Genomic DNA, 57,671 nt, shown 5'->3' on the forward strand with positions numbered 1-57,671 from the left:
ACCATTAAGAAAAATGGCTTTTCATCTTTGGAAAGTAGGCAAAGTGCCTTTTCGACCATTTCATAAAGCATAGGTTGTTCATCTGTACGCTCACTTGCTGCATTTAAATGACTATCAGAAAAAAGTGCTAATAATTTATCTCCTGTATAATTCGCAAGTTCAGATTTACTTTTAATATAGTCAAACCCCTTTTCACTTACTATCTTCTCATCAAAATATTTCCAACCTCCCCCCATCACCACATCTAACTTACTATTTAACAGCTGATTTGCAAGTGTCTTTTCATCTTTTCTAGTTTTTACATGTCCATAAAAAGCACCAGGAGTCGCATGTGTAACTCTACAAGTTACAACTATTCCCGTTTTCATACCATATTTTGAAGCTATCTCAAAAATAGTTGGGACTATTGTTCCATCTGGGAGCATACCAATCATACCATTATTTGTTTTAAAACCAGTGGCTAGGGCAGTACCTGCAGCTGCAGAATCTGTAACAAGTGAGTTTGCAGAGTATGTTGTAACATAACCAACAAAAGGTGATTTCATAATATTTAATGTTTTTCCTTCAAGAAGACTTGCCAAAACCAGATGATTAATTCCCATTCCATCACCTATGAAGTATATAACATTCTTTACTCCAAAATTGCCAAAAACCACAACCATAAAAAACAAAATTAAAATACTGAAGAACTTTTTCATGATCCTCACCTCCCGATTTTTCATATCAGTAAAGAGTTTTACAAAAAAATATTTACCATTTTTTTAATTTTATAAAGAAAGTTAAACTCACAAATCTTAAAAAAACTTGAAATTCTAAGTTTTTTTTAAGTTTTAATCTGTATAAATAAAGTAGAAACAAATAGGAGGTGATTTTTGATGTACTGGTATCATAGACCCTTTATTTGGCACAGTGGATGGTTTAGTTGGATAGCCCCAGTTATAGGCCTAATTGTTTTAATCTTTTTTTCATTCTTAATTTACAAATTAATCAAAAACTCTGAAAAACATCCAGATTTTCGCTATGAAAAAAATTTTGAAACATACGATAACAGTCTAAAAATTTTGAACGAAAGACTTGCCAAAGGTGAAATTGGCGAAGAGGAATACAAAAAATTAAAAAACCTTATCCTAAAACACTAACTTTAAAAATCAATAATGAAAATAAAGTGAGGCGTTAGTAAAGCGCCTCATTCTAAATACTTATTATCTCTTGTAATTTTCTTACTCTATGTTTCGAATTTTGTTTATCTTAACTCATAATTTTTTCTTTAAATATAACAAGTCTTGAATCAATATATATAATTTTCGTAACCTCTTTTCTAAAACTTCATAATTTTTCTTTTATCTTTTTCATTCATTATTTAAAAAAACAATAAAGTCTTTTCTAAATATTAAAAATTACTTTCTTGGAAAAATAAAGTAAGCAGAAAGTTCTTTTTATCCAAATGTTTGAAATATAAAAAAATCTAAATTTCAATAAATCAAAAGTCTTTTCCTCTTCTCTATCTTCATTTTTATATAAGTCTTTGTATAGCTATTTTTAAACATATTACCAAATAATGATATTTTTTGTATTTTTTTCCAATTTAAATTCAAAATAATATACGTCTAATCTGATTTTTTTATTTTCAATTTTTAAAACTTGATGATATAATAACATTGAAAATTAAATACAACGTGGAATAAAGGTGCCTATGGCTTAATAGGGAAACTGGTGAAAAACCAGTGCGGCCCCGCCACCGTAACTGGGGACGAAAGCCACAACCAGCCACTGGGGAAACCTGGGAAGGCGTGGTAAGTAGGAAGATCCAGGAGCCGGGAGACCTGCCTTTATTCCAACGTATTTCTCAATCTCGCGGGTAGATTGAGAAAAATTTTTTTGCGAAACGGGAGGTGTGAAAGTGAAAATTCATGAATTTGTAGGAAAAAGGATATTAAAAGAGGGGGGGATCTCTGTTCCTGAAAGTTATCTTATTTCCAATGATAGGGAAATTGAAGTGAAATTTTTACCTGCTGTCCTGAAAAGTCAGGTGCTTGTTGGAGGCAGAATGAAAGCTGGAGGAATTTTATTTGCACAAAACAAAGATGAATTTTTAAAATTCTCAAAAAAACTACTGCACAAAAAAATAATGGGTGAAACACCTTATGGAGTTCTAGTTGAAAAAATGGTAAATATCGAAAAAGAATACTACTTATCTTTATACATCGATAGATATGAAAAAGAAATAAAAATATTATTCTCACACTTTGGCGGAATTGATATAGAAGATAATAAAGATAAAATTGAACGACATAGTTTATCAGATATCCAAAAACTTCCAAAAAAAATCCAACCAATAGTCCAAAAATTACACAAAATAATGAAAGAAAAAGATTTAACTCTTTTGGAAATAAATCCATTAGTAAAAACAAAAGAAGGAAATATAATGGCACTTGATGCCGTATTACACTTAGATGATAATGCGATTTTTAGGCAACAATGGGCAAAAAAATTTGTACATGAAGAATATCCTTTTCATTTTGTAAAACTCGATGGTGATATTGGAGTAATTGGCTGTGGAGCAGGTATAGTAATGGCAACAATGGATGCAATAAGTTTGTATGGAGGTAAACCTGCAAATTTTCTTGATCTTGGTGGAGGTGCAGATACAAAAACTACAATTAAAGCGCTTGAACTTTTAAAATCTCTTTCGTTAAAAAATATTGTCCTAAATATATTTGGTGGAATAACAAAATGCGATGAAATAGCAAAAGCGATTGTAAGTTTCAAAGAAAAAAATGATGATATAAAACTTTTTGTTAGAATTACTGGAACTAACGAAAATGAAGCAAAAAAAATTTTAAAAGAACACAATATTCACTTTTTTGACGATATGTATGAAATGATCAAAAGTGCTGTAAAGGGGGACTTCGTATGATAAATGGTACAGAAAGAGTATGTGTACAAGGTATAACTGGAAAGTATGGTAGTTTCCACACAAAAAAAATGTTAAAATACGGCACAAACATAGTATGTGGTGTCTCAAAAAATACAAAGATAAAAGAAATTGAACATGTTCCTGTTCTTCATAACATGTACGATGCTGTTGAAAAATTCAGTTGTGATACGAGTATTGTATTTGTACCGGCAAAATTTGCCAAAGACGCAATATTTGAAGCAATAGATGCGGGAATTAAAAAGATCATAACCATTACAGAACACATTCCACAAATGGATATGCTAGAAATATACAAATACGCAAAATCAAAGAATGTTACCTTTGTAGGTCCAAATTGTCCTGGAATTATTTTACCAGGTGTTTCTAAGATTGGAATAATGCCTGAAAACGCATTTAAACCAGGGGATGTTGCAATAATTTCCAAAAGTGGTACTCTAATGTATGAGATAGCAAACTTTATCTCAAAAAAATCAACAGGAATTAAAATTGGCATAGGATTAGGTGGAGATCCCATAATCGGCACAAGTGTTTACGAAGCACTTTTGTATGTTTCAAAACTTAATCCAAGAAAAATAATAATAATAAGCGAAATTGGTGGTAATGAAGAAATTTTAGACGTGGAAAGATTTCTAAATAAAGGGTACAATTCTAATATACAATTTTTCTTTGCTGGAAGAACAGCTCCAAAGGGAAAAAGAATGGGGCATGCTGGTGCAATTGTCGAAGGTTTAGAAGGTACAATAGAATTTAAAGAAAAAAAATTAGAAAATTTAAACATTCCAGTAGCAAAATACATAGAAAACTTATTGGGGTGATCAAATGCTAAATCCTTATCTTTTATTGTTTTTAAGCATTTTTTTCGGGATGTTGTTGGGAAACTTAAAGATCAAAAATTTCAAATTAGGAACTTCTGGAACACTTTTTAGTGGTTTATTTTTTGGCTGGTTATTTCCACATTTTGTTTCTTCAGAAAAATCTTTTCAAAATACTTTTAACATTTTTTTTCAATTTTCTCTTATACTTTTTGTGACATCTATTGGCTTAATAGCATCAAAAGAAATAAAAGAAATATTGAAAAAATACGGCATGAAGTTTCTCATACTCTCACTTACAATAACTTTTTCAGGTTTCTTACTCACTGTTACATTTATTTTAATTCTAAAACTTAATCCATATAACCTAATAGGTGTATTTTCAGGAAGTCTCACAAGCTCACCTGGTCTTGCCACAGCTCTTGAAAGTGTGAATCACACAAGCGAAGTGGTATTTGGATATACAGTTGGTTATATACCAGGCGTACTTGCCGTTATTTTCTCCATATACTTAATACCATCAATCTTCAAAATAAAAATATCACAACAAAAAAAATTACCGGAAAACAAAAAAGAAGCAAAAGAAAAAACGTTCAACTTGTTATCATATTCTTTAGTTATTGCAATAGGAATTATTATAGGTAATATCCCATTAAATCTTGGCTTTTCAACTATAAAGTTGGGAATTACAGGTGGCCTATTAATATCTTCACTTACACTTGGTTCTATAGGAAATATTGGAAAAATAAATTTTTCTTTCAACACCGATCTTCTGAAAAATATTCAGAATCTTGGGCTTGTAATGTTTCTATCATCAATAGGCCTTAAATCAGGATACAAAGTAATTGAAAATTTTAATGGATATAGTTTGATCTTAATGGTTATATCATTAATAATAGCATTATTTTCTATATTCATCGGCTTTTTCCTGGGAAAATACGTATTCAAATTGGATTGGGAAATTTTAGCCGGTGCTATAACTGGTGGTATGACAAGTACTCCAGGACTTGGAGCAGCTCTAGAATCTACAAAAAGTAACCTAGCAGTTGCAGGATACGGTGCAACATATCCTTTCGCCTTATTGGGCATGGTTGTATTTAACAAAATATTAACATTATTAACATTTTAGTGATTTTTATATTTGTTTTTTTTTGGTATAATTTAGCTAAATACGATCGGAGGTGCGTCCAAGAAGAGTAGGATTTTCCATCAATGGGAGAATATTGGGAGAATCTGAAAGGCGAGGACGCCGAAGGGTGTAGAGTTTCTCCCACTCTACATGCCTGGGGGTACAGGGAATACCTGTGCCACTGTCACGGAAATATCCGTGGAGAGCCGATCGTTGGGAAATAAATATATTTTTCTCAACGACGCCTCTTCACGAGGCGAATTTTTTTATGGAGGTGTTTGATGTGGTAATAGGTATTGTGGGTGCAACCGGCGAAGTAGGCAGAACCATGATAAAAGTATTGGAAGACTTCAAAATACCCGTAAAAAAACTAAAATTATTTGCTTCTAATAAATCCAAGGGGAAGTTTCTTGAATTTAACGGCAAAAAAATAAAAGTAGAAGAATTAACAGAAAAATCAATGAAAGAAAAATATGACTTTCTTCTCTTTTCAGCAGGAAAAAATATCTCCACACATTTTGCACAAATTGCAGCCAATCATGGAAATATAGTAATTGATAATTCTTCAGCATTCAGAATGGTTCCAAACATTCCGCTTGTCGTCCCAGAAATAAATGGACATCTGGTAAAAAACTACAAAGGTATTATTGCAAATCCAAACTGTTCAACTATACAAATGGTTCTTTCAATACACAAAATTCATGAATTTTTAAAAATAAAGGAAATATATGTTTCAACTTATCAGGCTGTATCAGGTGCCGGACATAAAGCATTAAAAGAATATTTAAACCAAATTAGCGGTAATAACGAAAAAAATGTATTTCCAAAACAAATTGCTCACAATGTCATCCCCGTTATCGGAAACATATTAAATGACAATTTTTCTGAAGAAGAATACAAAATGATAAATGAAACCAAAAAAATATTAAACGACAACTCTATAAAAATATATCCTACAACCGTTCGGGTTCCTGTAAAATACGGACATTCTGAATCTATAATCATCAGAACCGAAAAAAAGTTTAAAATATCACAAATAAAGGAACTTCTTTCAAAATCGGAAAATGTAATATATACCGAAGATCCAACAACTCCTTTAGATGTAGAAGGAAAAGATATAGTATACGTTTCACGACTTAGACAATTTGATGACTATACATTTTCAATATGGAACGTTGCAGACAACATAAGAGTGGGCGCAGCCACAAATGCGATTCGAATATTAGAGGTGATGAGAAAATGAAAAAATACACTGCAAATGGTAATTCTTTTGTACTATTTGATATTTCAAAAACCAGTATTTCAGATAATGAAAAGAAAAAATGGGTTTTGGAAAACTGTAAAGATAGAGATGGTGCTTTATTCGTAGAGAAAAGAGATGGAATATATTATATGGATTATTTTAACAAAGATGGAAGTAGAGCACCATTTTGTGGGAACGGAGCAAGGGTTTTCTTTTATTATCTACAAAACGAAAAAAAAGAAAATGTATCAAAATTTCTAACCGATGCCGGATTAGTTTTTGGAAAAATATACAACGGAAAAATACTAATTAAAATGCCAAAGCCTTCTATTGCACAAAAAATAAAAATTGAAAACTTTAGCGGATATCTTCTAAAAGTAGGAGTACCACATTTTGTTACGTTTGTAGATAATGTAGACAAAATAATGATCAACAATATTGGAAAAAAACTAAGAAAAAAATTAAACGCAAACATTAATTTTGTACAAAAACTTTCAAAAAACACAATAAAAGTTAGGACATTTGAAAGAGGGGTTGAAGGAGAAACATTATCGTGTGGAAGTGGCTCAACGGCATCAGCGATTATATTAAATGAAAATAAAGTTAAAGTAATAACAAAAGGAGGCATATTATACGTACATATTTTAAATGATGGTTTTTACCTTGAGGGAGGTGTGGAAAATGTTTAGTGGAATCGGAACTGCTATTATTACACCATTTGAAAATGGTGAAATAGACTTTAAAGCACTTGAAAAACTTCTTAAAACTCAAAGCAACATTGATGCCATTGTGTTACTGGGAACAACGGGTGAAGCTCCAAACATATCAATAGAAGAGAGAAATAAGTTAATCTCCTTTGTTAAAAACTTTTATCCAAATAAACCATTAGTGGTTGGAGCTGGGACAAACAGTTTAACTCAAACCTTGGAATTGACTAAAAATGCCGAAAAAAATGGTGCAGATGCATTACTTATTGTCACACCTTACTACAACAAACCCACTCAAGAAGGATTATATCACTATTACAAATATATCTCAGAACATACAGATTTAGAAATAATAATATACAACGTGCCCAGTAGAACAGGTGTAAATATTTTACCTGAAACAATATACAATCTTGCAAATGATTGTAAGAATATTGTCGCACTGAAAGAAGCAAATTCATCTTTTGATCAAATTAACAAAGTGATGCTTCTTAAAAACGAAAACTTTAAGGTGTTTTCCGGTAATGATGACACATCATTCCAATTTCTAGTAAGTGGTGGTGATGGTGTCATATCTGTTGCATCAAATATTATTCCAAATCAAATGGTGGAAATGTTTAAATTAATTAAAACAGGAGAAATAAAAAAAGCAAGAGAATTGTTCTACAGATACTATCCCCTTTTTAAAGCCCTATTTGTAGAAACAAACCCTATACCGGTAAAACTTACCTTAAGTCTAATGGGATTAATTAAGAATGAACTAAGACTTCCACTTTATCCTGCAAAGGAAGAAAGCAGAAAAATTTTAGAAAAAACATTAAGGGAGTGTAATTTAATATGAAATATGGCGTTATAGGTTACAAAGGAAAAATAGGAAGACTAATAACCAAATTATTCAACGAGAAAGGACATACCCCTGTGTTATACGTGGACAAAAATAGTATAAAACAAACAGACATTCCTGAGATAATAATTGATTTCTCTTCAAAAGATGCGTTGCCACATACTATAGAACTCTGTATTAAAAATAGCGCTAACCTCGTCATTGGAACAACTGGTCTTTCAAATGAAGATATATCATCCTTAAAAGATCTTTCAAAAAAAGTTGCAATCTTACAATCATATAACTTTTCATTTGGAATAAATATAATTGTAGAAATTCTTGAAAAATTCAAAACACTTTTTAGTGATTGGGATTGTGAAATCTTTGAAATACACCATTCTGAGAAAAAAGACAAACCTTCTGGTACAGCCTTTATGCTTGAAAAAGCTATCAACAGAAAAATAAATATAACTTCCGCAAGAATAGGAGGAATACCTGGAGATCATACGATTTTATTTGCAAATCAAGGAGAATTAATTTCAATATCACATAGGGCAATTTCCAGAGAAGTATTTGCCCTTGGTGCACTCAAAGCTTCTGAATGGTTATTAAGTAAAAAGAAAGGTTATTATACCTTTAAAGACGTAATAAAGGAGGGATTAAAGTGAATACACAGGAAATAATAGATCTTATCTCTAATTCAAAGAAAAGGACCATTACAAAAGCATATATATCTGGTAACTTAAAAGACATAAATTTTAAAAGTGTTGAATTTGTAGGCACCGAATCATTTGGGATAATATTTGGAGACTACGATGAAATAGAAAAAATTGTAAAAAATCCTGCAATAAAAAAATTCAAAACAGAAATCTTCTCAAGAAACTCAGCCATTCCTCTTGCAAATTTAACGAAATACAATGCAAGAATTGAACCAGGAGCAATAATAAGAGACATGGTAGAAATAGGTGATGGTGCAGTAATTATGATGGGAGCTGTAGTCAATATAGGTGCCCAAATCGGAGAGAAAACAATGATAGATATGAATGCTGTTATAGGAGGTAGGGCAATAATTGGGAAAAATTGTCACATAGGTGCCGGCGCTGTAATTGCCGGTGTAATAGAACCGCCAAGTGCAAAACCTGTAGTTATAAAAGATAACGTTATGATAGGCGCAAATGCAGTAGTTTTAGAAGGTGTAGAAATAGGTGAAAATAGCGTTGTTGCAGCTGGTGCTGTGGTAATAGATGATGTTCCTCCAAACTCAGTTGTCGCTGGAATTCCAGGGAAAATAATTAAAAAAGTTGATGAAAAAACAAAGGCAAAAACACAAATTGTTGAAGGTTTAAGAAATATGAGGTGATTAGATGGTTGTTGTTCAAAAGTATGGAGGATCATCTGTTGCAGATAAAGATAAAATACTAAACGTTGCAAAAAAAATTAAAGCACGAATTGAAAAAGGTGATAAAGTTATAGTAATAGTTTCTGCAATGGGGAAGACCACTGATAATTTAATCAACCTAGCAAAATCTATAAGCAATAAACCGCATCCTAGAGAGATGGACATGCTTTTAACTACAGGGGAACAAGTTTCAATTGCTCTACTTTCAATTGCTTTGAATGAACTTGGAGTAAAAGCAAAATCTTTCAACGCTTTTCAACTTAACATCTTAACAACACATGAGCACACTAAAGCAAGAATTAAAGATATAAACTCTAGCAAAATACTAAAAGAACTTAAAAAAAATGCCGCTATTATAATAGCAGGTTTTCAAGGTATCACAGAAAGTGGTGATTTGACAACTCTCGGCAGAGGGGGTTCAGACACAACCGCAGTTGCAGTTGCGGGGAAATTAAATGTCCCTTGTGAAATATACAGCGACGTTGATGGAATTTATACATGTGATCCAAGAATCATACCAAATGCAAAAAAAATTTCTTACATAACCTACGACGATATTCTAGAATTATCTTCTCTAGGGGCAAAAGTTCTCCATTCAAGGGCAGTAGAACTTGCAAAAAAATACAATGTTAAATTATACTGTGCCTCTTCATTTTCAAACAAGGAGGGAACATGGGTGGTTAACAAAATTCCAGAATGGCTTGAACAACCCGTAGTAACAGGTGCAACAATTGAGAAAAATCAAATAAAAATTACACTAAGTAATTTGCCAAAAAATGAGACTCTCATAGAAAGAGTTTTTAAAGTCTTAAGTGAAAAAAATATTAACATAGATATGATATCCATGTATTCAGATGAAAAATATTACCATCTCTCATTCTCCATATTAGATGATTTAAAAAAAATTATAATAGATGCCATAAAAGAAATTGATAGTTCTCTAAATATAACCTATCAAGGACCCTTTGACAAAGTTTCAGTAGTAGGCGTAGGCATGAAATCCAGTCCAGGTGTTGCAGCAAGATTTTTCAAAACAATTTCAAAGATAAATGCAAAACCTGAATTGGTAACTACTTCGGAAATTAAAATATCCGTTCTAGTTCTAAAGGAATTTTCGCAAATTCTGTTAAATGCATTAGCAGATGAATTTTCACTAAAGGAGTGAAATTATGTTTATTTCAAATACATACAATAGATTTCCTATAAAAATTAAAAAGGCAGATGGGATATGGATTTTTGATGATAAAGGAAACAAATATCTTGATACTTTTTCCGGTATAGGTGTAACATCTTTTGGACACTGTAATGAAGAAATTTCTAATGCAATAATAGAAAAATTACAAAAATATAGTCATATATCAAATTTTTTCCTAGATGAAGATGCAATAGAAGTTTCAGAAAGATTGGTAAAAGAAACCGGTAAAAACGGAAAAGTATATTTTTCAAACTCAGGAACAGAAGCAAATGAAGCAGCACTAAAAGCTATTAAAAAAACAAAAAAGGGAGCTATAATCTCATTTTTTGGAAATTTTCACGGTAGAACAATAGGCTCTCTATCAATAACCGGTTTTCCAAATATAAGAAATAAATTTTTACCATTACTTAACAACGTTATCTTTCTACCATTCAACGATATAAAATCATTTAAAGATGTTTTTAAAAAACAAGAAGTATCTGCTGTTTTTGTGGAAAGTATTAGGGGAAGTGGGGGACTTGATACATTAACAAAAGAATTTGCAAACACAATTATGGAATACAAAGAAAAATTTGATTTTATCTTGGTCACAGATGAAGTACAGAGTGGCCTTGGCAAAACTGGTGAATTTTTTTCGTACAAACACTTTAACTTAGAACCAGATATAATTACAGTTGCCAAGTCTCTTGGAGGGGGACTCCCTTTAGGTGCAACCATTTTTACAGGTAATTTTTCAGACATCTTCTCACCAGGAGAGCATGGTTCAACCTTTGCACCAAATCCACTTGCACTTGCTGCCAGTAAGGTTGTTTTAAAAAAAATAAACCAAAATTTATTACTTAGCGTAAAAGAAAAAGGATTGTATTTAAAAAGACAACTTTTAAATATTAAAAATGTAAATAAAGTAAAAGGTTTGGGGTTAATGTTAGGGGTTAAAGTAGATGTAAAAGGAGATATATTAAAATTAGCATTAAAAGAAAATCTATTGTTAAATGTAGTGAAAAACGATACAATTAGATTACTCCCACCTTTAAACATTACATATAAAGAAATAGACTTAATGGTTTCAAAGCTAAAAAAGGTTTTAACATCAAGATGATTTTTTACAAACCGAATTCTTCCTTTGTATTTAAAACTTTTATCCAAAACAAAAAAACTATGTTATACTAATTACAAAGAAAACGTGGAGGGATAAAATGAAAATACCACTCTCAAATGCATACATTGAAAAAGACGATATAGAAGAAGTTTTAAACGTTTTAAAAAGCAAAAGACTTGCACTGGGGCCATATATGGAAAAGTTTGAAAACATCACTAAAAGCTACGTTAAAAGCAAATTTGCCATTGCAGTAAGTAGTGGAACAGCCGCCTTGCATTTAATTTTAAAATCTCTAAATTTTAAAGAAAAGGATACACTTTTAGTTCCTTCCTTCACTTTTATCTCTTCTGCAAATGTAGCGTTATACGAAAAAGGAAAGGTCCATTTTGTTGATATAGAAGGCGATACATTAAATATCTCGCCAAATGCTCTAGAAGAGGAAATTGTAAAATTAAAAAAAACAAATAATGGCAAATTGTTTTTCATGGGAGTCGACATTTTCGGACATCCACTTGACTGGGATAAAATCATCAAAATATGTGAAAAACACGATGTAACAATAATAGAGGATTCTTGTGAAGCCTTGGGAAGTGAGTACAAAGGAAAAAAATGTGGTACCTTTGGAATAGCAGGTACTTTTGCTTTTTACCCAAATAAGCAAATTACAACTGGCGAAGGTGGAATTATTGTAACAAATGATGAAAAAATAGCAAGACTCGCGAAAGCCATGAGAAACCAAGGAAGGACTTCCAAAAAATGGCTTTCACATGAGTTATTGGGGTACAATTACAGATTAGACGAAATGTCCTCCGCATTGGGATATTCACAAATGAAAAAAATAGATAAAATCATAGAAATGCGCAACAAAATTGCACAAAATTATAAAAAACTTCTTAATTTCGTTGAAACTCCAACAACAAAAGAATACACCACAAAGATGTCATGGTTCGTATATGTTGTAAAGCTTCCAAAAGAAATAGATTTAAACAAAGTTATTACATTTATGAAAGAAAATGGTATCGAAACGAAAAATTATTTTGCACCTGTACATCTTCAACCACTCTACAAAGATTTAGGGTGGAAAGAAGGAATGCTCCCAGTAACGGAAAATATATCAAAAAGAACGCTCGCTATTCCCTTTCACAGTAAATTAACCCTTGAAAAACAAGAAAAAGTTGCATTTTATCTAAAAAAAGCTATAGAATTATTCACCTAAAGGAGGATAAAATGTGATTTACATACTCATATCTTCTATCCTAACATCTCTTGCAATGCCTGGATTTTTGTGGGGAGGATTGATTTGGTTTTCACTTATACTCTTTTTCAAAGGACTTGAAAACAGAAAGATGGCTTTCTTGTATTCTTTCCTTTTCCATTTCATACTTTACTTCATATCTTTATATTGGGTAATCCCCGTACTTACCAAAAATCTTCCAGAATTTTTTGGTAGGTTTTCTTCATTTACGGGTTTTTTAGTATTTATCTTACTCTGTACAATTGAAGCTTTTCCATTTCTAATATTTGGAATCTTCTATGGATATTTTATCGACAGAATTAAAGGAATTGTTCCAAAAGCTATATTTGTTTCTTCAGTATACTCTATAATGGAATTTTTAAGGGGAATTGGTGATTTGGGATTTACAGGAATAAGGCTTTCCGATGCACTATTTAAAGATATTGGAATAATCCAAATCACCTCCGTTGTAGGAACAATAGGTCTTACCTTTCTAATTGTACTCGTTAATTTTTTTCTATATTACAAAAAATTTTCACCTTCTAAGATAATTATAACCTTATCCATTATATACTTTATAAACTGGTTGATTTTCACATCTCTTCCCGAAAATAAAGCTAATATCCCATTAGTTGCATTACAAACTAACGTGGAACAAAAGGTAAAATATCTAAAAAACGAAAGAGAAATTTTAAAAGAAATAACAAAATTTAAAACTCCAAATTATTTACATATCTTTCCAGAAGCAGTATTTCCAGAAAAAGACATTAGAAATACCTATATTGAAAGCAAATTAAAAAATATCAGTATGGAAAAACCTATAATCTTAGGATTTCCAACAATGGAAAACACTCCCAAAAATAGTGCTGTGGTCTATTACAAAGGAAAAATTGTTGGAAAATACGATAAAATTAAGCTTTTTCCATTCGTAGAGTTTTTACCATACGAAAAAATATTCAAAAAATTCCAATTTTTAAGAGGAATATCTTACTTTTCAAAGGGAGATAGATATACAACTTTTAAAATAGAAAATTATCCAGAATTTGGAATTCAAATCTGCTTTGAAAGTTATTTTCCAGAAATATCAAGAAAATTATCAAAAAATGGCGCACAATTTTTAATTGTTATCACAAACGACGGGTGGTATAAATTTACCACCGCACATATACAACATTTCTCAAAATCCGTATTTAGGGCTATAGAAAATAGAAGATACGTTATCCAGGTGTCAAACACTGGTATAACTGGAAGCATCGATAAATACGGAAGAATAACTAAGGTATTTCCTACCATGACTGAAAAAGTAGGAATCTTTAACGTAAAAAAAAGTAATACAACAACTATTTATCAAAAATTCGGTGATTGGTGTGTTATCATGTTTTTAATAAATTCAATAGTAATTCCAATCGCATACAAAAAAAGAAAAACTAGTATAAAAGGAGGAAAAATATGAAAAGGTTACATCCAAAGGTGTTTAAAATTCCAATAGATAAAATTCGTATGGGATACTATTCTGATAAGTATTTTACAAGGTATGTTGAAATTTTAAAAAAAGATAACCATCATCCAACTGTATATTACCAATTCTTTCCAAGGCAAAATGCGACTATTTGTGGAATTGACGAAGCACTTGCAATACTTAAATTCTGCACAGGCTATTATAAAGATGAAGAAAAAGCAAGAAAAATATTCTCAGAAATGCTCCAATTGGACAAACAAATGCAAAATCTAACAATTGAAGGAAATGTAAAAGAAATAATAAAGCTTACAGAAAAGAAATGGAATTTGAGGCTTAAATTAAATGAACTGTGGATAGATAAATGGGATGAAATAGAAGTGAAAGCTGTATATGACGGAGATGATGTAAAAGAAGGAATGCCTATCTTAACCATAGAAGGTGATCCTACCTACTTTGGTTATCTTGAAACTATATTATTAGGGGTAATTGCAAGGGCTTCAAGTACAACAACTGCCGTAAAAAAAGTTGTCAAAGCAGCAAATGGAAAACCCATACTCTTTTTTAGTGCAAGGTTTGATCATTATTGGGTTCAAGCAACAGATGGATATGCTGCGCTAAAAGCAGGTGCTTTTGGAGTCTCAACCGATGCAAACGCCGATTATTGGGGAATCGAATCCATGGGAACAATACCCCACGCCCTCATTGCTGCATATAACGGTAAAACAGACATTGCATCTATTGCATTTGACAAATACATGCCCGAACACGTAAACAGAATTTTTCTAGTTGATTGGGATAATGATGTTATTAATACTACCTTTGAAGTGGTGAAAAGATTCTATGAATACGTAACAGGCAAAGAATTTATTTTGGGCAAAACAGATCCTGCACCAATTATAGGAGAAGGAAAAAATAAAATTTGGGGTGTAAGATTTGACACCTCTGGAAATTTAAGAGACAAATCTGTTGTTCCAAAAGATGAAAATTCATTTGGGGTTTGTCCTGAACTTGTTTGGAGGGCAAGGAAAGAATTTGACAAAGTTGGCCTGAACAATTTAAAAATTGTAGTTTCAGGTGGATTTGACGAAAAGAAAATAGAGTTGTTTGAAAAATTAGACGTTCCAGCCGATGTCTACGGTGTAGGTTCAAAGCTTTTGAAGAAAAAAATAGATATAACGGCAGACATAGTAGAGGTAAACGGAAAACCATGCGCAAAAGTTGGTAGGTATAAAATGGATAATTCTCATTTACAAACAGTATCCAAAAAATTTTGGGAAAACGAACATTAATTCAAATAACATAAAATAATTTCAATAATTGTTATTGAATAGTATTATTTGAATTTTTAACCCTAAAAATTTGGTGTTACAATAAACTCGGAGATGAGATTATGTGGAAAAAAATAATTGAGATAGATAGTGAAATTAACGCAAAACTAGTTGAAGGATGGTTAAAAAGTAACGGTATTCCCTGTATAATCAAAGCAGAAGCAGAACCATTTCCAAAAGCTTTATTCGGCTCATCGGCATTTTTCGCAATCTTTGTACCAGAAAGTGAATTAAAAAAAGCAAAAGGAATAATCAATCTCAATATAAAGGGGGAAAAGAACATGAAACGCACACCATTACACAATGAACATTTAAAATTAGGTGCTAAAATGGTCGAATTTGCAAATTTTCAAATGCCCATCCAATACTCTGGTATAAAGGATGAAGTTCTTGCGGTAAGAAACAATGTGGGGATGTTTGACGTATCACACATGGGGGAGGTAATAGTGGAAGGTCCACAATCAACAGATTTTGTGAATTTTCTCATCACAAACGACTTTGAAAATTTAAAACCCGGTGAAATAGTTTATACAGCAATGTGTAATGAGAAAGGCGGATTCGTAGATGATCTACTTGCATATAAAATTTCAGAAAATAAAGCAATGTTGGTTATAAACGCAGCAAATATAGAAAAAGATTTTAACTGGATGAAAAAAATTGCAGAAAAATTTGATGTAACACTAGAAAACAAATCAGATGATTACGCATTAATTGCTGTTCAGGGACCAAAAGCACAGGAAACTTTACAAGAAATTGTAAATCTAAATCTAGATGATATTGGATACTATACTTTCTCTTTTGGAAACATACTAGGTACAGATGCTATCATATCAAGAACCGGTTATACAGGAGAAGACGGATTTGAAATATACACAACAAATAAAGACGGGATTGTAAAAATATGGCAAAAACTTTTGGATATGAAAGTAACACCAGCAGGTCTTGGTGCAAGAGACTGTTTAAGGCTCGAAGCCTCATTATTACTATACGGGAATGATATGGACGAAACGATTACTCCACTCGAAGCTGGAATAAAATGGGCCGTAAAATTTAACAAAGATTTTATGGGAAAAGAAGTGCTGCAAAAACAATTAGAAGAAGGGCTAAGTAGGCGCCTTAAGGGTTTTAAACTTATTGATAAAGGTGTTGCAAGACATGGTTACAAAATTTTCAAAGAAGGAAAGGAAATTGGATACGTTACAAGCGGAACTTTCTCTCCAACGCTAAATCAAGCAATTGGCATGGCCTTAATTGAAAAAGGTCATAAATCTGGTGAAGTAATTGAAATTGAGATTAGAAATAAATTAGTAAAAGCAGAAATAGTTAAAATGCCATTTTATAGAGGCAGTGTAAAAAATAAAAAGAAAGGATGATTGTGTATGCACAGATACATACCACACACTGATGAAGAAATAAAGGAAATGTTAAATGAAATCGGCGTAAAATCTATAGAAGATTTGTATATAGATGTCCCAAAAACTGTCGATGATTACAATCTAGAAAGTGAAAAAGACGAATTTACCGTAAAAAGTGAAATATTATCACTTGCAAAGAAAAATAAAGTATTTAAAATAGAAAACATCTTTGCCGGTGCGGGTATTTATGCGCACTACATTCCGACCGTAGTTGAACATCTTGCAAATGATCAAAGATTTGTAACAGCATATACACCATATCAAGCAGAAGTTTCACAGGGCACATTACAAGCACTGTTTGAATATCAAACAATGATGTGTGAATTAACAGGTATGCAAGTGGCAAATTCTTCCATGTATGATGGAGCAACTGCTCTTGCCGAAGCTATGTTAATGGCTGTAAGGGTTAGTAGAAAAAATAAGATATTAGCCGCCAGTTCTATTAATCCAGAGTATTTACAAACAAGCAAAACATATTGTACTCCGCAAAACATAGAAATTGAAGAAGTAAAATGGAATGATAACGGCACTTTGGATATTGAAGATCTAAAATCTAAGATAAGTGATGAAACTTCTGCGGTTGTAGTTGGATATCCAAACTTCTTTGGAATTATTGAAGATTTAAAATTAATAAAAGAATCTATTCCGGAAAAAACACTGTTAATCGTCGTTAGTGAACCAGTATCTTTAACTATATTAGAATCTCCCGGAAAGCTTGGCGCGGATATAGTAGTAGGTGAGGGACAATCGCTTGGCGTAACTCCAAATTTCGGAGGACCTGGAATTGGATTTTTTACTACTCTTGAAAAATACGTCAGAAAAATGCCCGGAAGGATTATAGGTCAAACAAAAGATGTAGATGGAAAAACAGGATATGTGATGGTACTTCAAACAAGGGAACAACACATTCGTCGTGAAAAAGCTACATCAAATATTTGTTCAAATCATGCATTAATAGCACTCATAAATGCTATATATTTATCAACTATGGGACCTGAAGGATTAAGAAAAGTCGCAAAAATGTCGTACAACGCAGCACATTACTTTGCAGAAAAATTAAAAGAAAAAGGATATTCCCTCATATTTAACGGTCCTTTCTTTAATGAATTTGCATTCGACGCAGGTGAAAATTATTACGAAAAATGGAAAAAATTAGCAGAAGAAGGTTTCTTAGGCCCTCTACCATTGGTAAAGGTACTTCCCAATTTTAAAAATTGTGCACTTGCATGTTGTACAGAAGTAAACACAAATGAAAGCATAGATAATTTACTAAAACATTTTTAGAATGGAGGGACTCAAATGACTACTATTTTTGAAATGTCAAAAAAAGGTAGAATTGCGTTTAAAATACCAAATAATAATATAAAAGATTATGAATTTGACTTTCCAGAACACTTACTTAGAAAAACATCGCCTAGACTTCCACAAGTAAGTGAATTAGATGTGGTTAGACACTATACCAATCTTGCTGCAAAAAACTACTCAGTTGATGTAGGATTTTACCCATTAGGTTCATGTACTATGAAATACAATCCCAAAATTAATGAGAAAATTGCAAATGACGAACACTTTTCAATGATACATCCATTTCAACCAATGGAAACGGCACAAGGCGCTCTTCAATTAATGTACGAACTAAAAGAAATGCTTTGCGAAATATCAGGAATGGATGATATGACACTTGTTCCATCTGCAGGAGCACATGGAGAATTAACTGGTATGTTAATAGCAAGGGCATATCATTTAAGTAGAGGTGACACAAAGAGAAAAAAAGCAATTGTACCAGACAGCGCTCATGGAACAAACCCTGCATCGGCAAGAATGGCTGGATTTGAAGTTATAGAAATAAAATCCGGTCCTGATGGAAGGGTAGATCTAAACGAGCTTAAAAAACAACTAGACGAAGAAGTTGCAGTTTTGTTATTGACCAATCCAAATACACTTGGTTTATTTGAAAAAGATATCATAAAAATTGCTGAAATGGTACACGAAAAGGGTGCACTTTTATACTACGATGGTGCAAACTTAAATGCAATCTTGGGACGAACAAGACCAGGTGATATGGGTTTTGATATTGTCCACTTAAATCTTCATAAAACATTTAGTACACCACATGGTATGGGTGGACCAGGTAGTGGCCCGGTGGGAGTAAAAAAACACCTTTCGAAATTTTTACCAGTACCTGAAATAATAAAAGAAAATAACACATATAAGCTAAATTACTCCAAACCAGAAAGTATAGGATTTATAAGAAGCTTTTTCGGGAATTTTTCCGTTTTGGTAAGGACATATACATATATAAAAACTATGGGAAAAGAAGGTTTAAAAAAGGTCGGGCAAATGGCAGTGTTGAATGCAAATTATCTAAGAAAAAAGGTATCAAAAATCATGGACATTGCATATCCAGGTCTTTGTATGCATGAGTTTGTATCCACATGTGAAAAATTAACAAAAGAAACAGGAGTCAAAGCGTTAGATATAGCCAAAAGACTTCTAGATTATGGAATCCACGCACCAACGATGTACTTCCCATTAATTGTACACGAAGACTTTATGATTGAGCCAACGGAAACTGAAAGTAAAGATACATTAGATGAATTTGCAAAAATACTTGGAAAAATCTTTGAAGAAGCGAAGCAAAATCCAGAATTAGTAAAAAATGCACCTTACACAACACCAATTAGAAGACTAGATGAGGCTACTGCTTCAAGAAAACCTATAGTAAAATTCAATTTTGAGGGGGAATAAAATGAAATTTTACCTTCCCACAAAGGTATTTTTTGAAGATGGTTATAAAGACTCTATAATTGAAATCGAAAAATTGGGAAATACCTTTTTAATAATTACTGGAAAAAGTTCGAAAAAAAACAAAAGTCTATATGAATTAGTAGATGTTTTAAAAAAATTAAATAAAAAATTTGAAATATTTGATGAAACTTTGGAAAACCCTCCTAAAGAGATGCTTTATAAGATCATAGATAAATTTGGAAAAAATTGGGATGTAATTGTTGGCCTTGGTGGCGGCAGTCCAATGGATGCCGCCAAGGCTATTGCTGTTTTGTGTAAAAATGACATAAAAGTTGAAGATTTATACGATAACCTTAAATATAACAGCGCATCTAAAATTCTTTGTATTCCAACAACTTCCGGTACAGGAAGTGAAGTAACACAATACTCCGTTCTAACTATTAACAACGTAAAAAAAGGATTTAAACATGATGTTATATTCCCAAATGTTTCTATACTAGAACCAAAGTACACACTTACACTATCAAAAGAACTCACAATATCAACGGCATTAGACGCCTTATCGCACGCAGTTGAATCTTTTCTATCACTAAGAGCCAGTGAATTTTCAAAATTATACGCGCTAGAAGCAATAAAGCTAATAAAGCAAAACCTAAATAAGTTAGTTGAAGACTTGCAGAACTACGAGTTGAGAAAGAAAATAATGCTTGCATCATTTTATGCAGGTATTGCAATAAGTTTGACAGGTACCACTATTGCACACTCATTGGGATACTCACTAACCTCTGAAAAAGGAATAAAACACGGTCTTGCAACAGCTGTCTTTCTACCATTTGAAGTTAAAAACTCTGGTAAAGAAGAAGAAATTAAAGAAATTCTAGGCGACCCACTTGAATTTCTTAAATCTCTCAACGTTTCCATTGAATTTTCAATAGAAGACGAAGAAATTGAAAGGTGGTCAAATAGAGTACTTAATTCTTCACATGTAAAGGTTACCCCTGGAAACTATAACCTCAATAAAATCAGAGAAGCCTACAAATGGGTAATTGAAAAATCTGGACTATATGGAGGTAGTAAATGAAGGTATTCTTGAAGAAGGATATAAAAAATAGAATAAAAAATGGGCATCCCTGGATTTATGAAAATGAAATTGAAAGAATAGAAGGAATCCCGGAAAATGGCGGTATTGTCAATGTATTTAACCATGAAAAATCGTTTCTAGGAAAAGGATACATTAATTTTAACTCTAAAATTAGAGTTAGAATTTTAACAAGAAAGGCAGAAACAATAGGAAAAAACTTTATCAAAAAAAGATTTTTAGAAGCTTTGGAGAGAAGGCATACAAAAGAAAAAAGTTTTCGGGTTATTTTCTCAGAAGCGGATAATTTATCTGGTTTAATAGTAGACAAATTTCAAGATTATATAGTACTTGAAATCAATACTTTGGGTATTGAAAAACTAAAAAATCATATATTAGATGTAATAATAGAACTTTTTAATCCAAAAGGTATTTTTGAAAAATCCGATAGTAATTCCAGGGAAAAAGAGGGATTAAAAAAATATTCCGGTTGGATATATAAATCTGGTCCCGAATTAATACCATTTGAACTAAATGATTTAAAGTTTTTTGCAGATACCCAAGGACAAAAAACTGGTGCTTTTCTTGACCAAAGACTAAATGTAAAATCACTAGAAAGATATTCCAAAGATAAAGTATGTCTCGATGCATTTTGCTATACTGGAAACTTTGGTATGCATATGTTATTGTACGGTGCAAAATATGTAACTTTTCTTGATTATTCACAACGCGCAATTGACATTGTAAATTTAATTGCAAAAGAAAATGGATTTAAAAACTATGAAACTATAGTAGGAAATGCTTTTGATATTTTAAAACAGTTTGACAAAACATCAAAGTACTTTGACGTTGTTTCGATTGATCCGCCTTCATTTGCCAAAAAAGGGAGTAATAAAAAAAGTGCACTTAAAGGATATAAAGAAATAAATCTCAGGGCAATGCGCATCCTAAAAAATCACGGTATTTTGGCTACTTCTTCATGCACACAAATAATCTCAGAGGAAGAATTTGATAATATAATATTTTCGGCAGGTATAGATACAAGCAGCATAACAAGAGTTATGCATAGGGGTGCTCAACCTTACGATCACCCATATGTATTAAACATCTTAGAAACAAAATATTTAAAATTCAGATTACTTGAAATTGAAAAGATTAAGGAGTAATACAATGAAAAAAATAATACTTTTTTTTCTTTTGACTATAACAATTTTGTTCTCGCAAACTTATATTTTAACCAATGACGGTCTATATAAATCTTTTGAAAAAGTACTTCCAGGTACATTTTCAGATCTCTTTCGTTATGACAATAACATCTATCTTGTCGGAAAAGACGAAATATTGAATATTCAAACAAACAAAAAAATCTATGTAGAATCACCCACTTACATTGGTGAAGGATATATTGTTTCAAAAGATAGACTTTATCATTTAAAAAATGATAAATTGTCTTTAATAAGGATAATATCAAATATTTCAAACCCACAAGTTTACAAAGATATTTTATTTGCCATAAATATGGGAAGAGTTGTAGCTTACAACAATGGAAAAATAATATGGACCCTTTCATATGATAAAGGAAGAATAAACAAAATAAGAATTTCAAAAAACATCCTTGCCGTATTTTCCACGTATAATCTTTCTCTTTTCGATATTTCCAATCCAAGGTACCCAAAATTTTTGAAAAAATTCAACCCAGTTAATGATTACACATACAATGGTTACCACGTGTTATTAAAAAATATGACTATTTCATTCTACGATGAAACAAATAAATTAGTATTTTCAAAAAAAGTAAATGGAAATAAAATTATTACAGACAGTGAAAATATAATTGTCGGGAATTACTTAATAACAAAAGATTTTAACATCACAACATACCCTTTTAAAATAAAGGCATTTGTAAACTTAAACGAAAATATAGAGGAAACCCAAACAAAATTTACCAAATTGTGGAGTATAGATCTTAATGCAGACATAACTGGGAGACCAGTTGCAATAAACGGTACTTTGTTTTTAGCAACCACAAGTGGAAAATTGTTCAAATTAAGTAATGGAAAAATACTGTGGAATTATCATTTGCCGTTTATAGTTACTGGACATTTAACCATTACCGAAAATGCGCTAGTAGTTCCTTGTTGGGATGATTTTCTTTATTCTTTCGATTTAAATGGGAATCTTATTTGGAAAACACAATTGGATTCAGATATCACACTAGGTGCTGCATACGATGGACAAATAATATACACCGTAACCGATGATGGACTTTTGTATGAAATCAAAGATGGAAAAATAATTTCAACTATGAAAGTTGGAAAATGGCCGATAAGTGGACCTTTTGTATCACTATCTGGTCAAATCTATACCGTAGATGGGATGGGATATTTATGGAAAAATGAAAAAAAGGAAAAGTTTATAGGTAACATAAAAAACTTGGCTTTTTCGTTGGAAAATCCACAAATTCCCTCTGAAAATTCTGTAATCTTAATAGACAAATCAAATAAATATGTATTTTCCAAAAACTTTTTCACAAAAAATGACGTAAAAATTCTAGACTTTGAATATGACATAATAGATAGTGTTATAGGTCAAAAATTCATATATATACTAACCGAAAATAACAACTTATACATTTTAGAAAAAAATAGCTTTAAAATTCTCTATAAAAAAACATATGAAAATTCAAAATTTATAATATTAGACAACATAGGAAATTTATACATAGTTGGAAAAACAATAACTGTAATTTCTACGAATGATTCGCCATCAACACCATGGAACAGTATCTTTAAAAATAACCTAAACTCATCGGCGGTTAATTATTGATATGATAATCGGTGCAAATGAATACGCTGTGGTAATACCCATAGTAAACAAAAAATATTTTTTATTCGAAGTACGTTCAAAAAAATTAAATACTCAACCAGGAGAAGTGGCATTCCCGGGTGGGAAATTAGAAGAAAACGAATCACCTAAAGACTGTGCGATACGTGAAACAATTGAAGAAATAGGTACAGTCCCAAAAATAATCAAAGATCTTCCAATGGTTGTTACACCTTTTAATATAGTAATATACCCATTTTTAGGTACCATCAATAGCAAAATTATGCGTAATAAATCAGAAGTTGACGCAATTTTTTTGGCACCAATTAAATTATTTGAAAAACCTTTGTACGAATATTACATAGATGTAAAGGTATATCCACCTACTAATTTTCCATTTCATTTAATACCAAATGAAAAAAATTACAATTGGAGACAAGGGAAATATAGAATCTTATTTTTCAAACACAAAGAATATATAATTTGGGGAATAACGGCTTTAATTGCACATGAGGCTTACAAAATATTAAAGGAGGAATCTATATGAAAGAAAAAATCATTCAAATTGTTGAAAAATTAAAACCCGAAATCATTACCTCAATGAAAAAATTTGTATCCATTAACTCTGTAAATCCTAGCTCAGGTGGCCCAGGTGAAAAAGAAATGGCTGAATGGTTAGAAGACTTAATTAAAGATTGGAGCTTTGATTCTGTGGAAAGATACGATGCAAAAGATGACATAGTGCCATATGGATTTAGACCAAATATTGTGGCGAGAATAAAAGGAAGTGAAGGAAAAAGAACTATTTGGATTATAACCCACATGGACAAAGTTCCCGCAGGTGATCTATCATTATGGGAAAATGATCCATTTGATCCACTAGAAAAAGACGGAAAAATATTTGGAAGAGGTGCAGAAGATAACGGTGCATCTTTAATTGCATCATTATATGCTGCAAAAGCGATATTAGAACTCAAAATAAAACCCAAAGACAATATCGCACTTGCCTTTGTTTCAGATGAAGAAACAGGATCCGACTATGGTATAAAACACCTTTTAGAGCTTGGCTTATTCAATAAAAGCGATTTGTTTATAGTACCCGATGCCGGCGAACCCGACGGTTCATTTATTGAAATTGCCGAAAAATCCATTGCATGGTTAAAAATAACTACTTTTGGAAAACAAGCACATGCATCAAGACCAGATATAGCTAAAAATGCCCATAGGTTCGCTTTGAAATTCGCTTCCCAGTTGGATGAATATTTAAATAAAAAATATAACTTAGAAAATAACTTATTTGATTATCCAAAAAGTTCCTTTGAACCCACAAAAAAAGAAAATAATGTGGATAATGTAAACACTATACCGGGAACAGATGTCGTCTATTTTGATTGTAGAATATTACCAGAATATAACATTGAAGAAATCTTCGAGGATATAACCAATTTTGCAAATAAGTTTTCAAAAGAATACAATGTGGAAATTCACGTAGAAAAACTGCAATTTGAGCAAGCTGCACCACCCACTAATAAAGATTCAGAGATAGTAATAAAACTAAAAAGTGCAATAAAAGAATTGAGAAATTTAGAACCAAAAGTTGGAGGAATAGGTGGAGGAACTTGTGCCGCTATAGTTAGACGTGCAGGCTTCCCCGCAGTTGTCTGGGCCACATTAGATGAAACGGCACACCAACCAAATGAATATGTGGTTATAAATAATTTAATTGAAGATACAAAGGTCTACACTTATTTAATGGCAAATTCTTAAAATTAAGGGGGGAATATTATGTCAAGGATTGTAAAAGCACCAAGAGGAACAAAACTTTCTTGTAAGAGTTGGCAAACTGAAGCACCTATGAGAATGTTGATGAACAACCTAGACCCAGAAGTTGCAAGAGATCCTGCAAACCTTATAGTATACGGTGGTACAGGAAGAGCCGCAAGGAATTGGGAATGTTTTGACAAAATAGTTGAAACACTGCAAAATCTAGAAATGGATGAAACACTTTTAATTCAAAGTGGAAAACCAGTTGCAGTTTTTAAAACAAGTGAATGGGCACCAAGAGTATTAATCGCAAATTCCAACCTTGTTCCCAAATGGGCAAATTGGGAATATTTTAGAGAATTAGAAAAACGTGGTTTAATTATGTACGGTCAAATGACCGCTGGAAGTTGGATTTACATAGGAACTCAAGGTATACTTCAAGGCACATATGAAACATTCTACGCAGTAGCCAAAAAGTATTTCAATGGATCACTAAAAGGAAAATGGGTATTAACTGCAGGTTTAGGAGAAATGGGAGGAGCACAACCTTTAGCTGTAACTTTAAACGATGGTGTAGTACTTGCCGTTGAAATAGATAAAAGAATGATTGAAAGACGTATTAAAACAGGTTATCTCGATACTTGGACTGACAACTTAGATGAAGCATTAAAATTAGTACAAGACGCTGTAAAAGAAGGAAAACCACTGTCAGTTGGTCTTTTAGCAAATGCTGCAGATGTGCATCCAGAACTTGTAAAACGTGGAATTATTCCAGATATAGTAACTGATCAAACAGCTGCGCATGATCCATTAACAGGCTACGTACCACAGGGCATGTCATTTGATGAAGCATTAAAATTAAGGAAAGAAAATCCACAAAAGTACCTTGAGTTAGTATACGAAAGCGTTGTAAAACATATAGAAGCAATATTGGAAATGCAAAAGCAAGGCGCAAAAGTATTTGAATATGGAAATAATATAAGAAGACTTGCATACGATCACGGAGTAAAAAATGCATTTAATATTCCAGGATACGTTCCAGAATACATAAGAGACTTATTCTCCGAAGGAAAAGGTCCATTTAGGTGGGCCGCTTTATCCGGTAATCCTGAAGATATTTACAAAACTGATAAAAAAGTATTGGAATTATTCTCTTACGATAATCACTTAAAAAAATGGATAGAACTTGCACAAAAAAAGATTAAATGGCAAGGGTTACCTGCAAGAATATGCTGGTTAGGTCAAGGAGAAAGGGCAGAATTAGGACTTGCCATAAACAAAATGGTACAAAAAGGCGAAATCGAAGCACCTATTGTAATTGGAAGAGACCATCACGATACAGGGTCAGTGGCAAGTCCATATAGGGAAACTGAAGCTATGAAAGATGGCAGTGATGCAATAGCCGATTGGCCAATTCTAAATGCGATGTTAAATGTTGCAAGTGGGGCAACTTGGGTATCTTTCCATCATGGTGGCGGAGTAGGTATTGGTTACTCATTGCACGCAGGAATGGTTATAGTAGCTGATGGTACAGATTTGGCACATAAGAAACTAGAAAGAGTTTTAACAAATGACGTTGGACTTGGTGTAGTAAGACATGCTGATGCAGGCTATGAAATAGCAATAAATACTGCAAAAAAACATAACTTGAAAATACCTATGCTTGATCAATAAAAAATCTTAGGTAACTGTGCACTGAACTAAAAAAACGATAAAAAAAGCACCCCCAAAATGGTTAAATAAAACTAAAAAGGGGGTGCTTTTTTTTAAACAGTTGAACTAAAAAGATGTGAAGAATACAAGAGAAGGTATAAAAATAAATTAGATGGCCTCGGTGGAGTGCCGAAGCCATCTAGTTTTGAAATTTTTTATTTGTCACATCTTTGAAGATAAACCCATAATCCTTAGAACTTTTAAAAGTCATATCCTTCAGTTAAAATATCGTTTATTCCTGCTAAAATTTCCTCTGGGGTAATTAATTCTCCTCCTACTTTATTGATAAATTTAACTTTTGTTCCAGGTTTTACCAATCTCAAAATTTCCCTTCCGTATTGCCCTAAATTCATTTCTGGTATAACAACTGCTTCAACTTTTGAAAGTCTTTTTCTAAGCTCGTGAACTTGTAATGGCCAAATTGTAATTGGCTTGAACAAACCTACTTTCATTTTATCGTTTCTTGCTATTTTCACAGCCTCAAGTGCGCTCCTTGCCACTACCCCATACGCTATAACCAGCACTTCTGCATCTTCTGTCATATACTCATCGTAAATTGAAATCTCATCAATATGGAGCCTTATTTTATTTGACAATCTCTTGATTAATTTTTCTGCAGTTTCATACGCTGCATTTGGGAAACCAGATTCGTCGTGCACAAGGCCCGAAACATGGAATCTTGTTTTACCCATCTCTATCAACGCATTAGGTTTTGGTTCAGCATATTCACTTTCTGCATACGGCACAAATATCTCTTCATCTTCCAATTCTTTTTCAGAAATTCTATCCACAATTTCTATATCTCTACCATTCGGTAATTCAAATGTTTCTCTCATATGGCCCAAAGTCTCATCCATTAAAAACACAACAGGTGTTCTATATACTTCGGCAAGGTTAAAAGCCTCAATTATATACCTATACGCTTCTTGGACAGTTGAAGGGTACATCGCAATTATGGCATGATCTCCGTGAGTTCCCCACCTCGCTTGCATAATATCACCTTGAGCGGGCTTGGTTGGAAGACCAGTTGAAGGGCCTCCACGCATAACATTAACAAAAACACACGGAGTCTCAGTCATAACAGCATATCCTAAAGCCTCTTGCATCAAACTAAAACCCGGGCCGCTAGTAGCTGTCATTGATTTTACCCCCGCAAGTGATGCACCAATCATAGCCGCGGCACTTGCAATTTCATCTTCCATTTGAATAAAAACCCCATTATGTTTTGGTAACTCTCTTGCCATGGTCTCGGCAATTTCTGAAGAAGGGGTAATGGGATAACCTGCATAAAATCTACAACCAGCTTTCAGTGCTCCATATGCAACTGCTTCGTTTCCCTGCCAAAAAACTAATTTACCCATTTTTTTCACCTACTTCTTCTGTAATCTCAACTATGTCAATGGCAAAATCTGGACATAAATTTTCACACATCAAACATCCTATACACGTTGTATGATCTTCTACTTTTGGTCTATTCATTTCCCCCTTAATAATAGTTTTTGTAGGACAAGTGTTATAGCATATCCCGCAACTTTTACACCAATTATAATTTATCTTCACCTTAAACTGTTTCTTCGCCATTACCTCACCTCACTTAATTAATGATAAGAATATACCAGCTGCAACAGCAGAACCTATTACTCCGGCAACATTTGGCCCCATTGCATGCATTAATATGAAATTAGTTGGATCTTCTTCCTGGGCAATTCTTTGAGCTACCCTTGAAGAATCAGGTACAGCTGATACGCCAGCAGCACCAATTAATGGATTTATTTTATCTTTTAAAAATAAGTTCATTAATTTTGCAAATAAAATTCCAGAAACTATAGACGTTATAAATGCAATAGCACCCATACCGAAAATAAGCAAAGATTGAGGTTTTAAAAACACGTCAGCCCTTGCAGATGCACCAACTGAAACACAAAGTAGAATTGTAACTGTATCAAGGATATATCTACTTGCCGCTTCAACAAGTCTCTTTACAACACCTGCTTCTTTTAAAAGATTTCCAAACATCAACATACCAATTAATGGTAATGCCTTAGGGACTATTAGTGCTACAATTATAGTTGTTAAAATTGGGAATAGTACCCTCTCTACCTTGGTTACCTTTCTAGGTGGTTTCATTTTTATTCTTCTTTCTTCTTTTGTTGTCATCAATTTTGAAACCAACGGTTGAAGTACGGGAATTAACGCAATGTATGAATATGCAGAAATTGCAATTATAGATAACAATTCAGGTGCAAATTTTGAGGTTATAAAAATTGAAGTAGGACCATCTGCTCCACCAATAATACCTATCGATGCCGCTTGTTTTAAAGTAAAACCAAACACCCTTGCCAAAAGAAAGGTGATAAATATTCCCATCTGAGCCGCTCCACCAAGAAAAATTGTAATAGGATATGAAAGCATAAAGGAAAAATCAGTCAATGCCCCAATTCCAAGAAAAATCAGTGGAGGATAGATTCCAAGCACTAATCCCTGTTGTATATACCACAAAACACCACCTGGTGAAGATTGAGAAGGAGGATTTAATATGCCAGTAATATCTGGAGGTATATTTGCTAAAATAATTCCAAAAGCTATAGGTATCAAAAGAAGTGGTTCTGCGTCTTTCTCTATAGCAATATAAATCAGCAGTCCGGCAATCCCGAACATTATCAAATTTCCATAACTAATATGCATAAAAGCTGTACTTTGAAAAAAAGATAATAATGATTCCAGCAACTCAAACTCCTCCTTTATTAGCAGATCTATTCTAATTATATATCACTATTTATAATATGAAAAGAAAAATTACTACGTATTTCAAGCAATTAAACCTTATTTTTTTTAATAGCATCTTTTAAACTTAATAATATATAGTAATACGTTAATTCATAGTTATAATTGGAAACTTTTGAAGACGCTATTTTCGAAAACTCCCTTGCAATCGTATAATCCAAACTATATTCTTCGCAAATCCACAGTGCAACCTTTGCAATAGCCTTTAAAATTTTAAAATTTTTTACTTCCAACAATTCCATTACTAACATATTTAAAGCTTTGCTATCTTCTAATGCCTCTTTCATCTTAATGTAAAATGTATAATATGCATTAACACCCAGTTGTTCTGTAATCTTTTCTTCTACAAAATCCTTATTTTTTATTTTTTCAAATTCCTCTGGAAATTCTAAGTATAACTTTTTTTGTATGAAATCTTTAAACTCTTTTATTTTATTTTTTGGAAAATTTAAAACAAATTTTTGAAGCCTACTTCTAATAGTAGGATAAAGTGAATTCCAACTTGTAGTAACTAATATTATTAACGCATATTTTGGCGGTTCTTCCAACGTTTTTAAAATAGAATTTTCTGCTTCAGGAAGCATTTTCTCTGCATCAAATAACACAACTATTTTCTTGCCACTTTCAACGGAAAACGATAAAAAATCCTGTATTTGCCTTATATCATCTATCTTAATATTTTCCTGATCTATAATATAATATCTTTGCATATCATTATTTGTGATTTTGTATACCAAATTCTCTACATAACTTTTTAAATAATTTTTATTGTCTCCAACAATAGCAATTGAAACCCCAGAATATTCCTCCAATACTTTATCTATGTTCACGTTTCCACCTCGTTAATATACATATCTACAACTTCTAAAACATCATTACTATCTTTGACAATAGTTCCTTTATCCATAAAAATTGCCCTATTAGAAAATTCTAAAAACACTTCCGGATTATGAGTGGCAACTATTATACCCATACCCATTTTTTTTAAATCAAATATAAGTTCTTTTAAAACTTGCCTATCATTTTTATCCAACATTGAAAGTGGTTCATCTAATAGCAGATATTCAGGTTCCATAACAAGTATTGATGAAATCGCAAGTTTTTGTTTTTGTCCTCCTGATAAATTGTGAGGTTCCATATGTTTAAAATCGTATAACCCCGTAATTTTTAAAACCTTTTGTGCCCTTTTTCTTATTTCTTCCCTATCAAGTCCGAGGTTCTCAAGTCCAAAAATAACATCTTCCCAAACTGTACTACCAATAATTTGAGTTTCAGGATTTTGAAAAACATATCCTGTAACAAAATAATGCGGATGATTTCCTTCAACAATTATCTCTCCAGAGTAATTCACCAATCCTGAAAGTGCTTTAAGAAAAGTGGATTTTCCACTACCGTTATAGCCCAAAAGCAATACAAACTCATCTTTACTAAATTTTGTATCTATCTTTCCCAAGACTCTTTTATTTCCATAAAAAACTTCAAGATTCTTTACAATTATATTATCATCTCCAATTTATCTCCTGCATTAAACTTTAGTATATCTGCCGCCCTAGATTGATTTGCCGCAATTTCAACAAAACCTGTGCTATCATTATGTACTAATAACCCTCCAATATCAACTTCTGCATAATACCTCAAAATGGGTAATTCTACCCATTTTCTTCTAAAAAATAACTTGATCTTTTCCTTTTCTTTTATCCATTCAAATGGTATATTAGTCTCTATATTACCAAACTTATCAATATACGCAACTTCTCCTAATATTTTATTTTCGATTTTCTTTGCCTTTAAATACGGCAAGGTTGCGTAGTTAAATAATTGACTACCAAGCTCTTTAAAAAAACCCTTTGTAATATACGCTGCAACGGGCGAAAAAATATCCCTGCCATGAAAAGTACTTGATTTGCTATAATGATATCTTTGGTTATTTAATTCCCTTATCTCTAAAGGTTTTTCTCTTTCAAAAACTAAAGTAAACAATCCATTATCCGGTCCAACAAAATAATAATTTTCCGTTTTAACGGCTATTGCCTTTCTTGCACTCCCTACACCGTAATCCACTACACACAAAAAAACCGTTCCTTTGGGAAAATGCATAAAAGAACGCGAGAGGACATACATCGCCTCCCGCACATTAAACGCAGTTATCTGATGGGTTAAATCCACAATTTCTTCGTCTACTATTTGCTTAATTACTCCTTTACAAATTCCAACATAATGTGAATTTCCCCAATCAGTCATAAATACTATCATAATTATCACCTTAATAAAACAATTTTGTTAATTCTCTTAGATAAAAATCCACAGGTCTATAATTTATAATCGTTTCAGAATACGGTATTTCCGTAATAGAAAATCCTTTTACACCAACTGCATGATATACTTTTCCAATCTTTATCATCTCTATAGCATGCGCAGCCATTTGTGTTGCAATAATTCTATCCATTGCACTTGGAGAACCACCTCGTTGTAAATATCCCAAATTTGTATATCTCCATTCAATTCCAAAATCTTTTAACTGTTTTTCTATATACCTTCCAATAACAATAGACGAACCTTCTTCAGGTGAAAATTTACATTCCTTCTTAATATCTTCAGGGATTTCCACACCAGATTCGATAACTATTAATGAAAATCTCTTTCTTCCCTCATATCTCCTTTTTATAATATCAATCATTTCATTGAAATTGGTCTTTTCAGCAGAAGAAATAATATAATCAGCCCCACCTGCCAATCCACCAATAACTGCTATCCAACCACTTGGTTTTCCCATTGTTTCAACAATCATAACCCTGTGATGCGATTCAGCAGTTGAATGCAAAACATCAAGCGCGTTTTTTACATTTTCAACTGCGGTAAAAAAGCCTATAGAAAAGTCTGTAAAAGAAAGATCATTATCAATAGTAGCCGGAATTACAATAGATGGTACACCTACATTCATCAAATTTATAGCTGATTTTGCTGCAAGTCTACCACCAATAATTATCAATGCAGAAATACCGTATTGTTCTACCTTACTCTTAATTTTTCCAATTTCGTTATTCTCTGGTACATACAAAGAAGTACCTAACATTGTTCCACCTTGATGCAAAACATTGGAAACATTGCCCCTTAATAAAACATCCAGATCATCCCTTAAAAACCCCTCAAAACCATCTTTTATACCCATTACTTCAACATTTAAATCCAATCCTTTTACAACAGCTGCACGTATAGCCGCATTAATCCCAGGAGAATCATTTCCGACACATAATACTCCCACTCTTTTCATATTATAACCCCCTTACAATTGTCATTAAGACTATAGAGGTAATTGCCATCAATTTAATCAAAATATTGATAGAAGGACCAGAAGTATCTTTGTATGGATCTCCTACTGTATCACCAACGACTGTTGCTTTATGCGCAAAAGAACCCTTTCCTCCAAAATTTCCCTCTTCAACAAATTTTTTTGCATTATCCCAAGCTCCACCTGAATTTGCCATAAATATTGCAAGCATTACACCAGACACGGTTGCACCGATCAAAAGACCACCAACTCCAATCGCTCCAAAAGAAATATAAATCAAAACAGGTGATAACACCGCAAGCATAGCTGGTAAAACCATTCTTTTCAAAGCACCTTTTGTGGCAATTTGAATACATCTTTGATAATCTGGATCTTGCGTTCCCGTCAAAATACCCGGAATTTCTTTAATTTGCCTTCTTATTTCTTTAACCATATCATCTGCCGCATCACCAACTGCATGCATGGTCAATGCAGAGAAGAAAAACGGAAGCATACCACCAATAAGTGCCCCTAAAAATAAATACGGATTACTCAAATTTACAGAGGAAATTTCAGATAATTCACTAAAATTAGCAAATAAAGCCAAAGCAGTTAACGCGGCAGAGCCTATTGCAAAACCCTTTCCCATAGCAGCTGTAGTATTTCCCACTGCATCCAATGAGTCGGTAATTTCTCTTACGCTTGGATCTAATCCCGCCATTTGCGCAATACCACCTGCATTATCAGCAATTGGACCATATGCATCAACTGATAAACTAATTCCCAAAGTTGAAAGCATACCAACTCCTGCAAGTGCTACACCAAATAATCCTAAAATTTTATAAGCCAGAATAACTGCAACGGCAATCAATAATGTGATTATAAAAGTTGATTCCATTCCCAAAGCTGTACCACTTATTATAACGTTAGCAGGTCCCATCATACCAGTCTTTGCAAGTTTTTGTACCTTCTTACCAGAAGTATACCATTCTGTTATAATTCCAATTAACAATCCAACTATTACACCAAAAAACACCACAAAAAATAATTTTAGCCATTCAATATATACGCTGTAAACAAAAGTCATCGATAAAGTTAAAATTCCAGAAAAAATCGTACCAACTCTCAAAGTTTTTGCAGGATTATCTGACTTTTCAGCCTTCAATAATGTATAGATTATTCCAATAATTGAAGAAATTAATCCAAAAATCACAACAAATACCACTGATAAAAATCCTTTTTCTTTAAAGAAGATATTTCCCAATACAATCGCAGAAAAAATTGAACCTACATACGATTCGTACAAGTCTGCACCCATTCCTGCAACGTCACCTACATTATCTCCAACATTATCCGCGATTACAGCGGGGTTTCTCGGATCATCTTCTGGAAGATTGGCTTCTGTTTTTCCTACAATATCTGCTCCAACATCCGCAGCTTTTGTATAAATTCCTCCTCCAACCCTTGCAAATAACGCAACAAAAGATGCGCCAAGCGAATAGTAACTTATTAACTCTATATCCCTAGTAACATAATAGGTTATAGCAAGACCTAAAATTCCCAAAGTGGATACAGTTAGCCCCATAACTGCACCACCTGAGAACGATATTTTTAAAGCTTTTCCTAAACCTTCTGTTGCAGCCCATGCAGTTCTTGCATTTGCCCTAGTAGCTATAGACATCCCAAAATATCCAGCAGCTACTGAAAAAAGAGCACCAACAAGCAAAGAAATGCTCGCCTTATACCCCATAAGAAACAAAAACAAAATTGAAAGGGCAAAAATTACCGGGAAAAACACCTTATACTCTTGGAGCAAAAAAGATTTTGCACCTTTCTGGATAATATTAGATAATTGAGTGGTTTTTTCATTACCAGATGAATACTCTAATATTCTAAAAGATAGAAAAATAATAAATCCAAGAGAAATAAACCCCAAATACAAAAAGTAGGCCAAAATATCACCCCTTTAGAGAAAATTGAGGGCCTTTTCGCCCTCATTTTATCTTTTTATCCACTTTATAACTACAGGACTTGCTATATAAAGCGATGAATAAGTTCCAACTACCGTGCCTATAGTCATTCCAAATGCAAAAGGTTTAATGCTATTTCCAGAGAATAGCAATAAAACAAATATAACTATAAACGTGGTGAGTGATGTATTTATAGTCCTTTTAATAACCTGATTTATACTATCATTAACTATATTTTCTATACTTTTTCCTCTAGCTCTCTTTAAATTCTCTCTTATCCTATCATACACAACAATTGTATCGTTAAGTGAATAACCTATAAGTGTTAAAACAGCTGCAATTGCCGCAACATTAAGTTCGTAATTAAAAAATGAGAAGAATCCCAATGTGATTATAACATCGTGGATAAGTGCAACAATTGCACCTACTCCAAATACAAATTGAAACCTCAAAGTTATGTACAATAAGATTGCAAGTAAAGTAAATACAACTGCCTTCCAGGTTAGATTTTTAATTTCTTTAGCTGCATAACCACTGGTTTCGTTAAATCCAATTACATTTGCAACCTTCCCTTTTTCTTTAAATGCTTCAACAATTTTTTTACTAACCATATCTTTTTCTTCTCCAGAATAAACTCTCAACTTTCCTTTTTCATCAAGTGGGGAAACAACTATGGAAAATTTCGTTATATCTTTTGGATCATCAATACTCCTTATTTGAGTTACCCTTGCATTTTCAAACTCTGGTGCCAAGTTTTTTATTACATTTCTCACATATGCCTCATCTACAACATCGTTAACACTCAAGATAATCTCTGAACCACCCAGAAATTCTACACCAAGGTAAAATCCTTTAGTAAATATACTCACAAGAGATGCCGCAACCAAAATTATAGAAAGTATTATAAAAACATTCTTTTTTCCAACAAAATCTATCATGCCTTGGCACCTCCCTTGCCAACACTTTTAACCTTAATCCCACCGGAAAATAGTTCTAAGAAAAATCTCGAGACTATCAAATTAACAAACAAACTACCCAAAACACCTATAATTAAAGTAATGGCAAAACCTTTTACAGTACCTGTACCAAAATAATAAAGGAAAAGTCCAGCAATTATCGTTGTAAGATTTGCATCAAAGAGTGTAATAAATGATTTTGAAAAGGCTGTCGAAATTGCAGCTTTTACTGAACTTCCCTTTCTTAATTCTTCCTTTATTCTTTCATAAATTATTATATTTCCATCAACAGTTGTACCAATAGTCAAGATAATACCTGCTATACCAGGTAACGTTAAAATTGAACCAGTTACCGCCAAAATTCCAAGCAATAAGAATGTATTATACAACAATGCAATATCTGCAACGATTCCCATAACTCCATAAAATACTATCATATACACAAGAACAATAACAACACCAACTATACCCGCTTTTATTGACGCCTCAATTATATCTTTTCCAAGCAAAGGTGCAACCCATCCAGATGAAACTTTCTCTAACCTTGCAGGAAGCGCTCCACTCTTTAAAATTGCAGCCAATTGTTTTGCCTCATCCAATGTAAAGTTTCCCTTAATTAACGCACTACCATCTGTTATCTTTGCAGTAACAAATCCCGCAAATTGCACTCTATTATCCAAAACAATTGCTAATCTCTTTTTTAATGCTTGTTTATATGCAATTCCTCCTTGATTAAGTAATTCTTCTGGTACATAAAGTTTTTCCGTTATTCTCTTAAATACATCCACATAAGCTTTATCCATCTTAAAGGTTACAACATAACCAGCTACATTATTTCTGTCAACTTGTGGTATTGCCTCAACAATCTTTGGTGAAACAAGCTTCAAACTGGAAATATTAGCAATCTCTTTTTTGACAAGGTACCACTTCTTACCTTCCCTATCAAGCAACCACTCTGCTTTCTCTCTTTTGGCTTCGTTTGTTAATTCTGGATCTATTTTTGGATTTGTGCTTGTCTCATCAACTACTTGACCAAACCAAAGTATACCTGTAGAACCGATTAGTTGTTCTGCTCTAGCGGTATCTGTAGCCCCTGGAATTTCAACAATAATAAATGTGTTTTCTTCTCTAAACGTCTGTTTAACCACAGCTTCGGTATAATTTGCCATATCAAGTCTATTTCTTAAAACAGTCCAGACATCTTCCGCAATCTGTGATGGATTTTCTACAGATTTGTCGATATCAACTTTGTATTCAATTCTTGCTCCTCCACTAATATCAAGTCCTAATCTTATTCTGTTAAATAAACTTGCAAATCCTCTATATCCATTTGAAGTAGGCCAAAGTAAGGATACAAAAGCAAGTGCAATAACTATCAATGTTATTACGCCTCTGACTTTATTTTCTTTCATCTAAATACCTCCCCTTGGTTTATTATTCCTCCTTGTTTTTTATTACTTTTGCTACATAAACCTTTGCAATTTCAAGTTCAGTTGTATTGTTACTTTTTATTTTTAGTGTATCTTTTTTTACATCTATAACCTTTCCTACAATACCGCCAGAGGTAATAACAGTATCTCCCCTCTTAATTTCAGAAATCATTTGTTTAAATTGTTTTTCCCTCTTTTTTTGAGGTAAAATCACCAAAAAATACATCATTACAAAGAAAATGAGTAAAAGGAATAACATTTGAAAAAGTCCACTCGCAGCACTTGGAGCAGCCGCCGCTCCCGGATTGGACACTCCAGCAGATGGATCAGGTACACCTGAATAAACAAAATTTGACATAAAAACACCTCCTATATTTTAAAAATTTATTCTTTCTGCAGCTTTAACAAGATGCTCCATTAATAATACAGTTGTAATTTTTCCCACACCTCCAGGTACAGGTGTAACTTTTGCAATATCGGAAACTTCCTTAGCAACATCCCCCACAATACCATTCTCCGTAACATTTATTCCCACATCTATAACCACGGCATTTTCCTTAACCATTTCTTTGGTTATGAGTTCAGGCCTTCCCGCAGCAGCAACTACAATATCTGCCTTCTTTGTAAATTCTGAAAGATTTTTCGTTTTTGTATGACAGACAGTCACCGTAGCACTTCTATCACGCCTCAACAACATTAAAGACAGTGGTTTTCCAACCGTATTACTTCTTCCCACAATTACTACATTTTTCCCAATAATTTCCGTATAACTTTCCAAAATCTTTATCACTGCTTCGGCTGTACATGGTGCAAAAAACTCTTCTCCATATGCAAGCATCCCCAAATTATACGGATGTCTACCTTCTATATCTTTTCTCGGGTCCAAATTTTCAAAAACTTCCATTTCATCAACATCAGGCAGTGGATGCGTTACAAATATACCATCTATTTCTTCATCATCTGAAAAACTTCTTAGCAATTTAATAACGTGCTGTGGTGTTTTTCCCTCTATAATCTCATAATCCAATCCAAACCGCTTAGCAGATTTCTCTTGACTTCTCAAATAACTTATTGTAGATGAATCAGGTTTGTATGTAACTACAACAAGTTTTGGCTCTCTTCTTAACTTTTCAATCCTTTTTAAAAGCTCACTTCTAATTTGTGTATACAAAGGTTTTACGTCAATATACATCAAAATCCCCCTTTTAAAATTTTTTAATTGGCTTTACCCCCTTTGAATATAATATCCCACAAGCTTCGAACATCCCAATTTTGGTTCTCAAAAGTCTAACACCATTTAATTGAGCAACTCTTATCGTTTCGGGCATTATTTCTCTATTTCTAACTATTATAACAGCCGGAATTCCAACCACGCCGGCAGTTCTAACACATTGTGGAGTGGCAAGCCCTGTAATTAAAAGCGATCCTTCCTCACCAAAGGCCAATACATCGCTCATCAAGTCAGATGCAGCAACTTTCTCGATTTCAATTTCCAAATCACCATTTACTAGCACTTCTGCATTTAAAAGCTGAGCAATTTCTGATAATTTCACAATTCCACCCCTTTTAAAATATCTCCTCTGTAATTAAATTTCAAAAACGCCTCAAATGTCCATGGACATTTTTCCTTAAATATCTCTGCAATCTTTATTGCATATTGCTGTATTTCAAATTGCGCATGAGAATCTGCACGCAAATTTAAAAAATTCATCAAGCTCCTTGCATTAACAGTCCAATAAAATTGCGTATAAGATGACATTGGAAGAACTATCCTAGCCATTTCCCTTGCAACTCCTATTTTTAATAGCTCTTTATACGCTCTATAAGAATCTTCTATCGCTTTATTTATCAATTCAAGCGCCATATTTTTTAAATCCTCATCTTCAACCTTTACCGCTTTTTGTTTATCTTCTTTTACATTTTTTCTTATGTGATTTGGTATATAAAATTCATCTTTTAGCTCTGTATATCTTAAACTTGCTTCGTTAAAAGACCCTATTCTATGTCTAAACCACTGTCTTGCAACAAAAATAGGAGTTTTTACATGAAATGTGAAAACAATATGCTCAAAAGGAGTCTCATGTTTATGCTCCATTAGATAAAAAATCAATTTTTTATCCTTATCAGGTGTCTTAATCCCCTTACCATATGAAACACGTGCAGCCTTTACAGCAGAATAATCATCACCCAAAATATCAACTAATCTCAAAAATCCTTTATCCAGTACCTTATATTCCAAAAAGAGGCACCCCCATTTTCTTAACTATTATTCTATATCTTTCTTCATCTATAATACCACTTTTATACCATTCTTCAAGTTCATTAATCTTTATTAAATTCACAACAGGTTTAAAAGTCAACCTATGTTCTGGAGTAAGTCCATATTTTTCTATTAAATCTATGTGCAATTTTGTAGGATAACCTTTATGTCTTTCAAATAAATAATTTGAAAACCTCTTAGAATAGAAATTAAGTATTCTATCTCTAATGACCTTTGCAACAATTGAAGCGGCAGAAATTTCTTTTACAAGAAGATCACCTTTAATAATACATTTATACAGATATTTCAATTTTAAGTTTTTTCCGTCTACTAATACTAAATCGAAATCTACTTTCCTTCTTAACATATCAAGTGCCCTGTTCATTGCAAGCTCAGTTGCATGCAATATATTCAATTTATCAATCTCAGCAGGTGTTGCAATTCCGATACCAAAAAATGAATTTTTCAATATCTCAAAAAATAATTTTTCTCTACTTTTAGCGGTTAATTTCTTTGAGTCGTTTATCCCTTCAACATCGTTAGTTAGAACAACGGCACCTGCAACAACGGGTCCAAATAATGGGCCTCTACCTGCTTCATCTACACCTGCAACTATCATATTATCGCTCCGTAAACTTTATCTATATAGCCTAAAAAATCTTTTACATCTTTGCCGGTGATTATAAACAACCAATTGTCTTTCCACCAAGCAACTATATCAATCGCCTTATACCTCATTTGAAAATATCCTCGATCAAATAAACTATATGTTAAATAATTCAACTTTAAGGGGCTACCAAACTGATTTTTAAATCTTTTCCAATTTTCCTTTGCACGCAACTTATCATTATACTTAAATACATAAAATGTACCATTAAATCCCTCAAATATTCCATACAATCCCCTTTCAAGCTCTACACCATAGATTTCTTCAATTTCACCAATTGAAACAAGTGGATATTCAAAACTATCTAAAAGCAAAATCGCGCTTTTTTCCGAAAAACTTCCAGGCAAAGAAGGGGTTTTAAATAAAATACCACAACTTGAAATTAAAAGCACTAATGAAATGATTAAAATCCAAAATTTTTTCATAGTTTATATACCCTCCCCTAAAAGTCCAAATAATTCCAATGCTTTCTTTATTATATCACGTCGCATTGCAAGGTCAGCGTGAGATGCCTTGAAAAATACATTTAAGTCCCCGTACGCACTTGCACTTATTGTTGGTACCATTCCATCATTCTCCAAAAAAACCGAATTTTTCGGATATATGTTATCAATAACATATTTTAGAAAATAAAGTCCAACAAAACTTGGTAAGTGTGTTTCAAGGATTTTGTCTAGATCTGTTACGGTAAAATCTAACTTTCCAACAAAATTTATTACTCTAATATTTTTAGGAATTTTTGGATAATCTCTTCCAAAAACCAAATACTTATAATTAGGTGCCACAATATATCCTTTAAATAAGTTAGCTAGAAACAGTGCATATTTTATTAATTCGAACCTTTGCCCAATATATAAATCAAAAAAAGATTGATCAAAAGTTGCAATTTGTGCAAGTGGTGAACCCAAATGTGGTGTCCCAGCAAAAATCACACATTTTATCTTTTTTGCAAAATTTTCATCTTGCAAAGCATACTTCAATAAAATTCCACCCATACTATGTGCATAGATATAAAAACTGTCAAATCTACTTGTTAAGTCTACTAATTCTTTTGAAATATTCTCAAGTGGCACATCCAAACTGGGATATAAAAAAAGGTAAAGTCCAACGTTTTCCGGTACTTCTTCTTTAAAAGTACTTATCATATTTTCTTTATAATAATCAATTTTTTCATCTACTTCTCTTGGTGAAATTCCATGGATAAGAATTATTTTCTTTTTTCCATCTTTTATCTTCAACAACTCAGGTTTAAAAGGATTCCAATCTTTTTCCTCAACTTTATCGTATTCAAAAAATGGTTTTATTTTTATATCCAAACTTCTAAAAACAACTACACCTTTAAACTTATACTCATACAAAGTAGAAGAAAACAAAAAACACGAAATTAAAACTAATAAAACAGATAATCTTTTCAATTTATTCCTCCTCAAAATATCTAAAAAGTATCTTTGAAAATTCATTTAAATCCATGTGATATACAAGATCAGCAAACTCATCATATGAGGTACTATCAATATTAATTATAACCAAATTCCCTTGATTTTCTTTTATCAATAAAGGAAAAGAAGCAGCAGGATATACCTGCAAAGAACTTCCCATTACAAGTAATGTATTTGCTTCTTTTAAAAGACTATACGCATAATCGAGGTTTTTTACGTTTTCTCCAAAAAATACAATATCAGGTCTTATTATTCCACCACATTTACAGTAATACTTTTCAGGAAAAGAATATTTTCTTCCACACCTTTCACAATAAAATCTGCTTGCATTTCCATGGATTTCAACTACATTTTTTGATCCTGCCTTAAAATGTAAATTATCTATATTTTGAGTAATAATACCTATTAAATATCCCAAATCTTCTAACCTTGCAAGTAATCTGTGTGAAATATTACACTTTGCTTTATACATTTTACTAAATTCTTTCTTTACGAAGTCATAGAACTTTTCAGGATATCTTTTAAAAAATCCATAATCAAAAATTTCATGACCGTATCTTTCGTACAATCCATTTTTTCCCCTAAAATCCGGAATACCACTATTTGTACTTATTCCAGCTCCAGTTAACGCAAGCACATTCCCCTCTTTTATAATTTCAACTAATTCTTCGAGCATATTCCCACCACACAATCAAAATAAAAACAGGTATAACCATTGATTTAAAGAAAAAAACCACTAACAAGGCTAACCCTAAAACAATAATCTTTTGTTTATCCCATTTTTGTAATCTTACTATAGAATACAAAACTCCTAAAACAAGCCCTAAAATTGAAGCATAAATCCCGTTAAAAAGGGGAGAAAGTTCATTTGAATATTTTCCTACTAACGTACCGGCTAATACTATAACCAAAACCGGTGGAATCAAAACACCAAATACTGCAAATACGATTCCCCAAATCCCAAAAACTTCTTCACCTATTAAAATTGCCATATTAATTGCTATAGGGCCTGGCATAGATTGTGCAAGAGATAAAATTTTCCCAAATTTTTCATCATCCATATAATTTGAAAATTTTCTCTTAAAAATTGGAACCATAGCATAACCTCCGCCCAATGTTAAAGCGGAAGTAACAAAAAATTTTGTAAAGATTTCCCAAAGTTTAGAATAATCCTTCTTCATTTTCATTCTCCAAACTTTCTAAAAACTCTCTATATTTTTTGTCTATCTGTTCTTTTTCATGTTTAAAATTAATAAGCTTTTTTCTAGCTATGGAAAGTAAATCAACGGCCTTACCATATAACTTTAAAGCAAGCTCTATATCAACATCATTTTGATGAAAATAATCTTTTATTCTTTCTATTTTTTCGATAAGATCGTTGAATTCCAATCGTTCCATATCTTCAATTTTTAAAGAGAGTATGTCCTCCATACAATTCCTCCTTTTTATTCTTTCTCTCATTAAACACCTTTACATTGATTTTTCCATCCTTAAGATAAAGTCCCAATTTTTCACCTATCTTTATTTGCCTTATACTACTTACTTTCTTTCCGTTTTTCAAAATGACTGCTCCACCAAAAAGTAGCGGGGCAAGTTCTTCTTTTTTTAACAATTCTTGAAAAATTACATTTATGCTAGATTCTGCACGGGAAATCTTTAATTCAAAATCTTTTTCAAGTAATTTTGCATAATTGAGCATATTACTTTCTTCATTTTTAAACTTACCATTCATTTTCTCAGAAATAAAATTGAGAACATCCTCTGAAATCCTACGCTTTGAAAAATCTATCTTATACTCTAGATGATTTTCTAAATTTTCATAATAATTATCCAACAAATAATTAATGTTTTCAAATCTAACTGTAATTGTTTTATTTATGTAATCTATAAGTTGGAAGTTCAATATGTTATTAACATTTTTGAATAAACTCATTACCAACAATCTCAAATCATTCCAATTATTATCAACTTTCTTAATATTATCATCTATCTGCTTAGAAATTGCCCTTGCAACTTCTGTAGGCGTTGCAAACCTTTTCCATGCAACATAATCTGGAATAGTAAAATCCCTTTCATGTCCTATTCCAGATAACACGGGGCAATATTCATTAAACTTTGCAATCTCAACGCCTAATATTAAATCATCAAAATACATTAAGTCACTCTTTGCCCCTCCACCCCTTGCAATTACAACTACATCATAATCAATATTAGATCTTTTTATTCTATTTAAAGCTAAAATTATTCCCGTTGCTGTTCGCGCACCTTGCATTGGTGATTCATACAAATGAACGATTGGTTGATAAAGATAGCTAACTTTTAAATTTTTCAAAAAATCCTCATAGCCTGCGGCAGTACTTGAAGAAATAATTGCTATTTTCTTTATAGGCGGAAGTTCTGATAAATCGTGTTTTTCGAGCATAAGTAAATTTCTCATTTTAAGTTCTTTTAATATTTCTTTCCTTCTTTTCTCTATTTCAGATTCTCCAACAGGTGCAATAGTATCTGCAAAAAATGTAAAACTCATTCTATCTCTATAAAAAGATAATTTACCTTGAAAAATCCACTTTTTCCCCACTAGATCTTTTTCACTTTCTATCCCCAAAACTTTTAACATACGTGGATACAAAAATTTTAAAACAAAAACCGTAATCTCAATGTTTCTCGTTCCTTTTTTTCCTGGATAGGTCTGAGAAACATCAATGTACAATCCCGTGTTATGTACATTTGCCCTTACAACATCCGCATAGAACCTAAATGTTTCCTGTGTAATACCAGTAGATTCTATCTTATTTACAACGTACTCGTTTAATTCTATCAAATCTTTAAATTCTTTCACTATTCCCACTCTTTTCCTTCGTATAAGTCTACTTTTAATGGGACTTTTAACTTAACAGAATTCTCCATTTTGTCTACTATTATTTCTTTTACTATTTCCAATTCCTCCTTTGGAACTTCAAAGACTAATTCGTCGTGAACTTGCAAAATCATCTTTGTTTTTAATTTTCTCCTCAAAAGTTCATTATGTATATTAATCATTGCAATCTTTATGATATCTGCTGCTGTGCCTTGAATCGGTGTATTTATCGCTATTCTTTCACCTTCTTGGCGAACATTTTTTGACCTTAGCTGTGGAATATATCTTTTTCTTCCAAACAAAGTCTTTACAAACCCATTCTTTTTTGCAAATTCCACTGTCTGTTTAATAAAATCAAAAACACCATTGTAATATTTAAAATAACTATCTATTATCTTTTTTGTCTCATTTACATTCAATCCTATTCTCTTTGACAAGCCATACGGTGAAATACCGTATATTATCGCAAAATTTACCATTTTTCCCATTCTTCTCATATCTTCTGTTACCATTAATTCAGATATATTAAAGATATTTGCAGCGGTAATGGTATGGATATCATAATTATTTTTAAATGCTTCAAGTAATTTTTCATCCCCACTCATGTGGGCTAAAATTCTCAATTCAATTTGTGAATAATCCGCTCCGACTATATACCAGTCTTCAAATTGAGGCTTAACAGCTTTCCTAATTTCTCTGCCTTCTTCAGTCCTTGTGGGTAAATTTTGAAGATTAGGCTCTGAACTGCTCAATCTACCTGTTGCAGTTCCCGTTTGATGAAAGCTACTATGTACTCTCTTTGTAATATCATTAACAGAATTTGGTATTGAATCAATATAGGTACTCTTAAGCTTTTGATATTTTCTATGTTCCAGTAACAATTGCGCAATTTCATATTCCTTGGCAAGTTCTTCTAAAACCTCTGCATTTGTTGAATCTCTACCCGTTGAGGTCTTTTTAATAGATGGAAGTTTAAGTTTATTAAACAACACTTCTGCAACTTGCTTAGAAGAATTAATATTAAAACGCTCACCGGAAATCTCATAGATTTTTTCTTCTAATCTTCTCATCCTCTGTTCATATTTTTCGGATAATATTTTCAAATAATCCAAATCAAAATACACTCCATTTAATTCCATTTGAGCAAGTACATTTATAAGTGGCATTTCTATGTTGTAGAACAAATCTTTTATTTCTGATATATGTTTACTCAATATATGAAACAATCTAAATGTAATATCTGCATCTTCGCAAGAATACTCTGCAGCTTTTTCAATTGGAACAAATGAAAAATCATTCCCAAATAAGGGAACACTACCATCTACTAATTCGTCAAAGCTTATCATTTTATACCCCAAAAACTTTAAAGATAACTCTTCAAGATTGTACTTTCTTTCATCAGGATTTAAAAGATACGCAGCAACCATTGTATCAAAATATGGGGGATGGGGATCAATTCCAAAAAGTTTAAAAATCTTATAATCAAACTTTAAATTCTGACCCACTATATTAAACTCTCCACTTTCCAAAATTTCCTTTAAAAACTTTAATACATACTTTTTTTCAAAATTTTTTCCATTGACATGTGAAACGGGGATATAGTATGCTTTACCTTCCTTTGTAGCAACAGATATCCCTACAAGTTTTGCACTATATGGTTCAAGTGAAGTTGTTTCTGTATCAATGGAAAAAACTTTCATTTTCTTTATCTCATCTTGTAGTTTTTCAAGTTTTTTTAAATTATCCACTACAATATATTCCTTTTCAAATTCCTCTTGCAAATTAAGTTCTTTAACTATCGAAGAAAATTCAAAATTTTTCAAAACTTGTAAAAGTTTTTTTTGATTATACCCCTTATATATCAAATCCTCTGCTTTTAAATTCAAGGGCACGTCGTATATTAGTTCAACCAATTCTCTACTTAATGTTAAATTTTCCTTTGAATTTTCAAGTAATTTTTGTAGCTTATTGGTAAGTAACTTTTTATTTTTTATAACATTGTCCAAAGAACCATATTTTTTCAACAAAGATGTGGCAGTCTTTTTTCCTATTCCCTTAACACCTGGAATATTATCAATTTGATCTCCAACAAGAGAAAGATAATCTGCAAATTGATACGGATAAATCCCGTACTTTTCATACACTTTGCTTTTATCGTATAAAACTAAATCTGTAATTCCCCTTTCTATCCGCCAAACAAAGATCTTATCATCAACAAGCTGCAATAAATCTTTGTCACCTGTTATTATATTTATCTGTTCAAAATCATCGTAAAATTTTTTTGCAAGTGTTGCGATAATATCATCCGCTTCGTATCCCATTAATTTTAACACTCTTAACCCAAAACTTTCCACAAATTCCTCTATATACGGAAGTTGTTCAATTATAAGCTTGGGGGTTTCAGGCCTATTTGCTTTGTATTCAATCAAAAGTTCTTTTCTTTTCTGACTTCCTCCTTTTGAATCTAAAACAAAAGCACAAGCATCTTTATTAATATTGATATGCTCTTTAAAAAACTTTATTAACATCTTTGCAATTCCGTATACTGCATTTGTATGCTTTCCTGTAGAAGTCTTTAAAGATTGATCTATTGCATAAAACGCCCTATAAACTAAACCTGTACCATCAAAGAGAAACAGATTTGCCATCTTTTTGCATCTCCCTGATCTCATGCAACGTATTTACAGCACGTCTCAAATGTGGTATAACGATTGATCCACCTACAATTAAAGCCACATCAAACACCTCAAAAAATTCCTCATCGCTCACTCCATGCTCTACACACCTAATCATATGATATGTTATACAATCATCACATCTTAACACCATAGAAGCAACTAATCCCAATAACTCCTTAGTTTTTTCATCTAACACACCTTTTTTGTAAACATTTGTATCCAGATTAAAAAACCTTTTTGTATTCAAAGTACCATTTTCAAGTATTTTCTCATTCATCTTCTCTCTGAATTTTTTAAATTCTTCAAGATTCATATTATTCCTCCTTTAATTCATAAGTGAAAATAACTTCATCTCCATTGGAAAGTGGTTCTGTAAAATAAGCGCTTTTTCCATTTTTTAACAATTTATAATTTTTTATTTTCTTTAAATCAATCTTAAACTTGCTAAATATATCGGCTAAAATTATCCCCCCGCCATCTTCAGAATAAGTTGTATATATTTTATCACCATTTTTTATTTCATATTCTTTACTTACCAAAACACCATTTACTTCATACAAAAGCGTATCCTTTTCAATTACCTCTTCTTTTCCATTCAAAACTATCTTTACACTCTTCGTTTCACTCTGGGCAACATCCTTTATCTTCAAAGGAGTTATTTCAAAAACAACTTTAAGTGTTTCCCCAGGATCTACCTGATTTTTGTCCGATAATTCCAATTCGTTTTTAAAAATCTTCACTTTACCAACTTTTTTCTCTTGATAAATATCATTATAAAAAAACTCTACTGTTGCAAGTTCCCTTTCAAGTTCAGCCCTTATATCTTTGACAAAAACTGGATTATAATCAATCTTATCTCCATCTTTTAAAATAACATTCTCCTTTATAATTTCGCCATTTAATGAAACAGATGGAAAGTATTTCCTTTTTTTATCACCAAAATCCAAAATTATAGGTAAAACTACATCATAAAGACTATAGGATTTTTCACCTGTTTGTGATGGTTTACCAATAACTATTCTATCACCATGTTTTACTTTATCTCTTAATGTAGCACGTTTCCCATTAATATAAATGGGTGCGGGTTTTGGTAATTCACCTTTTAATATTTTCATCTTTCCATTAATTTCAAGAACAATAGATTCACTTGGTTTTCCCAAAAGATCAATCATCGAATATCCACATTGTAGAAGTACTTCGCTTAACATATGCCCACCAGAAAAACCAACTAATTGTATCGGTTCATCATTTACAAATACCTGTTCAAAAATAGTACCACTCTTTGTAAGTGCAGTATACGCAATTCCTAGCGGAGTTACAAATTCACTACCAACAACAATTCCCGTATTATCTAAAATATTCAAGTTTTTTGCATCTTTTAAAGATATATTATCAATTTCTATATCCAACTTTTCTGCAAGTCTTTCCACGAATCCTGGAACTTTTGCCCCACCACCAACAACCATTACCACTTGCGGCTTGTCACCATTTAAGGTTAAAATCTCTTCAGTAATCTTTGTTGTAATATTATCAACTACCGGTCCAATTATTTCGTTAAGTTTTTCTTTTGTAATTTCTTTTTCTTTATCTAAGATATTTCTATAAACTTTTTTATTTTCTTCTGGAGTATTTAACCAACGCTTTAAATTTTCCGCTGTGGAAAAATCTACAAGTAAAGCCTTTGTTATTGATTCTGTCATTTCATCTCCAGCAAGTGGCACCATTCCATATGCTATAATGGTTCCTTCCTTGGATATGGCAATATCACTAGTACCCGCTCCAACATCAACCAAAGCTATATTTAAAATTCTTAAATCTTCCGGCACAGTTATATTTATCGCAGCAATTGGTTCCAAAGTCATGTGTGTCATTGTAAGATCTACTTTTCTCAAAACTGACACCATTGCATCCACTACTTGTATCGGCAAAAAGGCCGTTACAACTTCTACTTTTGCATTCTTGCCTTTTAACCCCTTTATTTTTTTCAACCAATTTCCGTCTAATTCATATTTTATTACGGAATAACCCACACAATACATATTTTCCGCATCAATCTTTTGCACCGCGCTATCAACCGCAGAAAGTTCTAATCGCGTTATAAGCTCATCATCTATCTCATTAACGTGTGAAATATCCTCTTCATATTCACCAATAGCCGTGGTCAAAAATCTTCCTGCAAGTGCAACAGCTACTTTATCCAAAGTCACATTGTTTCTACTTTCAAGCTCTTCCTTTACCTTCTTAACCACCCTTGCAACTTTTTCCACATCGTGAATTTGTCCATCCAACATTGCACGATGTTCGTGTTCTTTTAATACTATATCATGGACTATAACTTTCTCATCTTCCAACGAAGCTAACACACCTGCAATTTTTCTTGTGCCTACGTCCAGAGCAAAAACCAAGCCTCACACCTCCACAACGGTAACTCCAACTCCACCTTCACTTGGCCTTCCAAAACGATAACTTTTTATCCTCTTGTCTTCTCTTAAAAAATTCCATATATTCGAAGCCAAGCTTCCAGTACCTTTTCCATGCACTATATATCCATTCGAATAATCAGAGTATATAAGATCATCAATAAACTTATCCACAAGTTCAATAGCTTCTTCCACAGTCTTTCCCCTTAAATCAATTTCATTTGAAGAAAGCACAGAAACACTTTGATATAAAACAGGCTCTTCATCTTTTTTAGGTGGCTCAACCTTTCTCAATCTTGACTTTTTTACCTCTATTTTTAATCCATTAAAATCTACAAGAATTTTCCCGTTTTGCCTTTTTTCAATTATCCTACCAACAGCCGTTCCATCTACCAATTTAACGTAATCCCCTTTGTTTATTTCCTGGGCTATATTTGGATACTTTAAACTTTCCAAAGTTTTATCCACCTGGGTAATATCCTTTTCCCTTTGTTCAAGCCTTTTTAATTTTTTCTTTATTAATTCTTCGCTATTTGTTTTGGTAGAAAACAATGCAGACTGGATCTCTCTTTTTGCCGTTCTAAATTCCCTATAAATATTCCTCAATTCTTTATCAAGTTCCTCTATTTTCTTTAACTTCAAAATACTATATTTTTTTTCATACTCCGATTTTAATCTCTCATATTCTTTTAACGTCTTTTCAAGAAGCTTCTTCTTTTCTTCTAGTTCACTCACTTTTAAATTCAAATGTTTAATTATATTTTCAATTTTTAAATGATCCTCAGATATATATATCTTTGCTCTATCAATAATATCTTTATTCAATCCCAACCTTTCTGAAATTTCAAACGCATGTGATGCACCTGGAGTATTTAAAAGTAACCTGTAAGTTGGAGATAAAGTATTTATATCAAATTCCATTGACGCAGTCATAATATCATCACGTTCCATCGCAAATAACTTTACATTCGTAAGGTGAGTAGTAATAATAAATTTAATATTTTTTTCAAGCAAATGCTCTATAATTGCAATTGCAAGAGCACTACCTTCAAATGGATCAGTTCCCGAACCTAATTCATCTATAACCACCAAAGAATTTTCATCGGCATCTTTCAAGGCTTCTATTATTCTTACCATATGAGAAGAAAAAGTGCTGAGATTTTCCACAACATTTTGAGAATCACCTATATCTACAAACAACTTGAAATTTGGAATTCTTGTACCTACATCTGAAAGAACGGGAAAACCATGTTGGGACATGAATATAAACAGAGAAATAGTCTTCAAAGTAACAGTTTTACCACCAGTGTTTGGACCTGTAATTATCAATCCTTTTTTATCTTTAGGAATATCTATAGAAATTGGAACAACTTTATCCCTTGAAATTAATGGATGCCTTGCGTTTACTAACTTTAAATACGTACCTTCTGGCTTTACCACAATCCCATTATTTTTATACGCATACTTTGCACGAGCGAAAAGTGAATCAATATGCCCAACTATCTTTATATCGTTAATTAAATGTGCATATCTATCGTGAATTTTACTAGTTATTCCTCTCAATATTTTATTGATTTCTATCTTTTCTTCACTTCTTAATATTTCAATTTTATCATTTAAATGTATGAACTCCTGAGGTTCAAAAAACAATGAAACTCCAGTATTTGAAACTCCATGAACAATTCCTTTCAAATGTCCACGTGCTCCTGATTTAATTATAAACACATATCTTCCATTCCTAATCGTATACAACTGCTCCTGTAAATATCTACTATTTTTTGAAATAAATTTTTCAATCTTTTCTTTTATTTCTAAAGATAACCTTTTTTGCTCTTTTCTAATAACGGACAAGTTTTTAGATGCCTTATCCTTAACATTTCCATCAGGTTCAAACACAGATTCAATTTCATTAATCAATGCATCATAATTTCCTAACTTTGATATATAGAAACTAACTTTATACCTTGTACTACTTATAGCTTCTTTCAAGCTATGCACAAGTAACATAAATTCCTTTATCTTAAATATTTCATACGGCTCAAGAATGGGATAATTTTTTGTTTTTTGCAACAAAGGTCTAATATCTTCAATTTTTTGAAAAACAGGTAACCCTTGGGTTACCTGTATATCAAACACTTCTTGAAGATACTCATACTCTTCACCATTCACACATTCTTTTGAAATTTTTTCCAAGTGTTCTCTACCATACACAGAAAAAGTATATTCCAAAAACTGCTTAAAAACATCTTCCCAATCCAAAAACCGCTCCATATCAAACTCCTTTAAAAGGGTATACTGAGTGCAAAGTCTAAATTCAAAGAATTTTCAGGTTCAAGCTCAATTGAAACGTCCTTCCCCGTTTCAGTTTTCGACCCTGTATAGAATTGGATACTATAATATAACCTTCCGCTTAAATATATATTCTTACTTAAAACAAAATCACATCTAATTCCAGGTTTTAAAGCAATCGAAGATATCACAATTTTATTGTAATGCTCAAAGTTCACACTTTCAAAATCACTTAAAGATGTACTACTCCCAGAAATTTTTTGGAATATCTCTTTTTGCAATAAAACTTCTCCCTGAAAACCAATCTGTAATTTTTCCCCAACATTAAACAAAGTAACACCAAATATCTTTACATTAAAGTCAAATCCCAATCCTCTAACCAAATATTCTTTATCTGGATCAAAATTTGCAAACAGGCTAAAACCATATGCCACTGGAGAATTGTGTTGAGGATCAACATTTTTTTCATATCCAAAAAACATAACAAAATTTTGTAATAAAGAATAATTATTCATTAAATTAGTATCGGCTGGCTTTAAATATCTCAATCCTAACCAAGTCGATTGATTTAATGTAAAAGAAAAAATACTTAAAGACAATAACAATGCAAATATCATAACCACTCTTTTCATGCAACTCACCTCCAATTAATATTATATCACAAAAACTAAACTATAATAACGTACAAAAGCGCACTAACAGCTGCTGCAAATGGAACAGTAACAAACCAAGAAATTATAATATTTTTCAATATTCCAACATTAACAACTTCAATTCCTCTTGCAAATCCAACTCCTGAAACTGCACCTACCACTGTATGAGTGGTGGATATAGGCATACCAAATGTGGACGCAAGTAAAACTGTAGTAGCAGTTGCAAAATCAATGGAAAAACCACGTGTATTATTCAACTCTGTTATATCTTTACCCACTGTCTTCATAACTTTATAACCCAAAATTGCTACACCAAATGATATACCAATACCACCTAATGCAAGTATATACTTTGGAATTTCTATAACTCCAGTTGCATTTCCCGTTGTCAAAATTATATAAATCAATGCCAAAGGTCCTACAGCATTTGCAACATCATTTGCACCATGTGCAAAACTCACATAGCAAGAAGTTACAACCTGTGCTTTTTTAAAGACTTTTTCAACTAAATCATATTCTCTGCCTTCCCCACCAAATTTTCTTATATATAGAAAAGAAACAAAAAACACCAACATTCCAATAAAAATACCCACGTAATTTCCAAATATAGCATCTTTTTTCAAAGTTTTCACTACAAAAAGAAAAGCTATTGTATAAAACGCTCCACCTAAAAGTACTGGTGCAACAATTTTAGCGGCCTTTAATGGATTTTTTCTGTGTAAAATGCTCCATGATATAAATTTAAATATCACAAATGCTAAAGAACCACCAATAAGTGGTGAAATCACCCAGGTTGTTACTATTTTTAGTAAGGTAATCCAATTAACATAACCTACCCCTCCGGCAGCAAGTCCAAAACCAATCATTCCCCCAACAATTGAGTGGGTAGTTGAAACGGGCATTCCCCAGTAAGTTGCAATTAAAACCCAAATTGTAGCCGCAATAAGTGCGGAAAAAGCTCCCACTAAAATTTTATTTGGATCAGATATTATATTTAAATCAACTATACCTTTTGCAATGGTTTTAGTAACATGTGCACCAAATAAAAGCGCACCTAAAAATTCCAAAATAGCTGCTATAAAAACTGCTTGTTTAGGAGTAATTGCACGCGCTCCAACAGCTGTTGCCATACTATTTGCAACATCATTTGCTCCAATAGAAAATGCCATTCCAAACCCAACTAAAAATGCAGCAAACACTAACAAAACTAACACCTCCTACCTAATTATCATTCTTATTCTTTCCACAACATTTTCAGCTCTATCTGCTATTTTCATCATTAAAACCACTATACTATTTAGAAAAATCACATCTACGGGATTCATAATACTTTTTTGAGCATATAACAGTTTCCCGATTTCTATTCCTAATTTATCAGTTGAACTTTCATCTTTTTCCACATCAAATGTTAAATTATCTTCTTTTTCAACTTCGTTTGGGGAAAAATCAGATTCAACTACCGTTCTTAATTCATCAACAGTAAGTTTCATGTACTTTATCACTTCATATACGTAGTTTCCCATCTTCTCTATCTCTTCAATTATCTCATTAGGACAATTTTCCACTCTATTCATCGTCATTACTTTCACAAAATCATCTACTGCGTCAATAATTGAATCTTGATTATGCACTATTTCCAATGCATCTATTCTATCAAAATAACTCCACCTTAATTTTGTGTAAACTTCTCTCAATTTTGTCTTAATTTCATCAGCTTTTGATTCATATTCATCAATTTTTTTTGAATATTCCAAAATTTCTTTTGCATTAAAATAATCTTTTAATATTTTAGGAACTAATTCTCCTGCATTTAGACAATATTGCGCATGTTCACTCAAAAGTTTAGTTGGGGAAATTTCAGGAAAAAGTCTATCAATAAATCTTTTCATGTTAACCCTCCTCTTTATTTTGATAATTAAACCCAAACTTTGGAAATAACAAAGTTCCCAATATCAACGGAAAATAAAAAGTTATAATTCTATATATAGTTATTAACTCAATAGCTTTATTTCCACCAAATATTTGTGAAAACACTAATTGGTATGTTCCTTCAATACCACCACTTGATCCAGGGGTAGGTATATAATATGCCACCGAATTTAACAAAGCCAATACCCCAATTATGTACCAAAAATTTATATTAACAACAAACATATAAAGTATAAACCCATACATACATATAGTTAAAAAATAAAGAATTATATCAAAAAATAACATCCACGGATTTTTCACCCAAAGTATATTTATACTTTCATGCAACGAATCTATCCACTTTAAAATCTTATCCTTTTCCATCCTTTTCTTAAATATTCTTCCAAAAAACAACAATATCTTTTCCAAAAATTTCCTGTTGACAAATCCTAAAAATATAAGTATAGAAACCCCCAAACTTACCAAAAATCCCACAACTATTAATGTAAACCCAATACTTTTTGGATATGCATTTAATATTGGTTTTACAAAAATTAAATCAAGTGCAAGAATTACTATTGAAATTTCTAAAGTTCTAGAAATTATTATATTTGTTGCATCTTCTGTTTTCACCCCAATTTTTGAAAGATGATAAATTTGATACGGTTGACCACCTATGGACATAGGTGTAATAAACGAAAAAAATTTACCAAAAAATACGTTCCTTACTGTTTCAAAAAATGGTATTTTATAACCAAAAAAGCATAATAATAGCTTTAATCTCAAAGAATCAATCAAATATATCAATATTAGAATAAAAATTCCCAATATGAATTTCTTTGATAAAAATACATCTATCCCAACACTAAATGAATAAAAAAATTGAAAGAGGATAATAACCGAAAAACTAATAGCTATCGATACAAATACCTTTTTATATATCCCATTCAAAGTTCTCAACCCCTGCCAAAAACAAATCTTCTTTGGTTGTTATCTTTATATTTGATTTTTCACCCATAACAACATATACATCAAAACCTGCTTTTAAAACTACAGACGAATCATCTGTGTAATTTTCTAAATCTTTTACTTTCTCGAATGCTTCTAAAAGGACAGAAAATTTAAAAGTTTGTGGGGTTTGAATGGAAAATAATTTCTTTCTAGGTGGGACGGTCTTCACTCTATCATTTTCAACAAAAGCAACGGTATTTTCAACAGGTAAAGCTGTTACTACTGCACCATAATTATCAACAAATTCAATATTTTTCGACAAAATTTCTTTATTTACAAATGGTCTTGCACCATCGTGTATAATAACATTATCTTCTTTTGAAATTTTATCTTTTAAATAATTTATAGCACTTAACGTAGAATACTCCCTCGCAAAACCTCCTGTTATTATTTTTACTTTTTGACCGTATTTTTTCAAAATTTTCCTTGATTTCTCTAAGTAATCCTTATTTACAACTACAACAATTAAATGTATAAAATCTTCAAAAAATTTTTCCAGAGTATGCTCCATTAAAGTCTTGCCGTTAAATTTTAAAAATTGCTTTGGAATTTTTTGTGAAAACCTTTTTCCACTACCTCCAAAGAGTATTACTCCAACATTCATAAAAATCACCTATTCTTATCCAACTTATATATTTTAATCTTATAAGAAAGTGTTTTATAATTAATATTCAACATTTTTGCAGCTTTCATCCTATTCCCTGATTTCTTTAATGCAAGTGAAATATATCTTTTCTCCACATGTTTCACCAATTTACTCGTAAAATTAATTAAATCAATACCGGAAAATGTAGACTTTTTAAATTTTGGTATATTTAACATACCATTTGTCGCATATTCACTTGCAACTTTCACAAGTTCTTTTGTATTTCCAGGCCAATTATAAAGTTTTAATAATTCATATTCTTCATCATCCGGTATTCTCTTTTCGATATTATTGTATTTAAAATAGATAGAAGATAAAACTTTATCAAACATAAAAACAATGTCTTCCTTTCTATCCCGAAGTGGTGGTATCTTTTCCCCCTTTGTTTTTGAAAAAGTAACCTTTACTCCTGGGAGTTTTAAGCGAATATATGATACATATTCATTTAAATACATGCCATCTTCGTATTTTAAAGTCGCTTTTTCTTTATCCTTATACATTGATATTAATTTGTTTAAAAACTCATGTATTACAGGACCTTGGAGTTCTGGAAAAGAATACAACATATCAAATTCTCTTTTCAAATCATCATATCTCTGTCTTTCTTCAAGATACAAAACTGCAAGCTCCAATTCCCTTATGGAATACACCACAAACTTACCCGGAACATTCTTTTTTTCAGTTAAATATACAACATCCCAATAATTTTCTTTTAATTTTTCTTCTAAGTTTAAATCATAAATATCAAAAACAACATTCTGATGGTTATATAAAAATCCCCTCAGGTCCTCCACGAGAGCCTGAGGGATAAGAATTCTAATCAACATTTCACCCCTTAATAATTCGTGTTCCAGTTTCACCCCTCAAGGCTTTATCCAATACACTCATATCTGTTATCAAACATTCTTTACCAGTTGCTTCAACAAAATCTATTGCAGCTTCTATTTTAGGTCCCATACTTCCTTTTGGAAAATGACCTTCTTTTAGGTGTTTTTTTGCATCAGAAACAGTTAATCTATCCAACGCTTTTTGATCTTCTTTTCCATAATTTAAGTAAACTTTCTCAACACCTGTTAAAATAATTAAAACATCCGCACCAATTTCCTTGGCAAGTAACGCACTTGCCCTATCTTTATCAATTACGGCTTCCACGCCCTTTAATCTTCCATCTTCAAGGACTACAGGAATTCCCCCACCACCTGCTGCTATAACAATCACATCATTTTTCATAAGCAATTTTATCACATCTTTTTCAATAATGTCCAGAGGTTTTGGAGATGGAACAACTCTCCTCCAACCTCTACCCGCATCTTCAACTATTTTCCAACCTTTTTCACGTTCCAATTCTTCTGCCTCTTCTTTTGTATAAAAAGGTCCGACAGGTTTAGTTGGGTTTTCAAAAGCGGGATCATTTTTATCCACTATTATTTGTGTAATCAAAGCGGAAATTTCCCTCTTCCTTCCTTTCTCTTTCAAACAATTATTCAAGGTTTGAGCAATCATATATCCTAAACTACCTTGAGTT

56 protein-coding genes and 2 riboswitches (2 of these 58 running past the window's edge) are annotated in these 57,671 nt (G+C 32.1%); of the genes, 23 read left to right on the plus strand and 33 right to left on the minus strand.

Annotated elements, in window-relative coordinates; all coding sequences use genetic code 11:
- Positions 1-698: the 5' portion of an alkaline phosphatase gene (locus XO08_RS00900; protein ID WP_077287065.1), read on the minus strand. Its footprint begins 559 nt before the window's first position; only the first 698 of its 1,257 coding nucleotides appear in the window; its start codon is at positions 696-698; its stop codon lies beyond the left edge, outside the window.
- Between the two features lie 177 nt (positions 699-875).
- Between XO08_RS00900 and XO08_RS00905 the strand changes: the two genes are divergently transcribed.
- From XO08_RS00905 to hutU, 23 genes are all read left to right on the plus strand, one after another.
- Positions 876-1,139 (plus strand): SHOCT domain-containing protein, encoded by a 264-nt coding sequence (locus XO08_RS00905; RefSeq protein ID WP_077287068.1) that lies wholly within the window; start codon positions 876-878, stop codon positions 1,137-1,139.
- Between the two features lie 529 nt (positions 1,140-1,668).
- Positions 1,669-1,846: riboswitch (cobalamin riboswitch) on the plus strand.
- Between the two features lie 54 nt (positions 1,847-1,900).
- Positions 1,901-2,917 carry a succinate--CoA ligase subunit beta gene (locus XO08_RS00910; protein ID WP_075665206.1) on the plus strand — a complete coding sequence of 339 codons (1,017 nt, stop codon included), beginning with the start codon at positions 1,901-1,903 and terminating at the stop codon, positions 2,915-2,917.
- The gene (locus tag XO08_RS00915; protein WP_075665207.1) at positions 2,914-3,753 is read left to right on the plus strand and encodes a CoA-binding protein; all 840 of its coding nucleotides are present in this window, start codon (positions 2,914-2,916) and stop codon (positions 3,751-3,753) included. The genes XO08_RS00910 and XO08_RS00915 overlap by 4 nt, the downstream gene beginning before the upstream one ends.
- Before the next feature lie 4 nt (positions 3,754-3,757).
- Positions 3,758-4,879: a hypothetical protein gene (locus XO08_RS00920; protein ID WP_075665208.1), complete on the plus strand. Its 1,122-nt coding sequence runs from the start codon at positions 3,758-3,760 to the stop codon at positions 4,877-4,879.
- A 39-nt stretch (positions 4,880-4,918) separates the two neighbouring features.
- A riboswitch (Lysine riboswitch) is annotated at positions 4,919-5,096 on the plus strand.
- 66 nt (positions 5,097-5,162) lie between these two features.
- Positions 5,163-6,122 (plus strand): aspartate-semialdehyde dehydrogenase, encoded by a 960-nt coding sequence (locus tag XO08_RS00930; protein WP_075665209.1) that lies wholly within the window; start codon positions 5,163-5,165, stop codon positions 6,120-6,122.
- Entirely contained in the window at positions 6,119-6,811 is a 693-nt protein-coding gene (gene dapF, locus XO08_RS00935; protein ID WP_075665210.1) for a diaminopimelate epimerase, read from the plus strand. The genes XO08_RS00930 and dapF overlap by 4 nt, the downstream gene beginning before the upstream one ends.
- Entirely contained in the window at positions 6,804-7,670 is an 867-nt protein-coding gene (dapA, locus tag XO08_RS00940) for a 4-hydroxy-tetrahydrodipicolinate synthase (protein ID WP_075665211.1), read from the plus strand. Before dapF ends, dapA begins: the two co-directional genes overlap by 8 nt.
- Positions 7,667-8,320 (plus strand): 4-hydroxy-tetrahydrodipicolinate reductase, encoded by a 654-nt coding sequence (locus XO08_RS00945; protein ID WP_075665212.1) that lies wholly within the window; start codon positions 7,667-7,669, stop codon positions 8,318-8,320. The genes dapA and XO08_RS00945 overlap by 4 nt, the downstream gene beginning before the upstream one ends.
- Complete coding sequence (gene dapD / locus XO08_RS00950; protein ID WP_077287071.1) at positions 8,317-9,012, plus strand: 2,3,4,5-tetrahydropyridine-2,6-dicarboxylate N-acetyltransferase; 696 nt, start codon at positions 8,317-8,319, stop codon at positions 9,010-9,012. The genes XO08_RS00945 and dapD overlap by 4 nt, the downstream gene beginning before the upstream one ends.
- A gap of 4 nt (positions 9,013-9,016) precedes the next feature.
- Positions 9,017-10,216, plus strand: coding sequence for an aspartate kinase (locus tag XO08_RS00955; protein WP_075665214.1), 1,200 nt, complete (start codon positions 9,017-9,019; stop codon positions 10,214-10,216).
- Between the two features lie 4 nt (positions 10,217-10,220).
- Positions 10,221-11,345 (plus strand): aspartate aminotransferase family protein, encoded by a 1,125-nt coding sequence (locus XO08_RS00960; RefSeq protein ID WP_075665215.1) that lies wholly within the window; start codon positions 10,221-10,223, stop codon positions 11,343-11,345.
- A gap of 97 nt (positions 11,346-11,442) precedes the next feature.
- Positions 11,443-12,561: a DegT/DnrJ/EryC1/StrS aminotransferase family protein gene (locus XO08_RS00965; RefSeq protein WP_077287074.1), complete on the plus strand. Its 1,119-nt coding sequence runs from the start codon at positions 11,443-11,445 to the stop codon at positions 12,559-12,561.
- Positions 12,562-12,574: 13 nt separating this feature from the next.
- Positions 12,575-14,032, plus strand: coding sequence for an apolipoprotein N-acyltransferase (lnt, locus tag XO08_RS00970; protein ID WP_077287077.1), 1,458 nt, complete (start codon positions 12,575-12,577; stop codon positions 14,030-14,032).
- Entirely contained in the window at positions 14,029-15,327 is a 1,299-nt protein-coding gene (locus tag XO08_RS00975) for a nicotinate phosphoribosyltransferase (RefSeq protein ID WP_077287080.1), read from the plus strand. Before lnt ends, XO08_RS00975 begins: the two co-directional genes overlap by 4 nt.
- 101 nt (positions 15,328-15,428) lie before the next feature.
- Entirely contained in the window at positions 15,429-16,739 is a 1,311-nt protein-coding gene (gene gcvT, locus XO08_RS00980) for a glycine cleavage system aminomethyltransferase GcvT (protein WP_075665219.1), read from the plus strand.
- A gap of 6 nt (positions 16,740-16,745) precedes the next feature.
- Positions 16,746-18,065 carry an aminomethyl-transferring glycine dehydrogenase subunit GcvPA gene (gene gcvPA / locus XO08_RS00985; protein WP_075665220.1) on the plus strand — a complete coding sequence of 440 codons (1,320 nt, stop codon included), beginning with the start codon at positions 16,746-16,748 and terminating at the stop codon, positions 18,063-18,065.
- 15 nt (positions 18,066-18,080) lie between these two features.
- The gene (gene gcvPB, locus XO08_RS00990) at positions 18,081-19,529 is read left to right on the plus strand and encodes an aminomethyl-transferring glycine dehydrogenase subunit GcvPB (RefSeq protein WP_075665221.1); all 1,449 of its coding nucleotides are present in this window, start codon (positions 18,081-18,083) and stop codon (positions 19,527-19,529) included.
- A gap of 1 nt (position 19,530) precedes the next feature.
- A complete protein-coding gene (locus tag XO08_RS00995; protein WP_077287083.1) occupies positions 19,531-20,610 on the plus strand; it encodes an iron-containing alcohol dehydrogenase in 1,080 nt (359 codons plus the stop codon).
- Positions 20,607-21,773, plus strand: a complete 1,167-nt coding sequence (locus XO08_RS01000) for a class I SAM-dependent rRNA methyltransferase (protein WP_075665223.1) — start codon at positions 20,607-20,609, stop codon at positions 21,771-21,773. The genes XO08_RS00995 and XO08_RS01000 overlap by 4 nt, the downstream gene beginning before the upstream one ends.
- 4 nt (positions 21,774-21,777) lie before the next feature.
- Complete coding sequence (locus tag XO08_RS01005) at positions 21,778-23,433, plus strand: PQQ-binding-like beta-propeller repeat protein (protein WP_075665224.1); 1,656 nt, start codon at positions 21,778-21,780, stop codon at positions 23,431-23,433.
- A gap of 1 nt (position 23,434) precedes the next feature.
- Positions 23,435-23,977 (plus strand): CoA pyrophosphatase, encoded by a 543-nt coding sequence (locus XO08_RS01010; RefSeq protein ID WP_075665225.1) that lies wholly within the window; start codon positions 23,435-23,437, stop codon positions 23,975-23,977.
- Positions 23,974-25,197, plus strand: coding sequence for a M20 family metallo-hydrolase (locus XO08_RS01015; protein ID WP_077287086.1), 1,224 nt, complete (start codon positions 23,974-23,976; stop codon positions 25,195-25,197). The genes XO08_RS01010 and XO08_RS01015 overlap by 4 nt, the downstream gene beginning before the upstream one ends.
- An 18-nt stretch (positions 25,198-25,215) precedes the next feature.
- Complete coding sequence (gene hutU, locus XO08_RS01020) at positions 25,216-26,868, plus strand: urocanate hydratase (protein ID WP_077287089.1); 1,653 nt, start codon at positions 25,216-25,218, stop codon at positions 26,866-26,868.
- Between the two features lie 239 nt (positions 26,869-27,107).
- On the opposite strand, the gene XO08_RS01025 is transcribed toward hutU, so the two are convergent.
- From XO08_RS01025 to arcC, 32 genes are all read right to left on the minus strand, one after another.
- A complete protein-coding gene (locus tag XO08_RS01025) occupies positions 27,108-28,268 on the minus strand; it encodes a 2-oxoacid:acceptor oxidoreductase subunit alpha (protein ID WP_075665228.1) in 1,161 nt (386 codons plus the stop codon).
- Complete coding sequence (locus XO08_RS01030; protein WP_075665229.1) at positions 28,261-28,488, minus strand: ferredoxin family protein; 228 nt, start codon at positions 28,486-28,488, stop codon at positions 28,261-28,263. The genes XO08_RS01025 and XO08_RS01030 overlap by 8 nt, the downstream gene beginning before the upstream one ends.
- A gap of 9 nt (positions 28,489-28,497) precedes the next feature.
- Positions 28,498-29,634, minus strand: coding sequence for a sodium ion-translocating decarboxylase subunit beta (locus XO08_RS01035; protein WP_075665230.1), 1,137 nt, complete (start codon positions 29,632-29,634; stop codon positions 28,498-28,500).
- 89 nt (positions 29,635-29,723) lie between these two features.
- Positions 29,724-30,521 (minus strand): DNA polymerase III subunit delta', encoded by a 798-nt coding sequence (locus tag XO08_RS01040; RefSeq protein ID WP_075665231.1) that lies wholly within the window; start codon positions 30,519-30,521, stop codon positions 29,724-29,726.
- Positions 30,518-31,144 (minus strand): energy-coupling factor ABC transporter ATP-binding protein, encoded by a 627-nt coding sequence (locus XO08_RS01045; RefSeq protein WP_088368824.1) that lies wholly within the window; start codon positions 31,142-31,144, stop codon positions 30,518-30,520. The genes XO08_RS01040 and XO08_RS01045 overlap by 4 nt, the downstream gene beginning before the upstream one ends.
- 41 nt (positions 31,145-31,185) lie before the next feature.
- A complete protein-coding gene (locus XO08_RS01050) occupies positions 31,186-31,944 on the minus strand; it encodes an S-adenosyl-l-methionine hydroxide adenosyltransferase family protein (protein ID WP_077287095.1) in 759 nt (252 codons plus the stop codon).
- Between the two features lie 10 nt (positions 31,945-31,954).
- Entirely contained in the window at positions 31,955-32,962 is a 1,008-nt protein-coding gene (locus XO08_RS01055) for a 6-phosphofructokinase (protein WP_077287098.1), read from the minus strand.
- Position 32,963: 1 nt separating this feature from the next.
- The gene (locus XO08_RS01060) at positions 32,964-34,913 is read right to left on the minus strand and encodes a sodium-translocating pyrophosphatase (protein WP_075665235.1); all 1,950 of its coding nucleotides are present in this window, start codon (positions 34,911-34,913) and stop codon (positions 32,964-32,966) included.
- 45 nt (positions 34,914-34,958) lie between these two features.
- A complete protein-coding gene (gene secF / locus XO08_RS01065; protein ID WP_075665236.1) occupies positions 34,959-35,867 on the minus strand; it encodes a protein translocase subunit SecF in 909 nt (302 codons plus the stop codon).
- Positions 35,864-37,297 (minus strand): protein translocase subunit SecD, encoded by a 1,434-nt coding sequence (secD, locus tag XO08_RS01070; protein ID WP_075665237.1) that lies wholly within the window; start codon positions 37,295-37,297, stop codon positions 35,864-35,866. Before secD ends, secF begins: the two co-directional genes overlap by 4 nt.
- Positions 37,298-37,319: 22 nt before the next feature.
- Positions 37,320-37,673 (minus strand): preprotein translocase subunit YajC, encoded by a 354-nt coding sequence (yajC, locus tag XO08_RS01075; protein ID WP_075665238.1) that lies wholly within the window; start codon positions 37,671-37,673, stop codon positions 37,320-37,322.
- A gap of 18 nt (positions 37,674-37,691) precedes the next feature.
- Positions 37,692-38,507 carry a bifunctional 5,10-methylenetetrahydrofolate dehydrogenase/5,10-methenyltetrahydrofolate cyclohydrolase gene (locus XO08_RS01080; RefSeq protein WP_075665239.1) on the minus strand — a complete coding sequence of 272 codons (816 nt, stop codon included), beginning with the start codon at positions 38,505-38,507 and terminating at the stop codon, positions 37,692-37,694.
- 13 nt (positions 38,508-38,520) lie between these two features.
- Complete coding sequence (locus XO08_RS01085) at positions 38,521-38,868, minus strand: hypothetical protein (protein WP_075665240.1); 348 nt, start codon at positions 38,866-38,868, stop codon at positions 38,521-38,523.
- Complete coding sequence (thyX, locus tag XO08_RS01090; RefSeq protein WP_075665241.1) at positions 38,865-39,554, minus strand: FAD-dependent thymidylate synthase; 690 nt, start codon at positions 39,552-39,554, stop codon at positions 38,865-38,867. The genes XO08_RS01085 and thyX overlap by 4 nt, the downstream gene beginning before the upstream one ends.
- Positions 39,544-40,194, minus strand: coding sequence for a ribonuclease HII (locus tag XO08_RS01095; protein WP_075665242.1), 651 nt, complete (start codon positions 40,192-40,194; stop codon positions 39,544-39,546). The genes thyX and XO08_RS01095 overlap by 11 nt, the downstream gene beginning before the upstream one ends.
- Positions 40,191-40,667 (minus strand): DUF3242 domain-containing protein, encoded by a 477-nt coding sequence (locus XO08_RS01100; protein ID WP_075665243.1) that lies wholly within the window; start codon positions 40,665-40,667, stop codon positions 40,191-40,193. Before XO08_RS01100 ends, XO08_RS01095 begins: the two co-directional genes overlap by 4 nt.
- Before the next feature lie 3 nt (positions 40,668-40,670).
- A complete protein-coding gene (locus XO08_RS01105; protein ID WP_075665244.1) occupies positions 40,671-41,657 on the minus strand; it encodes an esterase in 987 nt (328 codons plus the stop codon).
- Between the two features lies 1 nt (position 41,658).
- Positions 41,659-42,357 (minus strand): NAD-dependent deacylase, encoded by a 699-nt coding sequence (locus XO08_RS01110; RefSeq protein ID WP_075665245.1) that lies wholly within the window; start codon positions 42,355-42,357, stop codon positions 41,659-41,661.
- A complete protein-coding gene (locus XO08_RS01115; protein WP_332881307.1) occupies positions 42,338-42,868 on the minus strand; it encodes a chromate transporter in 531 nt (176 codons plus the stop codon). Before XO08_RS01115 ends, XO08_RS01110 begins: the two co-directional genes overlap by 20 nt.
- Complete coding sequence (locus XO08_RS01120) at positions 42,843-43,112, minus strand: exodeoxyribonuclease VII (protein ID WP_075665247.1); 270 nt, start codon at positions 43,110-43,112, stop codon at positions 42,843-42,845. The genes XO08_RS01115 and XO08_RS01120 overlap by 26 nt, the downstream gene beginning before the upstream one ends.
- On the minus strand, positions 43,084-44,520 hold the full coding sequence (gene xseA / locus XO08_RS01125; protein WP_075666669.1) for an exodeoxyribonuclease VII large subunit: 1,437 nt from the start codon (positions 44,518-44,520) through the stop codon (positions 43,084-43,086). Before xseA ends, XO08_RS01120 begins: the two co-directional genes overlap by 29 nt.
- Positions 44,520-47,186, minus strand: coding sequence for a DNA polymerase I (polA, locus tag XO08_RS01130; protein ID WP_075665248.1), 2,667 nt, complete (start codon positions 47,184-47,186; stop codon positions 44,520-44,522). Before polA ends, xseA begins: the two co-directional genes overlap by 1 nt.
- Positions 47,164-47,529: a carboxymuconolactone decarboxylase family protein gene (locus XO08_RS01135; RefSeq protein ID WP_075665249.1), complete on the minus strand. Its 366-nt coding sequence runs from the start codon at positions 47,527-47,529 to the stop codon at positions 47,164-47,166. Before XO08_RS01135 ends, polA begins: the two co-directional genes overlap by 23 nt.
- Position 47,530: 1 nt before the next feature.
- The gene (locus XO08_RS01140; protein ID WP_075665250.1) at positions 47,531-49,621 is read right to left on the minus strand and encodes a cell division FtsA domain-containing protein; all 2,091 of its coding nucleotides are present in this window, start codon (positions 49,619-49,621) and stop codon (positions 47,531-47,533) included.
- A 3-nt stretch (positions 49,622-49,624) separates the two neighbouring features.
- Positions 49,625-51,907 carry an endonuclease MutS2 gene (locus XO08_RS01145; RefSeq protein ID WP_075665251.1) on the minus strand — a complete coding sequence of 761 codons (2,283 nt, stop codon included), beginning with the start codon at positions 51,905-51,907 and terminating at the stop codon, positions 49,625-49,627.
- Between the two features lie 11 nt (positions 51,908-51,918).
- Positions 51,919-52,557, minus strand: a complete 639-nt coding sequence (locus XO08_RS01150) for a hypothetical protein (RefSeq protein ID WP_075665252.1) — start codon at positions 52,555-52,557, stop codon at positions 51,919-51,921.
- Positions 52,558-52,592: 35 nt separating this feature from the next.
- On the minus strand, positions 52,593-53,747 hold the full coding sequence (locus tag XO08_RS01155; protein ID WP_075666670.1) for an inorganic phosphate transporter: 1,155 nt from the start codon (positions 53,745-53,747) through the stop codon (positions 52,593-52,595).
- Positions 53,748-53,795: 48 nt separating this feature from the next.
- Positions 53,796-54,467, minus strand: a complete 672-nt coding sequence (locus tag XO08_RS01160) for a DUF47 domain-containing protein (protein WP_075665253.1) — start codon at positions 54,465-54,467, stop codon at positions 53,796-53,798.
- A gap of 1 nt (position 54,468) precedes the next feature.
- On the minus strand, positions 54,469-55,440 hold the full coding sequence (locus tag XO08_RS01165; RefSeq protein ID WP_075665254.1) for a lysylphosphatidylglycerol synthase transmembrane domain-containing protein: 972 nt from the start codon (positions 55,438-55,440) through the stop codon (positions 54,469-54,471).
- Complete coding sequence (ispD, locus tag XO08_RS01170; RefSeq protein WP_075665255.1) at positions 55,424-56,104, minus strand: 2-C-methyl-D-erythritol 4-phosphate cytidylyltransferase; 681 nt, start codon at positions 56,102-56,104, stop codon at positions 55,424-55,426. Before ispD ends, XO08_RS01165 begins: the two co-directional genes overlap by 17 nt.
- Positions 56,105-56,109: 5 nt before the next feature.
- Complete coding sequence (locus XO08_RS01175; protein ID WP_369799918.1) at positions 56,110-56,973, minus strand: helix-turn-helix domain-containing protein; 864 nt, start codon at positions 56,971-56,973, stop codon at positions 56,110-56,112.
- 1 nt (position 56,974) lies between these two features.
- Positions 56,975-57,671, minus strand: partial view of a carbamate kinase gene (arcC, locus tag XO08_RS01180; protein ID WP_075665256.1) — the 3' portion only. 242 nt of this gene lie beyond the right edge of the window; only the last 697 of its 939 coding nucleotides appear in the window; the start codon falls outside the window, past its right edge — the gene reads right to left on this strand; the stop codon is at positions 56,975-56,977.

Source organism: Thermosipho sp. 1074, assembly GCF_001999655.1.
GTDB classification, from domain to species: domain Bacteria; phylum Thermotogota; class Thermotogae; order Thermotogales; family Fervidobacteriaceae; genus Thermosipho; species Thermosipho affectus.

Bases quoted from the DNA above. Each gene is read 5' to 3' on its own strand.
- XO08_RS00905 (WP_077287068.1), top strand. From the start codon at position 876: ATGTACTGGTATCATAGACCCTTTATTTGGCACAGTGGATGGTTTAGT.
- XO08_RS00915 (WP_075665207.1), top strand. From the start codon at position 2,914: ATGATAAATGGTACAGAAAGAGTATGTGTACAAGGTATAACTGGAAAG.
- XO08_RS00920 (WP_075665208.1), top strand. From the start codon at position 3,758: ATGCTAAATCCTTATCTTTTATTGTTTTTAAGCATTTTTTTCGGGATG.
- dapF (WP_075665210.1), top strand. From the start codon at position 6,119: ATGAAAAAATACACTGCAAATGGTAATTCTTTTGTACTATTTGATATT.
- dapA (WP_075665211.1), top strand. From the start codon at position 6,804: ATGTTTAGTGGAATCGGAACTGCTATTATTACACCATTTGAAAATGGT.
- XO08_RS00945 (WP_075665212.1), top strand. From the start codon at position 7,667: ATGAAATATGGCGTTATAGGTTACAAAGGAAAAATAGGAAGACTAATA.
- XO08_RS00955 (WP_075665214.1), top strand. From the start codon at position 9,017: ATGGTTGTTGTTCAAAAGTATGGAGGATCATCTGTTGCAGATAAAGAT.
- XO08_RS00960 (WP_075665215.1), top strand. From the start codon at position 10,221: ATGTTTATTTCAAATACATACAATAGATTTCCTATAAAAATTAAAAAG.
- XO08_RS00965 (WP_077287074.1), top strand. From the start codon at position 11,443: ATGAAAATACCACTCTCAAATGCATACATTGAAAAAGACGATATAGAA.
- XO08_RS00975 (WP_077287080.1), top strand. From the start codon at position 14,029: ATGAAAAGGTTACATCCAAAGGTGTTTAAAATTCCAATAGATAAAATT.
- gcvT (WP_075665219.1), top strand. From the start codon at position 15,429: ATGTGGAAAAAAATAATTGAGATAGATAGTGAAATTAACGCAAAACTA.
- gcvPA (WP_075665220.1), top strand. From the start codon at position 16,746: ATGCACAGATACATACCACACACTGATGAAGAAATAAAGGAAATGTTA.
- gcvPB (WP_075665221.1), top strand. From the start codon at position 18,081: ATGACTACTATTTTTGAAATGTCAAAAAAAGGTAGAATTGCGTTTAAA.
- XO08_RS00995 (WP_077287083.1), top strand. From the start codon at position 19,531: ATGAAATTTTACCTTCCCACAAAGGTATTTTTTGAAGATGGTTATAAA.
- XO08_RS01000 (WP_075665223.1), top strand. From the start codon at position 20,607: ATGAAGGTATTCTTGAAGAAGGATATAAAAAATAGAATAAAAAATGGG.
- XO08_RS01005 (WP_075665224.1), top strand. From the start codon at position 21,778: ATGAAAAAAATAATACTTTTTTTTCTTTTGACTATAACAATTTTGTTC.
- XO08_RS01010 (WP_075665225.1), top strand. From the start codon at position 23,435: ATGATAATCGGTGCAAATGAATACGCTGTGGTAATACCCATAGTAAAC.
- XO08_RS01015 (WP_077287086.1), top strand. From the start codon at position 23,974: ATGAAAGAAAAAATCATTCAAATTGTTGAAAAATTAAAACCCGAAATC.
- hutU (WP_077287089.1), top strand. From the start codon at position 25,216: ATGTCAAGGATTGTAAAAGCACCAAGAGGAACAAAACTTTCTTGTAAG.
- XO08_RS01025 (WP_075665228.1), bottom strand. From the start codon at position 28,268: ATGGGTAAATTAGTTTTTTGGCAGGGAAACGAAGCAGTTGCATATGGA.
- XO08_RS01030 (WP_075665229.1), bottom strand. From the start codon at position 28,488: ATGGCGAAGAAACAGTTTAAGGTGAAGATAAATTATAATTGGTGTAAA.
- XO08_RS01050 (WP_077287095.1), bottom strand. From the start codon at position 31,944: ATGATAGTATTTATGACTGATTGGGGAAATTCACATTATGTTGGAATT.
- XO08_RS01055 (WP_077287098.1), bottom strand. From the start codon at position 32,962: ATGAAAAGAGTGGGAGTATTATGTGTCGGAAATGATTCTCCTGGGATT.
- secF (WP_075665236.1), bottom strand. From the start codon at position 35,867: ATGATAGATTTTGTTGGAAAAAAGAATGTTTTTATAATACTTTCTATA.
- secD (WP_075665237.1), bottom strand. From the start codon at position 37,297: ATGAAAGAAAATAAAGTCAGAGGCGTAATAACATTGATAGTTATTGCA.
- yajC (WP_075665238.1), bottom strand. From the start codon at position 37,673: ATGTCAAATTTTGTTTATTCAGGTGTACCTGATCCATCTGCTGGAGTG.
- XO08_RS01080 (WP_075665239.1), bottom strand. From the start codon at position 38,507: ATGTATATTGACGTAAAACCTTTGTATACACAAATTAGAAGTGAGCTT.
- XO08_RS01095 (WP_075665242.1), bottom strand. From the start codon at position 40,194: ATGATAGTTGCAGGTGTAGATGAAGCAGGTAGAGGCCCATTATTTGGA.
- XO08_RS01100 (WP_075665243.1), bottom strand. From the start codon at position 40,667: ATGAAAAAATTTTGGATTTTAATCATTTCATTAGTGCTTTTAATTTCA.
- XO08_RS01110 (WP_075665245.1), bottom strand. From the start codon at position 42,357: ATGCTCGAAGAATTAGTTGAAATTATAAAAGAGGGGAATGTGCTTGCG.
- XO08_RS01115 (WP_332881307.1), bottom strand. From the start codon at position 42,868: ATGAAAATGAAGAAGGATTATTCTAAACTTTGGGAAATCTTTACAAAA.
- XO08_RS01120 (WP_075665247.1), bottom strand. From the start codon at position 43,112: ATGGAGGACATACTCTCTTTAAAAATTGAAGATATGGAACGATTGGAA.
- polA (WP_075665248.1), bottom strand. From the start codon at position 47,186: ATGGCAAATCTGTTTCTCTTTGATGGTACAGGTTTAGTTTATAGGGCG.
- XO08_RS01135 (WP_075665249.1), bottom strand. From the start codon at position 47,529: ATGAATCTTGAAGAATTTAAAAAATTCAGAGAGAAGATGAATGAGAAA.
- XO08_RS01145 (WP_075665251.1), bottom strand. From the start codon at position 51,907: ATGGAGCGGTTTTTGGATTGGGAAGATGTTTTTAAGCAGTTTTTGGAA.
- XO08_RS01150 (WP_075665252.1), bottom strand. From the start codon at position 52,557: ATGAAAAGAGTGGTTATGATATTTGCATTGTTATTGTCTTTAAGTATT.
- XO08_RS01155 (WP_075666670.1), bottom strand. From the start codon at position 53,747: ATGGCATTTTCTATTGGAGCAAATGATGTTGCAAATAGTATGGCAACA.
- XO08_RS01160 (WP_075665253.1), bottom strand. From the start codon at position 54,467: ATGAAAAGATTTATTGATAGACTTTTTCCTGAAATTTCCCCAACTAAA.
- ispD (WP_075665255.1), bottom strand. From the start codon at position 56,104: ATGAATGTTGGAGTAATACTCTTTGGAGGTAGTGGAAAAAGGTTTTCA.
- XO08_RS01175 (WP_369799918.1), bottom strand. From the start codon at position 56,973: ATGTTGATTAGAATTCTTATCCCTCAGGCTCTCGTGGAGGACCTGAGG.